Source organism: Rhodopirellula europaea 6C, assembly GCF_000338295.1.
Classification (GTDB): Bacteria; Planctomycetota; Planctomycetia; order Pirellulales; family Pirellulaceae; genus Rhodopirellula; species Rhodopirellula europaea.
In genome coordinates this window covers 1-57,671 of record NZ_ANMO01000116.1, presented here as the reverse complement: position 1 = coordinate 57,671, position 57,671 = coordinate 1, and the positions used below count along the sequence as shown (strand labels likewise).

Annotated in this window: 48 protein-coding genes (1 of these 48 running past the window's edge); 30 read left to right on the top strand and 18 right to left on the bottom strand. The window is 56.9% G+C overall.

Annotated elements, in window-relative coordinates:
• Positions 1–6,748, bottom strand: partial view of a type I polyketide synthase gene (locus RE6C_RS11560; RefSeq protein WP_008656752.1) — the 5' portion only. The gene continues 668 nt to the left of window position 1, outside the view; only the first 6,748 of its 7,416 coding nucleotides appear in the window; it begins with the start codon at positions 6,746–6,748; the stop codon falls past the left edge of the window.
• Positions 6,749–7,005: 257 nt separating this feature from the next.
• Here RE6C_RS11560 and RE6C_RS11555 point away from each other — a divergent pair, with 257 nt between their 5' ends.
• Positions 7,006–7,827 carry a hypothetical protein gene (locus tag RE6C_RS11555; protein WP_008656751.1) on the top strand — a complete coding sequence of 274 codons (822 nt, stop codon included), beginning with the start codon at positions 7,006–7,008 and terminating at the stop codon, positions 7,825–7,827.
• A 4-nt stretch (positions 7,828–7,831) separates the two neighbouring features.
• On the opposite strand, the gene RE6C_RS11550 is transcribed toward RE6C_RS11555, so the two are convergent.
• From RE6C_RS11550 to RE6C_RS11535, 4 genes are all read right to left on the bottom strand, one after another.
• Positions 7,832–8,959: an ATP-grasp domain-containing protein gene (locus tag RE6C_RS11550; protein ID WP_008656750.1), complete on the bottom strand. Its 1,128-nt coding sequence runs from the start codon at positions 8,957–8,959 to the stop codon at positions 7,832–7,834.
• 13 nt (positions 8,960–8,972) lie between these two features.
• On the bottom strand, positions 8,973–9,365 hold the full coding sequence (locus RE6C_RS11545; RefSeq protein ID WP_008669825.1) for an acyl-CoA thioesterase: 393 nt from the start codon (positions 9,363–9,365) through the stop codon (positions 8,973–8,975).
• A 5-nt stretch (positions 9,366–9,370) separates the two neighbouring features.
• A complete protein-coding gene (locus RE6C_RS11540) occupies positions 9,371–9,691 on the bottom strand; it encodes a metal-sulfur cluster assembly factor (RefSeq protein WP_007326213.1) in 321 nt (106 codons plus the stop codon).
• 61 nt (positions 9,692–9,752) lie between these two features.
• On the bottom strand, positions 9,753–10,343 hold the full coding sequence (locus tag RE6C_RS11535) for a ComEA family DNA-binding protein (RefSeq protein ID WP_236618127.1): 591 nt from the start codon (positions 10,341–10,343) through the stop codon (positions 9,753–9,755).
• 250 nt (positions 10,344–10,593) lie between these two features.
• Between RE6C_RS11535 and dapB the strand changes: the two genes are divergently transcribed.
• From dapB to RE6C_RS11505, 5 genes are all read left to right on the top strand, one after another.
• On the top strand, positions 10,594–11,436 hold the full coding sequence (gene dapB, locus RE6C_RS11525) for a 4-hydroxy-tetrahydrodipicolinate reductase (protein WP_081605629.1): 843 nt from the start codon (positions 10,594–10,596) through the stop codon (positions 11,434–11,436).
• 92 nt (positions 11,437–11,528) lie between these two features.
• Positions 11,529–12,437, top strand: a complete 909-nt coding sequence (locus RE6C_RS11520; RefSeq protein WP_008656742.1) for a 1,4-dihydroxy-6-naphtoate synthase — start codon at positions 11,529–11,531, stop codon at positions 12,435–12,437.
• A 93-nt stretch (positions 12,438–12,530) separates the two neighbouring features.
• Positions 12,531–16,046, top strand: a complete 3,516-nt coding sequence (locus RE6C_RS11515) for a serine/threonine protein kinase (RefSeq protein ID WP_008656741.1) — start codon at positions 12,531–12,533, stop codon at positions 16,044–16,046.
• A gap of 74 nt (positions 16,047–16,120) precedes the next feature.
• The gene (locus RE6C_RS11510) at positions 16,121–16,516 is read left to right on the top strand and encodes a hypothetical protein (RefSeq protein WP_008656739.1); all 396 of its coding nucleotides are present in this window, start codon (positions 16,121–16,123) and stop codon (positions 16,514–16,516) included.
• 145 nt (positions 16,517–16,661) lie between these two features.
• The gene (locus RE6C_RS11505; RefSeq protein WP_052034948.1) at positions 16,662–18,806 is read left to right on the top strand and encodes an FAD-dependent oxidoreductase; all 2,145 of its coding nucleotides are present in this window, start codon (positions 16,662–16,664) and stop codon (positions 18,804–18,806) included.
• 55 nt (positions 18,807–18,861) lie between these two features.
• Here RE6C_RS11505 and RE6C_RS11500 read toward each other — a convergent pair whose 3' ends face one another.
• Both RE6C_RS11500 and RE6C_RS11495 read right to left on the bottom strand, forming a co-directional pair.
• On the bottom strand, positions 18,862–20,013 hold the full coding sequence (locus tag RE6C_RS11500; RefSeq protein ID WP_008656737.1) for a sigma-54 interaction domain-containing protein: 1,152 nt from the start codon (positions 20,011–20,013) through the stop codon (positions 18,862–18,864).
• A 4-nt stretch (positions 20,014–20,017) separates the two neighbouring features.
• Positions 20,018–20,623, bottom strand: a complete 606-nt coding sequence (locus RE6C_RS11495) for a nitroreductase family protein (RefSeq protein ID WP_008656736.1) — start codon at positions 20,621–20,623, stop codon at positions 20,018–20,020.
• Positions 20,624–20,650: 27 nt separating this feature from the next.
• Between RE6C_RS11495 and RE6C_RS30300 the strand changes: the two genes are divergently transcribed.
• The 13 genes from RE6C_RS30300 (at position 20,651) to RE6C_RS11430 (ending at position 33,706) form a co-directional block, all read left to right on the top strand.
• Positions 20,651–22,789 carry an aldehyde dehydrogenase family protein gene (locus tag RE6C_RS30300; RefSeq protein ID WP_008656735.1) on the top strand — a complete coding sequence of 713 codons (2,139 nt, stop codon included), beginning with the start codon at positions 20,651–20,653 and terminating at the stop codon, positions 22,787–22,789.
• A complete protein-coding gene (locus tag RE6C_RS11485) occupies positions 22,753–23,817 on the top strand; it encodes a phytoene desaturase family protein (protein ID WP_236618125.1) in 1,065 nt (354 codons plus the stop codon). The genes RE6C_RS30300 and RE6C_RS11485 overlap by 37 nt, the downstream gene beginning before the upstream one ends.
• Positions 23,814–24,665, top strand: coding sequence for a lysophospholipid acyltransferase family protein (locus RE6C_RS11480; protein WP_008656733.1), 852 nt, complete (start codon positions 23,814–23,816; stop codon positions 24,663–24,665). The genes RE6C_RS11485 and RE6C_RS11480 overlap by 4 nt, the downstream gene beginning before the upstream one ends.
• Positions 24,662–25,879 (top strand): glycosyltransferase family 2 protein, encoded by a 1,218-nt coding sequence (locus RE6C_RS11475; RefSeq protein ID WP_008656732.1) that lies wholly within the window; start codon positions 24,662–24,664, stop codon positions 25,877–25,879. Before RE6C_RS11480 ends, RE6C_RS11475 begins: the two co-directional genes overlap by 4 nt.
• Before the next feature lie 111 nt (positions 25,880–25,990).
• Positions 25,991–26,221: a type II toxin-antitoxin system Phd/YefM family antitoxin gene (locus RE6C_RS11470; RefSeq protein WP_008656731.1), complete on the top strand. Its 231-nt coding sequence runs from the start codon at positions 25,991–25,993 to the stop codon at positions 26,219–26,221.
• Positions 26,218–26,604, top strand: coding sequence for a type II toxin-antitoxin system VapC family toxin (locus RE6C_RS11465; RefSeq protein ID WP_008656730.1), 387 nt, complete (start codon positions 26,218–26,220; stop codon positions 26,602–26,604). Before RE6C_RS11470 ends, RE6C_RS11465 begins: the two co-directional genes overlap by 4 nt.
• A 228-nt stretch (positions 26,605–26,832) precedes the next feature.
• Positions 26,833–28,149, top strand: coding sequence for a c-type cytochrome (locus RE6C_RS11460; RefSeq protein ID WP_039961839.1), 1,317 nt, complete (start codon positions 26,833–26,835; stop codon positions 28,147–28,149).
• The gene (locus RE6C_RS32455) at positions 28,146–28,322 is read left to right on the top strand and encodes a hypothetical protein (protein ID WP_008656728.1); all 177 of its coding nucleotides are present in this window, start codon (positions 28,146–28,148) and stop codon (positions 28,320–28,322) included. The genes RE6C_RS11460 and RE6C_RS32455 overlap by 4 nt, the downstream gene beginning before the upstream one ends.
• Positions 28,319–29,389 (top strand): COX15/CtaA family protein, encoded by a 1,071-nt coding sequence (locus RE6C_RS11450; RefSeq protein WP_008656727.1) that lies wholly within the window; start codon positions 28,319–28,321, stop codon positions 29,387–29,389. The genes RE6C_RS32455 and RE6C_RS11450 overlap by 4 nt, the downstream gene beginning before the upstream one ends.
• 13 nt (positions 29,390–29,402) lie before the next feature.
• Positions 29,403–30,578 (top strand): heme o synthase, encoded by a 1,176-nt coding sequence (gene cyoE / locus RE6C_RS11445; protein ID WP_008656726.1) that lies wholly within the window; start codon positions 29,403–29,405, stop codon positions 30,576–30,578.
• Positions 30,579–30,588: 10 nt separating this feature from the next.
• Entirely contained in the window at positions 30,589–31,563 is a 975-nt protein-coding gene (locus RE6C_RS11440) for an ABC transporter ATP-binding protein (protein ID WP_008656725.1), read from the top strand.
• A gap of 11 nt (positions 31,564–31,574) precedes the next feature.
• Positions 31,575–32,441, top strand: coding sequence for an ABC transporter permease (locus RE6C_RS11435; protein ID WP_008656724.1), 867 nt, complete (start codon positions 31,575–31,577; stop codon positions 32,439–32,441).
• A gap of 71 nt (positions 32,442–32,512) precedes the next feature.
• Complete coding sequence (locus RE6C_RS11430) at positions 32,513–33,706, top strand: DUF2786 domain-containing protein (RefSeq protein WP_008656722.1); 1,194 nt, start codon at positions 32,513–32,515, stop codon at positions 33,704–33,706.
• 11 nt (positions 33,707–33,717) lie between these two features.
• Here RE6C_RS11430 and RE6C_RS11425 read toward each other — a convergent pair whose 3' ends face one another.
• On the bottom strand, positions 33,718–34,578 hold the full coding sequence (locus RE6C_RS11425) for an alpha/beta hydrolase (RefSeq protein WP_008656721.1): 861 nt from the start codon (positions 34,576–34,578) through the stop codon (positions 33,718–33,720).
• A gap of 580 nt (positions 34,579–35,158) precedes the next feature.
• On the opposite strand from RE6C_RS11425, the gene RE6C_RS11420 reads away from it, so the two are divergent.
• From RE6C_RS11420 to RE6C_RS11400, 5 genes are all read left to right on the top strand, one after another.
• A complete protein-coding gene (locus RE6C_RS11420) occupies positions 35,159–35,854 on the top strand; it encodes an SCO family protein (RefSeq protein WP_008656720.1) in 696 nt (231 codons plus the stop codon).
• A 3-nt stretch (positions 35,855–35,857) separates the two neighbouring features.
• The gene (locus tag RE6C_RS11415; RefSeq protein ID WP_008656719.1) at positions 35,858–36,310 is read left to right on the top strand and encodes a DUF420 domain-containing protein; all 453 of its coding nucleotides are present in this window, start codon (positions 35,858–35,860) and stop codon (positions 36,308–36,310) included.
• A gap of 213 nt (positions 36,311–36,523) precedes the next feature.
• A complete protein-coding gene (locus tag RE6C_RS11410) occupies positions 36,524–37,198 on the top strand; it encodes a zinc metallopeptidase (protein ID WP_008656718.1) in 675 nt (224 codons plus the stop codon).
• Positions 37,179–39,194: a YjhG/YagF family D-xylonate dehydratase gene (locus RE6C_RS11405; RefSeq protein WP_039961827.1), complete on the top strand. Its 2,016-nt coding sequence runs from the start codon at positions 37,179–37,181 to the stop codon at positions 39,192–39,194. The genes RE6C_RS11410 and RE6C_RS11405 overlap by 20 nt, the downstream gene beginning before the upstream one ends.
• Positions 39,191–39,595: a DUF971 domain-containing protein gene (locus RE6C_RS11400; protein WP_052034947.1), complete on the top strand. Its 405-nt coding sequence runs from the start codon at positions 39,191–39,193 to the stop codon at positions 39,593–39,595. The genes RE6C_RS11405 and RE6C_RS11400 overlap by 4 nt, the downstream gene beginning before the upstream one ends.
• Here the strand turns inward: RE6C_RS11400 and RE6C_RS11395 are convergent.
• The 8 genes from RE6C_RS11395 to RE6C_RS11365 all read right to left on the bottom strand — a co-directional run bounded on the left by RE6C_RS11395 (position 39,561) and on the right by RE6C_RS11365 (position 46,545).
• Positions 39,561–41,498: a transglutaminase-like domain-containing protein gene (locus RE6C_RS11395; RefSeq protein WP_008656714.1), complete on the bottom strand. Its 1,938-nt coding sequence runs from the start codon at positions 41,496–41,498 to the stop codon at positions 39,561–39,563. The two genes, RE6C_RS11400 and RE6C_RS11395, sit on opposite strands and share 35 nt — an antisense overlap.
• Positions 41,479–41,820, bottom strand: coding sequence for a protease (locus tag RE6C_RS32835; RefSeq protein WP_008656713.1), 342 nt, complete (start codon positions 41,818–41,820; stop codon positions 41,479–41,481). Before RE6C_RS32835 ends, RE6C_RS11395 begins: the two co-directional genes overlap by 20 nt.
• Positions 41,817–43,148 (bottom strand): DUF58 domain-containing protein, encoded by a 1,332-nt coding sequence (locus RE6C_RS11390; protein WP_008656712.1) that lies wholly within the window; start codon positions 43,146–43,148, stop codon positions 41,817–41,819. Before RE6C_RS11390 ends, RE6C_RS32835 begins: the two co-directional genes overlap by 4 nt.
• A 10-nt stretch (positions 43,149–43,158) precedes the next feature.
• Entirely contained in the window at positions 43,159–44,154 is a 996-nt protein-coding gene (locus RE6C_RS11385; protein WP_008656710.1) for an AAA family ATPase, read from the bottom strand.
• A gap of 76 nt (positions 44,155–44,230) precedes the next feature.
• The gene (locus RE6C_RS11380) at positions 44,231–44,641 is read right to left on the bottom strand and encodes a hypothetical protein (RefSeq protein WP_039961835.1); all 411 of its coding nucleotides are present in this window, start codon (positions 44,639–44,641) and stop codon (positions 44,231–44,233) included.
• Positions 44,642–44,693: 52 nt separating this feature from the next.
• Complete coding sequence (locus tag RE6C_RS11375; RefSeq protein WP_039961826.1) at positions 44,694–45,170, bottom strand: PNPOx family protein; 477 nt, start codon at positions 45,168–45,170, stop codon at positions 44,694–44,696.
• Positions 45,157–45,597, bottom strand: a complete 441-nt coding sequence (locus RE6C_RS11370) for a GNAT family N-acetyltransferase (RefSeq protein ID WP_039961824.1) — start codon at positions 45,595–45,597, stop codon at positions 45,157–45,159. Before RE6C_RS11370 ends, RE6C_RS11375 begins: the two co-directional genes overlap by 14 nt.
• Before the next feature lie 120 nt (positions 45,598–45,717).
• Entirely contained in the window at positions 45,718–46,545 is an 828-nt protein-coding gene (locus RE6C_RS11365; protein WP_236618123.1) for a hypothetical protein, read from the bottom strand.
• A 436-nt stretch (positions 46,546–46,981) separates the two neighbouring features.
• Between RE6C_RS11365 and RE6C_RS11360 the strand changes: the two genes are divergently transcribed.
• Positions 46,982–47,290, top strand: coding sequence for a hypothetical protein (locus tag RE6C_RS11360; protein ID WP_008656702.1), 309 nt, complete (start codon positions 46,982–46,984; stop codon positions 47,288–47,290).
• Here the strand turns inward: RE6C_RS11360 and RE6C_RS11355 are convergent.
• The gene (locus RE6C_RS11355) at positions 47,275–47,634 is read right to left on the bottom strand and encodes a LapA family protein (RefSeq protein WP_039961823.1); all 360 of its coding nucleotides are present in this window, start codon (positions 47,632–47,634) and stop codon (positions 47,275–47,277) included. The two genes, RE6C_RS11360 and RE6C_RS11355, sit on opposite strands and share 16 nt — an antisense overlap.
• Before the next feature lie 98 nt (positions 47,635–47,732).
• Here RE6C_RS11355 and RE6C_RS11345 point away from each other — a divergent pair, with 98 nt between their 5' ends.
• From RE6C_RS11345 to RE6C_RS11330, 4 genes are all read left to right on the top strand, one after another.
• Positions 47,733–49,157, top strand: coding sequence for an ImuA family protein (locus tag RE6C_RS11345; RefSeq protein ID WP_236618122.1), 1,425 nt, complete (start codon positions 47,733–47,735; stop codon positions 49,155–49,157).
• A 274-nt stretch (positions 49,158–49,431) separates the two neighbouring features.
• Entirely contained in the window at positions 49,432–51,060 is a 1,629-nt protein-coding gene (locus RE6C_RS11340; protein ID WP_008656698.1) for a Y-family DNA polymerase, read from the top strand.
• A gap of 151 nt (positions 51,061–51,211) precedes the next feature.
• Positions 51,212–53,938 (top strand): DUF1592 domain-containing protein, encoded by a 2,727-nt coding sequence (locus RE6C_RS11335; RefSeq protein ID WP_008656697.1) that lies wholly within the window; start codon positions 51,212–51,214, stop codon positions 53,936–53,938.
• A gap of 66 nt (positions 53,939–54,004) precedes the next feature.
• On the top strand, positions 54,005–55,408 hold the full coding sequence (locus tag RE6C_RS11330; RefSeq protein WP_008656696.1) for a DUF1552 domain-containing protein: 1,404 nt from the start codon (positions 54,005–54,007) through the stop codon (positions 55,406–55,408).
• A gap of 247 nt (positions 55,409–55,655) precedes the next feature.
• Here RE6C_RS11330 and RE6C_RS11325 read toward each other — a convergent pair whose 3' ends face one another.
• Complete coding sequence (locus tag RE6C_RS11325) at positions 55,656–56,099, bottom strand: cytidine deaminase (RefSeq protein ID WP_008656695.1); 444 nt, start codon at positions 56,097–56,099, stop codon at positions 55,656–55,658.
• 295 nt (positions 56,100–56,394) lie between these two features.
• Here RE6C_RS11325 and RE6C_RS11320 point away from each other — a divergent pair, with 295 nt between their 5' ends.
• Complete coding sequence (locus RE6C_RS11320) at positions 56,395–57,621, top strand: S1C family serine protease (RefSeq protein ID WP_236618120.1); 1,227 nt, start codon at positions 56,395–56,397, stop codon at positions 57,619–57,621.
• The last annotated feature ends 50 nt before the right edge of the window (positions 57,622–57,671 follow it).

Genomic DNA, 57,671 nt, shown 5'->3' with positions numbered 1-57,671 from the left:
GTTCGCTGACCCCATCGGAGCCTCCACCGACCAAAGCGTACACCGGTTGGTCGTCGTCGACCTGCTGCGAAAACTCGGAGTAGCAAGCGGTCGACCCTCCCAGCGGATGAATACACAACCAAGGCGAACGAGCACCATCGGCTTTCAAGGGCACGATCAACGCGGTTCGGTCGCCGCCAGGTTGTTGTGACTTCTCCGACGTCTTCTTCATCTCGCCGTCTTCGTCGCCAAACTGCGAAACCACATGATCGACCAAACTGTTAATCGACGGCGACTCGACAAGTGCTGACATTGGAATCGTGATTGCCAAGCGTTGCTCGAGGTTATTCTTCAGTTCCATTGCGATCAGCGAATCCATGCCCAATTCACTGAGTTTTTGCTTCACGTCGATCTGATCCGCTTCCCAGCCCATCAACCGGGCCAGTTCAGAAGCAAAGTACTGACGCAAACGGTCGGTTCGTTCGCTTTCAGAAACTCCCGACAATTGGGAACGGAACTCGTGGTCGACTTGATCCACGCTCGCTTTGCCATCGACATCGGAGCGATCCGCAAACTCGGCGAAGAACGGCCGACTGCGCCGCATGCTTTTCGTCATCGCGGGCCAATCCACATCCATCACGGCCACGTATCGATCGCCGGCATCGATGAGTTGCTGCATTGTTTGCAGACAAGCATTGGCGGGAAGCAATCGCATTCCTCGCGATTCAAGTTGCGACGACCGATCCTCGGTGGCCGCCATTCCGGACTCTGCCCACGGGCCCCAAGCGATGCTGGTCGCCGGCAAACCTTTGTCACGGCGATATTCGGCCAGGGAATCCAAAAAGCTATTGGCCGCCGCGTAGTTGGCTTGTCCGGGTGATCCTAAACAAGCGGCGATGGAAGAGAACAGCACAAACGATTCGATCGGAAGATCCTTCGTTGCCACGTGCAGGTTCCAACCACCTTGGACTTTGGGTCCCATGGGAACATGCAACTGTTCTTCGGTCATGTCCATCAACAATCCATCCTGCAGAACTCCTGCTGCGTGATAGACATGCCCGATAGGCGGCAGATCGCCGGGCAGTTGTTTGAGTGCCGACTTCAACGAATCAAGGTCACCCACGTCACCTTGCAACACAGTCACCCGCACCGAATCAACGTCCTGCGTCAACGCATCGATCTTCGCCGCGACTTCACCGGTCGGTTGCCGGCGAGATAGCAACGCGATGCTGGTCGTACCTTCGTCGATCAATTGCTTCGCGAGCTTCAAACCAATCGCACCAGTGCCTCCGGTGATCAACACGGTCGATTCGGATGCTTCTTGTTGCGGCACCGCATCAGTCGTCGTATGCGTCGACATTCGCGTGATGACTTTGCCGATGTTCTTTCGCTGCGCCATGTAACGGAACGTTTCGACCATCTCGGTCTGATCAAACTCGGTGCAAGCGATCGGTTGCAAGTCGCCGGCCTCGAATCGCTCAGCAAGTTCCGCCCACAACTTCTCGATCTTCGCCGGGCGCTGTCGCAACACTCGATCCAAATCGATCGCGTGGTAGGACAGGTTGTCCTGGAATGGCAACAATCCAACCTTGCGGTCTTGGTAGATATCGGTCTTTCCGATCTCTAGAAAGCGACCGTATGCATTGAGCACACCGAGACTTTTTGGAATGGCCTCGCCGGGAAGCGAATTCAAGACCACGTCCACTCCTTCACCTGAGAATGCACGACGGATGTCGTCGGCAAACTCCGTGGTTCGAGAGTTGAAGACATGCTTCACGCCGCATTCACGAAGGAAATCACGTTTCTCGTCGCTGCCGGCGGTCGCGATTATTTCGGCACCGAGGTATTGAGCGATTTGGGTTGCCGCCAATCCGACACCGCCAGCCCCCGCATGAATCAACACCCGTTCGCCAGGCTGAACGTCAGCCAAATGCACCAACCCATACCATACGGTCAAGAAAGCGATGGGGATGGTTGCGGCTTCGACATCGTCCATTCCAGCCGGGCGTTTGACCAACGTGTACTCAGGCGTCTTCGCGTGCGAACCAAAGCTAAACGGAGCGACCCCCATCACTTGATCGCCAACTTGAAAACGCTTCGCTTCTTTGCCAACCGCGGTAACCACACCGGAACATTCAATCCCCAATGGCACCACTTTGTCAGTGATCCCGGGATACAGCCCCATGACTTTCAGGACATCGCTGAAGTTCAGTCCCGCCGCATTGACCCGCAGTTCCACCTCGCTTCCCTGAGGTGCCTCGCGTTCCATCGGCTCGAAATACAACGAATCGAAACTACCGGTTTGTCGAAAACGCAGCCGGTGCGGCTGTGACGGAATCGTGACTATCGTGTCGCTTTCTGATGCCGCTGGGGCACGTCGCTTCACCAACCGTCCCAGGTGACGCGTGCCATCCCGGTAAGCAACGTGATCCTCGTCATCCGCAGCAATCATCTCAGCCGCGATGGCTTGCCCATTGGATTGATCGGAAGCGGACGGATCCACCTCCAACAACGAAGGTTTCAGATCGGCGAGTTCCATCATCGCGACGCGAATCATTCCCCACAAAGGTGAATGGACCAAGTCGATGGACGACTCCGATTCCGAAACTGATTGTGCCCCCTGTGTGACATGCCACCAACCGCGAAAATGTTTGCTCACCGGTACGTGCGTGATCGCCGAGCGAATCTGCTTGAGGGCCGACTGACAAACCGCCTCCGCATCATCCGCTGGATTGCTTGATCCATCGCTCGGGTCCCAAACCGTGATGAGCCCTGCAAGTGGTTTGGTCGATTCGGATTTCTCCGCGAGCGTTTTCAGATCATCGCCCAAGTCTCCCTCGACGACTTCAGCACCGAAGTCAACCAATTGCTTGGCCAAAGATTCTCGACGCGATCCTGATTCGCCCAACAGCCAAACTTGCTTACCGTCCAAGTCAATGTCATCGGACAACGAATCAGTGGCCTCCCAATCGATTTGGTAAAGCGAATCGTCGAGCGACTCTGACTTTCCACCACCGACGCGTCCAACCCGGGTGACGCGAACGCCAGTCCATTCGGCAACGACTTCGTCACGCTCATTGACCAACCAAACATCGCCTTCGACGAACTCGGGGTCCAAAACGTCGCCCGGCGATGACCTACGTCCATAGGTACGAAGTGTCCCTTCGGGTCGCTGGTACACAACTGCCCGCGAAACTTTCGTCGGCATGTACGTCGCTTCGCTGAACGTGTCATGATCAGGTCGCGGAACCAAGGCCGAGAATGTTTGCATCAACGCGTCGCCCAGAACGGGATGCAGAATGTAATCATCCAGTTCGGCACGCGTGGCGTCATCGCATTGAACTTGCCCCAACGCTTCGTCAATCGAGTAATCGACACGATTCAGCATCCGGAAACGGGGACCGTACTCCAGTCGGCGATGCGACATCAGGTCATAGAATTCGTCGTGATCCTTGCCACCCACAAATCGCTGAGCGACGGTCGACAAACCTGATGGAGGAGGAACAACTTCCGAATCGGCCGACTCATCAGTTTGCTCAGCAGGAACCAGCGACGCCGACATGTGCCGCTGCCATGAATCGCTCGTATCGACCCGATCGCGAGAATAGACTTCCAGCGATAGGCTCTCATCGACGATCGTTTGGAACGTTTTCCAGCGTTCCTCGCTGACGAACATGGCTTGTTCGATACTGGCATCCGTCACCGCATGTGCCCCCGGACCGAAGCGGTCTCTCGCCGCGGCAAAGGCAACCTCAACAAAGGCAGCTCCGGGCAAGTTGACGGAACCTTGCACCGCGTGATCCGCCAAGAACTCCGGCGACCGGGCCGACAATGCGTTCTCATACAAACGACTTCGCAGTGCTGATGGCTGCAAGCGACCAAGCATCGGATGCAGTGGTTCACCCGATCCCGAGCGATTGCGAGATGGATCCTCGACGATTTCATCGGATGGATCCAACCAATATCGTTGACGATCAAACGGATAGGTGGGCAATACCAAACGCTGCCGCTTCCACGGCTGATCAAACGCTTTCCAATCGATTTTTCCACCACGAGTGTGCACGTCGCCCACCGCTTCGAACAAAGTCGTCTCGTCGTCTTTGCCCGACCGCAGCGAGGTGGCCCAGGTGGCGGAGGATTCCGGCAAACAACGCTTGCCCATGCCGGTCAAAATTGGCGATGGTCCCACTTCCAACATGACGTCGATGTCCATCTCCGCCAGCGTTCGCATGCTCGGTTCAAAGCGAACCGCGTTGCGGATGTGGTCGCACAGATAGTCAGCGTCCCAAGCCTTGGTCCATTGCTCACCGGTCAGGTTGCTGATCAAAGGGATGCGCGGCGTTTTGAATTCGCACTGTTCAGCGATCTGCCGGAACTCATCCAACATCGGTTCCATCAATTGCGAATGGAACGCATGCGATACCTGCAAAGCCTTCGAAGCGATGTCAGCTTCTTCGCAGTGTTTTGCGAACGCATCCAAATCCGATTGTGGACCGGAAACAACCGTGTTCTGCGGCCCGTTTTCGGCGGCGATTGACAACGATCCTCCGCCGGATGATTCAAATTCGCGAAGTTGATTGGCGATGACTTCCGCCGATTCAAACATCGCTGTCATGCCGCCACCGGCAGGCAACTCGCCCATCAATCGCCCACGGTGTGCGATCAAGCTCAGCGCGTCCTCCAGCGACACAACACCGGCGATGCAGGCCGCCGCGAATTCTCCGACGCTGTGTCCAAGCACGACGTTCGGCTTCAATCCCCATGACAACCACAACTGTGCCAGCGAATACTCGATCGCGAAAAGAGCGGGTTGGGTGTATCGCGTTTGGTGAACCAGTTCGGTGTAGGGACCTTCGCCGTACAAAACATCCAGCAATCGCTTTGGCAGAACCTTTGCCAAGAGTTCATCGCAACGCCTCATCGACTTGCGAAACACCGGCTGCGTTTCAAACAAGCCACGCCCCATACCGGCAGCCTGCGAGCCTTGTCCGGTGAACAAGAACGCGGTTCGAGTCGCGCGACTGGTCACCGTTTGCCCGCTTCGGATGCCGGGACCTTTCTTGCCATCGCTCAACTGAGTCAGCTGACGATGAAGTTGCTTCGCGTCTTCAAAAACCACCGCGGTTCGATGCGTGTGATGAACGCGGCCGACATTCATCGTGTGTGCCACATCCACCACGTTGTCGTCGGTGCGATCAAGATGCTGTTTCAACCGTGAAGCGACCTCCGCGATGGCAGCGTCACTCTTGCCGCTCAGACTCAACACGTGCTGAGTTCGATCCGTCGTGTCTGAATCCGTCGAACCGGCGGGCTCGACCGTTTCCTTCGCCGCGTACTGCTGCATCACAAGGTGAGTGTTGGCTCCACCAAATCCGAATGAGCTGACTCCAGCCACCAACGGCTCATCATCAACCGGCCATGGTGGTGACTGAGCGGGTATCACGATGCGTGACCGCTTCAGCGACATTCGCGGGTTGAGCTTGTTCAGATGGAGCTGACCAGGAATCGTTTGGTGGCGCATCATCAGCAACAACTTGATGATGCCGGCCACACCCGAGACGGTTTCCATGTGGCCCACGTTGGCTTTGACGCTGGTCACATAGCAAGGTGGGTCGACACCTGGTTTGCCAGAGAACACTTGCGTCAGCGCATCGACTTCGATCGGATCACCCAACGGAGTCCCAGTGCCGTGTGCTTCGATGTAGTTGACTCGCGAGGCGGGCAGTCCAGCTTCACGAAGGGCGGTTCGAATGACCGCTTGTTGAGACACACCATTGGGTGCGGTGATGCCGCTGGTTCGGCCGTCTTGATTGGTCGCGCTGGCCAGGATCGTTCCCCAGATACGATCGCCGTCTCGTTCCGCATCGCTCAAACGTTTCAGCAACAGCATGCCGCAACCTTCACCGCGGACATAGCCATTGGCGTCGGCATCGAACGGTCGGCACTGCCCATCCGGCGACAACATGCGTGCCTTCGAAAATGCGATCGTTGTTTCGGGGGTCAAGATTGCGTTGACGCCACCTGCCAACGCAGCGTCGCACTCGCCGGCACGCAGACTTTGCACGGCCAAGTGAATCGCCATCGTCGAAGACGAACACGCCGTGTCGATCGCCATGCTGGGACCGCGAAGATCCATGATGTAGGACAATCGGTTGGCTGCGATCGAAAGCGCGTTGCCGGTCCCAACATGCGCGTCGATGTATTGGTAGTAACCATCGTAGGTGGAAGGGACTTTGGAATAATCCGTGCCACCAATTCCGACGTAGGCACCGACCGGCGTTCCCGCCAAACTGCTCACCGGGATGCCGGCAATTTCGAACGCTTCCCAACTGACTTCCAACAGCAGTCGTTGCTGGGGATCCATCCGCGCCGCTTCGCGAGGTGAGATGCCAAAGAACTTTGGATCGAACTGATCAATGTTGTCGACCATGCCCGCGCGACGGACCGACATCCGGCCCGCTTTCTGACCGGTCGGGTCGTAGAGAGAATCGACATCCCAGCGTTCCGGTGGGATCTCCGAGGTCGCATCGATGCCTTCGGAGACGACCTTCCAATACGCATCCAAATCAGGTGCACCGGGAAAACGGCACGAGACGCCGACAACCGCGATTGGTTCGACAGACGATTTGGATTGGCCTGAATCGGCGGGCTGGGTGGCGGGAGCAGACGTCGAAGATGACGAACGGGCCAAGCGTTTTCGCAGTGCTGCTCTCTGTTCGGGAGAGAGCTTCGCGAGTCGGTCGGAAAGATCACGTTCGGGTGAATTCACGATGCAGTGTTCAGGTTAGACGTTCAGGCGGAGGGCGAACCGATTCGCGGAGCCGAGGATCCATCACAAGTTTGCTTAAGCGACCAAGAATTACTAGCACGGAGGTGAGTTATCAAAGACTCAATTGTGAGTCGTCGTTTCGGCCATTTGCATCTATACTAACGCCGAAACCGCCTCACCAATTGGCCCGCATCTCGCTGGAGCGGCCCGCCAGGTTTCGCGAGACGTCCTCCATTCCTTTTGCCAACGATTTCTAGATGCCGATTCGCTTGCAATGCTCCTGTGGCAAACAACTCAGCGTCCGAGATGAATTTGCCGGAAAAGCGGTCAAATGCCCGGGCTGCAGCAAAGCAATTCGCGTGCCCGCGTCAGGCGGGGGGGGTAAAACCGCCGCCGCGAAAACGGCAAAACCCAAAGCCGCCTCGGCTCGTCCCGCAGCGGCTCGACCAGCCCCAGCAGCAGCACAATCTGACTCTCTCGACGATTTGTTCGCCGAAGAAGGTTTCGATCGCCAAGTTTTCGCGGTCTGCCCGTCCTGCAGATCCGAGATGGCAGCCGGAGCGGTTTTGTGCACCAAATGTGGCTACAACAAAGAAACTGGCACGAGCCTGGAGAGCCACAAGGTTGCCGGCGTCGACATCGACATGGGCACTCTAGCGCTCATGAAGGCGGAACAGGACATGGTCCGCGATGTGGCTTTGCAAGAAAAAATGCACAAAGGTGCAGGCATGCCTCCGTGGATGCTGGCTTTGATCCTCTTCATCCTCGGCAGTGCCGTCACAATCGCGGTGTTGGCCGTGAACGCTTCCCGCCGGGTCGAGCAGTTGCAGTTCAAACCACTGCAAATGTTCTGCAACCTGGGCGGAGCCGCGTTTGCGATGGTAGCCATCGGTGCGGTGCTGACCCTGATCGCCCGCGCTTTCAAAGTCAGTCGCAACGAGGGCCTTTTGTCGCTGACGATACTCTACGTCCCGGTCTTCGTGATTCGACATTTCCGTGATAACTGGAAAACGGCAATCACGGCCATCATCTGTGGCGGTTGTGCCGGCGGCTTCTTCGCCGCGGCTTCTCGCATGTGATGAACTAGGATTCGCCGTCCCTCGACGATTCGATCTGAACGTCGCCTTCGGACGTCCAACAAACTTGCCGCGGTCCAACACGAAGTTGCCCGCCGGCAATCCACCGCTCACAGCTCGATTCTGGATTCCAGATCGAAGTCAGATTCTTATCCAACATTTGTCGGATACCGATGTAGGACGTCGTCAGTCGAGGATTGATTTCGATCACGCAGTCGTCTTCGATTCGGTCCCCCAAGACAACGTCGATCCCCAGGAACCCGCGCAGCGGTTCAGGCAAAGCACGCGTGACTTGCTCGGCAAGCGAAACGACTCGCGATTGCAGTTCGGATTCAATCGGTCCACTCCCACCGGTGTAGCACGCCTTCCAAACGTCGGATCGATTCGCGGAATCGGAATCATCCTCGTCTAACCGACAGTGCTGCCAAACCGCGGGACAAATGACTTGATCGGCGACTTCCTTTGTCGTTCCGCCTACCACCAACATAGAAGCAGGCCGCCCCTCGACCCATGCTTGAACGAGGTCGCCGTTCGCCATGGTCGAACAAGCCGCTTGCAAATCGTGGAAGACAAGAACGGAATCGGAACCACATCCGTCACGCGGCTTTCGCACCCAACGTTTCGCGTTCAAACCAATAATGCCGAGTTCGCTTGGTCGTATCCCATTCGCGGCGAGTCTTGATTCGCTCGACCAAGCCAGCGGCGTTGGGATGTCATTTTCCACCAACCATTTCGCGCTCAACCATTTGTCGCTGGCCATACGAAGTGTCGCCTGATCGGCCGAGAGCAAGTCCGGTCCCGCCTCGCGAAAAGCTTGGACCATCTGCCCGAGTTCATCATCGATTTCGGGCGCAACGACGAGGGCAATGTCACAGGTTTTCGCGATGGCCAACCACTGCCCGCGGACGTTTTCCCCGGATCGAAGCGGAACGCAACGAACCGAATCTCGCATGCGATCGAAGCTCAAATTCAACCTGGGATCGATCGGCGTGACCACTTCGGCCCATTCGGCAAAATCGGTGATCATCGCTCGCCACATCGCGAGACCTTCGCTCAGGAGCGAACAAGGGATTTGATCCTTGGGAGTGGACGCCATGCCACCGCCACAAAGAAATTCGCCGACAAAGACTCGCATGCGGGGATCGCCGTCAGCGAGTTTCCAGGTTCGGCAAACGAGCCAATTTGCCGGTTCGATCGACGCACGCGATTACCGAATCCGCTTCGACGATCAATTGGTCGCCACGGTGAATTTGGTAGAGATGCCGCATTCGAACTTTGCGAATTTCGACAACGGTGGTCGTCAGCTCCAACCAATCATCGAACTCGGCGGGAGCGAAATACTTCACGTTCATTTCGGCGACGACCAGCATTCGACCGTCGTCTTCGATCGTTTTGTAGTTGTGTCCGAGATCGCGCAGCATCTCGACACGACCACGCTCGAAGTAATTCAGGTAGTTGGCATGGTGAACTCGACGTTGCCCATCCGTTTCCTGATAGGCCACGCGAAATCCGTACTTATGCGTGGGCAGCGAATCCGTCACTGCGACTAAAAGATGCCGAGGTGATCGCGAGCTTCGTCGGTCATGCAGTCCGGAGTCCAGGCTGGCTCCATGACAACCTTCACGTCACAGGTGTCGACTTCTTCGAGTGACTCAGCGGCGTTCTTGGTTCCTGCGACCAACTGAGGACCAGCTGGACACATGGGGCTGGTCATCGTCATTTCGACATTCACGTCGTGACGGCCGTCCTCTTTTTCCTCACCGACTTGGACGACATACACCAATCCCAGGTCAACAATGTTGACGTACAACTCGGGATCGATGACCTCTTTGAGGGCTTCGCGGACTTTGTCTTCGGCCAGAGCCATTGGAATGCTCGTTGAATCACGTGGTTGGGAATCGTTTGCCGACGTCGACGTGTGGACGCGGTCAGTCCGAAAGTCGGCCGGAGGCGACTCTCGCGAGATGTTCATCATGGCCGCCACCCCCGAAATCGTCAAACCGATCGGTCGCCGCCGTCGGATTCGATGTCGAGGGCTGATCAGCGTTTCGGCCGTGCTTCGTTGAGGTTTCCTCGAATCCCGGGCGATCGGAGCCCGCCAATTGCTCGGGCGATGCCGGCGCAGGTTGCGTGACGTGAACCCAGGGTCGCAGCGAATGCAACAACTTTGGGCCGACGCCGTGAACTGCCAACAAATCCTCGACCGATGCAAATGGGCCATGAGATTCTCGATGCCGGACAACCCGATCGGCCAATTTGGGACCAATTCCCGGCAACAATGACAATTCACGAGCGTCGGACGAGTTCAACCCAATGCTCAACTTGGCGGACGCTTCCGGTGATTGACCGGCGGTTTCCAGGCTCGAACGCGAAGAAGTCGTTTGCATCCAAGCGACCGCCGCGATCAGGACCGCGACGCTCATTCCCAACTGCAATCCGGGATGAGTCAGAACGCACGTTGTTCGATCAGCGGGCCCCGCGTCCGCAGTAGTCTCGTTTTGGCCGTCAGTGGCGGGCATCGACATTCCTAATCGAGCGTTCCTCGTGGAAATTTGCTGCGAACGTTACTTCGACTCGGTTTATTCTTGATTGAGGGCGGTTCAAGGCAATGCGTGAGAGTCGCACCGATCGGATCAAAGGCGATTCATTACGAACCGTGTAACTCCGCGGGCCCGATCGTCCGACCTGTTGGTTCGTTTGTGGGGTCGTTAGATTGAAGCCTTCGCGGTGTGATCGCAGTTCATTTCCTCTCACAGACGGTTCCATTCGGTGGCAGATTCAACAGGCCCGATTTCTCTTACAGTTCATGGTGCAGCCGGTCGCATGGGACGCCGCGTCGTGGCTCTCGGTTTGGCGGATCCCAACTTTCAATTGGTAGGTGCCATCGATCACGCCAAGTCGGATCACCTCGGGCAAGATTCAGGTGCCGTGGCCGGCGAAGCTCCCTCGGGCATTCAAATTTCTTCGCATTGGCCAGTGCTGGACGATTCAGCCACCAACCAAGCCGTGATTGATTTCTCGCTTCCCGAAGCCATCGACGGATGCGTCGAACATTGCGTCAAAGTTGGCTCGCCGTTGGTGGTGGCGACGACGGGTTTGTCTGATGAACAAAAGCAAAACCTGTCCGAGGCTGCTTCGTCAATTCCGGTCGTCTGGGCGCCGAGCATGTCGTTGGCGGTCAATTTGTCGATGAAGATTTCCGAACAGATCACCGCCGCATTGAAAGATGTCGCCGGTGGTCTGGACGTTGAGATTTTGGAGCGGCACCACCGCTTCAAAGCAGACGCTCCCAGCGGCACTGCTTTGAAGTTTGGCGAATTGATTGCTGGACAGTTGGGTGAATCCACCACGCATGTTCACGGTCGAGAAGGTCACACGGGCGCTCGAACTCGCGAAGAAATCGGCTATCACGCCATTCGCGTGGGCGACAATCCGGGCGAACACACGATCGTGTTTGGGATGCTGGGCGAGAAAATTGAGCTCAACGTCGCCGCCAGCAACCGCGATTGTTATGCGTCGGGCGCGTTGGCTGCCGCGAAATGGCTGATCCACCAAAACAAGGGCCCAGGCCTGTACAGCATGTTTGATGTGCTGGGCATGTCCAACAATTAAGCCCATCACAGGTCCCGAGGCTTGGCCCTCAGATTTGCACGGGCTCACAGACGCTCGGCTGCACACTCATGGCCCCTAGATAAACGGAACCGGTGAACTCGATCCAATCTGTCCCGCACGAACTTCGAATCGGCGAAGGCCCTGAGCTTCACCTGGGAATTTCCACGTGCCCCAACGACACCTTTGCCTTTTCGCGGTTGTTGGATGCGGCGATGGCCCCCGGCGAGTCGTCGTTTGACACAGGTGGCTTCACATGGCGAATCGAGTTGTTGGACATTGACGAGCTGAATCAACGACTGTTGGCAGGCGAATTCGACTTGGCGAAGACCAGTTTCCATGCGGCGTTACTGATGGCCGGTGAGACTCAGGTTTTACCGGTGGGATCGGCACTTGGGTTCGGCGTCGGCCCATTGCTGCTTTCAGCCCACAACGGAGCCAAGCCACAAACTCCGGATCAAATCACGCTGTGCCCCGGCGAACACACGACCGCACATCTGTTGTTTCGGCTGTTCTATCCAGACTCCACTTCGGTGCGTCAGGTCGTGTTTTCCGAGATCATGCCGGCTCTTCAGCGTTCCGAGGCGGATTTCGGCGTCTGCATCCACGAAGGGCGTTTCACCTACGCGGAATCGGGCCTGCATTTGGCTGCTGACCTGGGAAATCTCTGGGAAAACGCAACCAAACGTCCCCTGCCGCTGGGCGGATTGGTGATGCGAGACCGACATGCCCCCGCCACGATGGGGGCGGCCTGCGACGTGATTCGCCGATCGCTCCAATCAGCTCGGCAGAATCCCGATTCTGCGCTGCCCGCGATGCGTCGATACGCCCAGGAAATGGACGATTCGGTGCTGATGCAGCACGTGGACCTGTACGTCAACGACTGGACCGTGGACCTCGGATCGGTGGGGCAAGACGCGCTCACGACACTCTCGGAAATGGCCCGACAGGTTGGCTTGGGATCGGCAAAGCTACGTTTTTTCTGCGGCGAAACCGGTATCTAGCCGTTGAGTTTGTTTGCCCGCGCCGGTTGAAAGAACTATCCTGAGTGGGAATGGACTGCCTCTTCTCTTCTGTCTTTTCCGCCGCTGCGTCGTATGGATTCCCGGTCGCTCTCATCAGCTGATTCCTCGCATCCGGACCGTTCCGCGGTTTTGCCGGAGGGATCCACGGTGCACCGACCCAAACCAGCACCGGCAAACCAAGACGACTCCCCGCAAGAATCAGCCGACCCTTCGCTGGTCGAACCGATCGCCGACGCAGATGACGAATCGCTGCAGGACGATCAGCGAGCATCCGGTGGATTGAAGTCAGCGCGTTCGATTCAGTCCTATCCTATTGATGAGGTGATCGAGGGTGCTGACACGGTGATCCGAGCCGGATCGAGCCGATCGAATATCTCGGCCACTCGATCGCACCGAATGTCGGGTGAGCCGTTTCGACTTCGAGACTCTTCACACGCGTCGCATCGACACAACACGCCCGCATCAATCACGCGAGACTTAGGTGGCCAACGTCTCAATCACTTCTTGCTGCTAGATCAAATTGGCGGCGGCGGGATGGGTGCCGTCTTCCGCGCCCGCGATGAACAACTGGGACGGACCGTGGCGGTGAAGGTCATCCCGTTCGCGGCCGATGACCCCGACTTGCAACGACGCTTCCGAAACGAAGCCCAAAGTGCCGCGAAGCTGGATCACCCGTTGATCGCTCGCGTGTTCGATGTCGGCAACGATGGCCCGTGGCACTACATCGTCTTTGAATACATCGACGGTGCCAATGTTCGCGACATGGTCGCCAATGGAGGACCGTTGTCGCTTGATGACGCGTTGTTCTTCACGACCCAAGTCGCCGAGGCAATCGGACACGCGTCACGGCGAGGCATCGTTCACCGAGACATCAAACCATCCAATGTGATCGTCACGACCGATGGTGAGGTCAAGCTCGTCGACATGGGGTTGGCTCGGTCGGACAACTTCGACACCAGCGAAGACATGACAGCCAGTGGCGTCACGCTGGGAACGTTCGATTACATCTCACCCGAACAAGCCCGCGACCCAAGATTGGCCGACATCCGCAGCGACTTGTATTCGCTGGGATGCACGCTGTTCTACATGCTGACCGGATCGCCACCGTTCCCTGGCGGAACGATGCTGCAGAAGTTGCTCAGCCACGGCAACGCCGCGATTCCAGATATCCGCGAACACCGTGAGGATGTTCCGCCGGAGATGACGGCGATCCTGAACAAGATGCTCGCGAAACTTCCCGAGGAACGTTATCAGCGCAGCGAAACGCTGATCGCGGACCTGCGAGAACTGGCCTCGCGAGAGAACTTGCCACGCAGTCGTGGCGTCACCGTTCCGACCGTGGAAGATCATGATCACCGCGAATCGATGCGACGGTTGCGTCGCCATTTGCCTTGGATGATCGCCGCAGGAATTCTGCTCTTCAGTGCACTCGCGGTGGAACTGCTTTCCATGCCGTCGCGGCGGGATTTCAGTCTCGCGATCGACAATTCGGTCTCGCCTGATGCAACGGAATCCGTCGCACCACGTTCGACCGAAAACCTGCAAGACGCCATCGGTTCAACCGATTTAGAGACGTCGCGGCCGTTTTCGCAAGGTGCACCAACTTCGACATCAACGAGCTCTCCTGCGACCGAAACCGCCGGCGCAACGGCCCCGCGAAACGGGACGTCGGCAGGGCAGGGTGCCTTGCTGCCACCAGGCCAACTGCCAGCAACATCCGTCGGCGATCGGCTGCCCAGCGGAACATCCGCGACTGGAACGGCTGCCGAACAAGCTCGCGCCACCGGCATCGGCGGAACCGAACCTTTGACGGCGATCGATCAAATCGCTGAAAGCGGCATGACGGGACGCAGCACAACGCAACAAGATCCATCAATCCCACCGTCGATCGATCCCGATTCTGTCATCTCAGCGTCAACGCCTCTCGCCGGTGGTATGACGGTCAACGATTCCGCGGCATCCGCTGACGGGAGCGGCACCGACAGTTCACCCTCAATCGGAATTGATCCGCCTCGCATCAGCGGCCTGCCTCTTCCACCTGGAATGACGGGTGAGCCCTACCAAACGCTGCCGCTAGCCCCAACAGTCCCCAGCGTTGTCAATCGCGAAGGAGCGTCTGGCAACAACCCGATCTACACCGCGACTCCAATGGCTGGCGGGCCGATGATTGGGCCGGTCAATGCGAATCCGCTGACGGGCGAATCGGTTGGTTCGGCGACCACGTCCGACTCCGTCGCAGCCAACATGCTGACCCCAAACGCCACGAGCTCCTCGCGACCGCTCGCCGGCGGCGACTCGTCCGGCGATTCCGTTGCCACCAAGGATTCGGATACCAATCTTCCAGTGGCGACAACGCCGCCCGAACCCATTCGAGTTCAGATCGTTTCAACCGAAGCACTACGAGTTCCCCAGCTTCGCGAAGAAGCCGCTCGCGCCGGCGTGCAGCTTGCCACGACTTTGTCTGATGCATTGCAGCTGGCCGACGAGTTGGAAATCGATCGCATCGACATTGCGACACCACAGCTCGTATCCGCACCGGTGACAATCCCACGCAGTGATTTGATTCTTTCGTCCAGTCTGCCTGGTGGGACTGAGATTTTGTTCCGTTCAACCGAGAACGTGGACATGCAACGCAGCGAGATGATGACGATCGGTTCTCACCGAATCGAGATGTCAGGGCTGCATTTTTTCTGGACCGTGCCGGCAACGGAAACCGACGGCGGAGCCCTGTTCGCCATCAACGACAACCGCCGCGTCCGGCTGCGCGATTGCACGGTAACGATCGACAACGCTTCGCGTCGGGACGATGTGCAAGCTTTCAGCATCGTCACCGATCCAGAACGGCTGCCTTATGACCGAATCGAAAGCGGCGGTGTCTCAGATGCCAGCGGAGCGTTGCCGTTGGTTTCCATTGAACTGTCCAACGTGATCGTTCGCGGTCAAATCACGATGTTGCGGATGGACGTCGCCGCCGAACTTCAATTGCTTTGGGAAAACGGATTGCTGGCGGTTTCACGCCGAATGATCGAAATGGGCGGTGCACTTCAACCACCTCACCCCTCATCCGGATCTGTGCGATTGTCGCTGGAGCAGTTGACCGCGATCACGCCCAAAGGGCTGCTGCAAATGCGGATGGGCGTCAGCGCGCCCTACCCGGTCGAGATCGAGCGACGAGCCGAGGAATGCGTCTTTGTCGTCGACACGGGAATTCCTCACATTGAATTAACGGGAATCCCACGTGTCGACCGAGATGAAATTTGGGTCCGTTTACGTGGCTTAGGCAACGCCTACGACACCGACACCGCTTTGGACGACCCAATGCTGTTGATTCGCGACGAATTGGGGCAAACCCGAATCACAACGATGAGCGATATCCTGGAAATCCTTGAAAATCCACCGCCTTGGATGAACGAACGCCCACCACGGTGGACCGTCCGTTGGACCGAACAACTGCCCGAATCCACCCCCTCTAGCCGGTGGTCACCGCGAGACTTTAGGCAAGATGGATCAGTTGTGGGTGGATTCCAGGAACGGTCTCTACCTAGAATGCCGATGGAACGTACATTTGACTTTCCCCCCACACCGTGACTTTAATAGTGCGTCGACGGCCTCGTCGGCTCCCGCCTGAAACCCACCTGATCTTTACTTGAGGAACCTGCTTGATGAAACGCTTGGCTCTTGTTCTGGGCATCGCTGCCTGCTTTTCCACCCCATCGTTCGCGATCAGCGAATTTGGCAAACAGTGGAAAGCTGACTACATCACTGAAGACACCGACGCTGATTTCGTGAAAGCGACTCGCAAAGCCGGTTGCAATCTCTGCCACGTCAAAGGTGCACCAGAAAAGAAAGAAGCTCGCAACGAGTACGGACGTGCATTGCACAAACTGCTCGACAAGAAGGACTTCCCCAAGGAATACTTCAAAGAGCATCCAGAAGAAGCCGCCGCAAAGATCTCGGCCGCTTTCAAGAAAGTTGCTGAAGTGAAGAGCAAAGACGGCAAGACCTTCGGCGAAAAAATCAAATCGAACGAATTGCCAGCGACCGACGCTGGTCTTTGATCGCCCCGGACCATGGTCTGGGTTTCAATGAAGCCCATGACGCATGCTGAGTTCGACTAAACTGCGAAGCCCGATGAGTGTCCCACTCATCGGGCTTTCTTTTTGACCCGCCCCACCATCCCTTCCCCACCCGGATCCCAACCCCATGCGTTCCGCTTCTCGGAGCCATCGTCTGTCGATGTGCTCGATGATTCTTGCCACGTTGTTGCTCTTCCCCACCTCACGCACAAATGCTGAAACGTCCCACGACGTTGTCGTTTACGGCGGAACCGCAGCCGCCGTTACCGCAGCGATTCAATCTGCTCGCATGGGGCAGTCGGTCATCATGGTTTCGCCCGACAAACATTTGGGCGGCTTGACCAGTGGCGGACTCGGTTGGACCGACACCGGCAATAAAGGGGTGATTGGTGGCCTCGCGAAGGACTTCTACCACCGCGTCTACAAGCACTACCAAGACGACTCGTCCTGGAAATTCCAAACGCGAGAGAAGTACGGCAACCGCGCCCAAGGGCACCGGGCCAGTGACGATGACCAAGCAACGATGTGGGTGTTTGAACCACACGTCGCCGAAAATATCCTCGATGAGATGTTGGCCGAACACGACATCACTGTCGTTCGCGACGCTTGGCTGGATCGGGAAAAGGGAGTCAAGAAGCAGGATGGTCGCATCAAATCCATTCAAACACTGGACGGAAAAACCTATCCGGGAAAGATGTTCATCGATGCCACCTACGAAGGCGACCTGATCGCCGCTGCGGGAGTCCAAACAGCTCACGGCCGCGAAGGAATCAAAGATTACAACGAACCTCACGCGGGAGTTCAAACCGGCGTCCTGCATCACTCACACCACTTTGATGTGCTGCCCAAACGAGTTGATCCGTATGTCGTACCGGGCGACCCAAGCAGCGGCGTGATTCCCTTGGTCAGCCCCGATCCACCGGGCGAGTTTGGATCCGCTGACGATCATGTGCAAGCTTATTGCTTCCGCACGTGCATGACCAATCACCCAGAAAACCGCGTCGCGTGGAAGCGTCCGGAAGGCTATGACCCCGCCACGTACGAGATCATGGCTCGTACTTTCGAAGCCGGTTGGCGAAATGTGTTCAAGAAATTCGACCCGCTGCCGAACCACAAAACGGACACCAACAATCACGGCCCTGTCAGCTTCGACAACATTGGTGCCAACTACGACTACCCCGAAGCCACCTACGAGCGTCGCCAAGAAATCATTCAGCAACACGAAGATTACCAACGCGGGTTGCTGTACTTCATCGCCACCGACCCAAGGGTGCCAAAGGAAGTCCAAGACGAAATCAATCAGTGGGGATTGTCGGCGGATGAGTTCACCGACAACGATCACTGGCCGCACCAGATCTACGTTCGCGAAGCCCGACGGATGGTCGGCCAATTCGTGATGACCGAGAACCATTTGCGAAAAGACTTGCCTACCCCTGACTCCGTCGGCATGGGTTCCTACGGAATCGACTCGCACAACACCCAGCGATACATCACACCGGAAGGCTACGTGCAAAACGAAGGCGACCTCGGCGTTTCAACCCGCGGCCCATACAAAATCGCAATGGGTGCGTTGCTTCCAAAACGCGACGAGTGCGAGAATTTGCTTTCACCGGTTTGTGTTTCGGCCACTCACGTCGCGTTCGGTTCGATCCGTATGGAACCGGTCTTCATGATCCTTGGTCAATCCGCCGCGACGATCGCGGCGCTCGCCAATCGATCCGACACCGCCGTTCAAGACGTGCCCTACACGGATGTTCGCAAGCGTCTGCTCGATGACGAACAAATCCTGGAAACGCCACCGAGCGTTGCGAAATCCAGCCATCCTGAGTCGTTGGATCTGAAAACCGTCGAAGGCGTCAGCGTCGATGACACGCAAGCCGAACGCATCGGCGGTTGGATCCAAAGTCATGCTTCGGGCAACTTCTACGGCTCGGGCTATCACCACGACGGAAAAGTCACCGATCGCATCAAGCAAGCGATCTACCAGACAGATCTGCCGAAATCGGGTCAATACGAGGTGCGACTGAGCTTTCCCACCAACTCCAACCGATCCAAACAAACTCGCGTCGATGTCCATCACAAAGGGGGCACGACGACACATCGAATTGATCAAACGCAGATCGAAACCGATTCCAAATCCAGCAAGCTGCTGTCGTTGGGCATCTATGCGTTCGACAAATCACAACCCGCGAAAGTGGTTATCTCGAATGAAGATGCCAACGGCTACGTCGTGATTGATTTGGTCAATTGGTTGCCGTTTGACGCTGAATGAACTAGCCCTGCGAGTGAACCAACCCGGCGATTGAAACAGCCCTGAAAGCTCGCGATCAATCGTCGAGGTTCAGGCCGTAGTCCTTCATCTTTTTGGACAACGTGTTTCGGTTCATCCCGAGACGCGACGCGGTTTTGGTCTGCACGCCGCCGCACCGCAGTAACAACTGAGAAATCAGTTCGCGTTCGACTTGATCGACGACGACCGAGTGCAAATCCTCGGCGTCGTCGGCTTCGTCCAAACCGCGTTGGACGACGATCCGAGCGAGCGTTTTCAGATCCATTCGATTGATATCAAGTGCCGCATTTGCACCGGCGGGTGCTCCCGGAGCGACGTCGGCCGGACGCACTTCATTCATTCCGTTGGAAACCGGCGGTGCCTGCAATCCACCCGCGGCACTGGTCAATTCGCGAACCGGCGCGCTGTGATGAGGATCGCGAACACACAGTGGCAATGCGTCGAGCACCAACTCATCGGTGTCACTCATCACCACCGCTCGCTCAACATAGTTTTGAAGTTCGCGAACGTTCCCCGGCCAGTGGTAGTCTTGCAACGCACGCATCACGCCGGGTCCCAGGTGTGACACATATCGGTCGTTAACTTCGTTGTAGTGATCCAAGAAGAATGCCACGAGAGCCGGGATGTCTTCACGACGGTGACGCAGCGCAGGTAGCTCGATTGGCACCACGTTCAATCGCCAATAAAGGTCTTCCCGGAACTCTTCGAGCTGCACCTGACGCATCAAGTCGCGGTTGCTGGCCGCGATGATTCTCGCGTCGGTGCGATGACTTGACGTATCACCGACTCGTTCGAATTCTTTCTCCTGCAACACTCGCAGAAGCTTGACCTGCAATGTCAACGTGGTGGAGTTGATTTCATCGAGAAAGATACTGCCTCCGTCGGCAGCTTCGAAACGACCAGCTCGGTTCGCAACGGCTCCGGTGAAGGCACCACGCACGTGCCCGAACAATTCGCTTTCCAGCAGACTCTCGCTCAGAGCACCGCAGTTGACTTTAACGAACGGGCCGCCACTGCGGTGGCTCAACCGGTGCACCGCTGACGCAATCAGTTCTTTGCCCGTTCCGGTTTCTCCAAGGATCAGCACCGACGCATTGCTCACCGCGACCTTTCGCGTCACGCGATCAACTTCACGCATCGCGGGCGAATGGCCGATGACGCCAGGCAGGAGCTGTCCTCGAGAACTCACGAAATCACAACCAAGGTGCTGTTTGCCCGAATGCATCCATGAAGACTTGGTTCTTCAATGGAGTTCTTTCCCGCACGCCGCTTTGACGGTCTTCCAAGACTTGCTCGGCGTCGGTGTTGGGTTCACGGTCATCGGCGTATCCGATAGCGATCGCCGTGGCCGGTTCGTAGCCTTCGGGAAGCTGATATTGGCCTCGAACTTGGCTCAAATTGACACCGGCCATTTGATGCACCTGCAAACCCAAGGAGGTCGCTTGAAGTGACATGTGAGCCGCCGCCGCACCGAGGTCATGCAGAGCGACTCGGTTCGGTTTTTGGTTGTACGAAAAATTGGTGCGAATGACGGTGCAAATCAACACACCGGCTCGCGACGCCCAATCCCGGTTGGCTTCTAATAGGCAATGCAACATCGCCTCAAACGCTTCACCGTCTTGGCGACGTGCGACAATCCACGACCAAGGTTGATCATTGAAACTGCTGGCGGCCCAACGAGCGGCTTCCAAGCACCGACGCAACTTGTCATCTTCGACTTCACGCCCATCAAATCGATACGGGCTCCATCGATCAGCGATGACGGGCAATACTTCCAGATCCGTTTCGTTGACTGCCATCTTCCATCCAACGCTTACAAGATTGTTTTGAACAACGCACCCCAGGTCGCCACGTCAGAAAACGCGAATTCAAACCGTCCTGGTGCGGAGCGAATAGGTTATCACGACGGTTCAAACTGGGCTACGTGGTCGATTCGCGAGCGATGTCAAATTGTAGGTCGAGCACGCGACGAAATCGCATCACGAGTTGATCAGTTGACACGCTTGAGTCGAAGCGAACAACGCACCGATGACGCAGAAACGGTGGCGTCGGAATTGATCCCCTTGTGCGACGCATTGCGGTGGATCGGCAAGCACGGCAGGAAAACACTCGCACCCCGAAAGGTCGGTTTGAAGGGCCGTCCGGTGTGGATGTGGGGTGTCCGCAGTGTTGTCGCGCGAGTCCCGCTGGGGCGCGTTCTGATCCTCGGAACTTGGAATTACCCGCTGCTTTTGCCAGGAGTGCAAATGGCTCAGGCTCTGGCGGCCGGCAACGACGTTTGGCTCAAACCGGCTCCCGGATCGGAAGCCGTCACGGCGGAACTGGTTGCCGCATTTGTGGCCGCGGGGGTTCCCCAATCGGCCATCATTTTATTGGGTTCATCCACCGAGGCGGCGATCGAAGCACAGTCAAAGGGCGTTGATTTGGTCGTCCTGACTGGATCAGCGCAAACCGGAAAACAGGTCCTCAAACAATCCGCCGCAACACTGACTCCATCGATCATGGAATTGTCAGGCGTTGACGCGGCGATCGCTCTGCCCGGTGCCGATGTGGACCGAGTGATCGATGCCCTGGCGTTTGGGTTGCTGTTCAACAGCGGAGCGACCTGCATCGGCCCACGTCGATTGATCATCCCCAATCATCCATCGACGTCGCAGATCACACCACGACTCATCGATCGACTACGAGACGCGAACGAAGTGTCTGTCCATCCAGTCGCACGTTCCGGCGTCGCCGACTTAATCGACGATGCCCTAGGGAACGGAACCGAGGACAGTCTCGGTCAATACAACTCGGAAAGACTTCGCCAGACGGGCAAGTTGCATCCGGTGGTGCTTCAAAATGTGCCGGATGACCACGCGATCCTGCGGAGCGATGTGTTCGCACCGGTCATCTCGATCATCCCGGTTCAAAAAGCCGAACAAGCCGTCCGAATCGTCAACGAATGCCCGTACCGCTTGGCGGCTTCCGTTTTCGGTCCAGTGTCCGAGGCTCGCGAGTTTGCGGAACGCTTGGATGTCGGCGTGGTCACGATCAACGACACGGTCGCACCAACCGCCGACCCACGTCTGCCCTTTGGCGGTCGAGGTCAAAGCGGCTTTGGAGTGACTCGAGGTCCGGAAGGGTTGCTCGCGATGACAGGGTGCCGAGTCATCGCGACTCGGCGTGGCCGCGGGGCAATGCACTTGTCACCTCGAAACGATGCAGACGCCGAGTTGTTGTCGGGCGTGCTGCAATTGTCCCACAGCGAGGGCTGGGGGCGGCGAATTGCAGCTCTCCGCCGCGTCACCACTGCCGCCTCCCGGTGGCGTGCATTAAAAAAGTGGGCGGATCGAATCGGACCCGCCCACATTTGCCCGGAAAGTTACCCCACGGATCGAAAGCCCCCGATGATCGCCACCCAATCCGCCGCAAATGAAGCCTACGCTCCAGCCGAGAAGACCTCCAATCCACAACGCGTGGTTGTCGTTGGCGGTGGCTTGGCCGGATTGTCATCCGCCTGCGTGTTGGCCGCGCGCGGTCACAAAGTCACTCTGTGCGACAAAAATGATTGGGTCGGTGGCAAAGCGGCCGTGCACCGGACCGAGGGCTACCGGTTTGATATGGGGCCGACCATCTTGACGCTGCCCAGCGTTCTCAGGCGAGTCTTCACGGAAGCTGGTCGGAAGATGGAAGACTATCTGGAACTTGTCGCATTGGATCCGCAGTGGCGGTGCTTTTTCGAAGCCACCCCGCAATCCGGCACCACCGACAACACGGTGTTGGATTTGGTCGCTGACGTCGAGCAGATGAAACGCCACCTGCGTGAGTTCACCGGTGGCGAAACAACCGGCCAAGGCTACGAATCGTTCATCGAACGAAGCAAGCAACTTCATGGCGTCTCGGATCGTTTTTCTTTTGGCGATCGATCGGTGGACTGGCAGACACCATGGAAGTCGGCGGTGCATTCTCCGCCGCGGTGCTGAAAGATGTCCTCTCGCTCAAAATGGGACGCAGTGTTGCTTCCATCGTTCGCTCACACGTTCCGGAACATCGTGTGTCACAAATGATGGATCACTTCACTCAGTACGTTGGCTCATCGCCATACGCATCACCGGCAGTGTTGTGCAGCATCGCTCACATGCAAACCGAAGAAGGCATTTGGTATCCGATCGGCGGCACGCGAGCGGTCCCCGAAGCCTTGTCAAAACTTGCCGGTGAACTCGGCGTCGACATCCGAACCGGAACGGACATCCTTCGGATCGAAACCGGTGGTGGGTCCGTCAGCGGAGTGACCACCGCAGGCGGTGAAACAATTGCCTGCGATGCCGTGGTCAGCAACTGCGACGCGGTTCGAACCTACCGCGAATTACTCAGCGGTACACCGGAGTCGACCAAGTTTGAAAAGTCCAATCGCTACGAAGCCGCCTGCAGCGGCGTGGTTCTGTATCTGGGACTGAACCGGCGGTACGAACAATTGCTGCATCACAACTTTGTGTTCTCCAAAGATCCCGAAGAAGAATTCGACTACATCTACAAAAAGGGTCAGCCGGCTCCCGACCCAACCGCGTACGTTTGTGCTCCCGCGATTAGCGAACCCGAAGTGGCACCGGACGGTTGCGAATCGCTGTACATTCTGGTTCACACACCGTATCTCCGGCCCGGTCATGATTGGAAAGCGATGCTGCCGGGTTACCGCGACGTGATCTTGGACAAATTGGAACGGACCGCCGGAATGGAAGGCATTCGTGATGCGATCGTCACGGAAAATTCGCTGACCCCCGAAGGCATCCACAACCGTTACCGAGTCCTCAACGGTGCCATCTATGGCTTGGCCAGCCACGGGAAATTCACCGGCGCATTCAAGCCAGGCAACCGCCGCAAGGATCTGCATGGTCTCTACCTGGCCGGCGGCGCTGCCCACCCCGGACCTGGCATGCCAATGGTTCTGATGAGTGGCTGGATCGCGGCGGATTCTTTGGACCAAGACGTCACCAACGGAAAATTCGCGTGACGGCAGACTCCGACGCCATTGCGAAGCCAGCGGATTGGTTTCAGAACGGATTCCATCGATTCCTACACTCTTACCTCCGTCGCAACTTCCATGCGATCGCGTTCGCTCGCGAAACGGAACTGCAGACGCAGTTTCAATCGTTGGCCGAAGCGAATCCGGACGACGCGCAAACCTCACCGCTGGCGGACGGCAGCGTTCCGCTGATTGTTTACAGCAATCATGCCTCGTGGTGGGATCCGCTGCTGGCGCACTTCATCAACGAACGATTGCTGTCGCCACGACAGTTCTACGCACCGATCGATGCGGAAGCTTTGCAGCAATACAAGGTGTTCGAAAAGCTCGGATTCTTCGGCGTGCAATCGGATTCGAATCGGGGCGCAGCCCAATTCCTAAAGACCACGGCGGCATTGTTCGGGCGCGAGCACAGTGCGTTGTGGGTCACACCGGAAGGTCGTTTCGCGGACGTTCGTGATCACGAGGCGGAATTGATGCCCGGCCTCGCTCATGTCTGCTCGAAACTCGAGCGGGGCTGGGTCGTGCCTTTGGCGATGGAGTACGTATTCTGGGACGAGCGATTGCCGCTTGTCCTGTTTCGCTTCGGCGATGTGATTTCAATCCCCACCGCGAGCGACTGGGACAAACAACAATGGTCAGAAGAACTCACCGAGCGTCTTCGGTTCAGTCAGTCGCGACTGGCAAAACTTTGCATTGATCGATCCAGTGAACCATTTGAAAATTTGCTTCGCGGTAAACGCGGCGCCTCCGGAATGTATGACACCGCGAGACGTTTGAAATCTTGGATGTCCGGTCAATCATTCCAAGCCGGCCATGGAGATCAATTCCAATGATCGCTTGGCTTCAATGGTTCATCATCGCCGTCCTTCCGTTTGTCTCGCTGACTTTGGCAGCTTTGGCAGCGGCAATGTTCGTTTCCAACCTGTCGCTGTTCATGGATGGCGAGTCTGCTGAAGCGACCAAGACCACCGAACCTGACGACGACAGTCCACCTCGGGTGTCGGTGCTGATCCCAGCGAGAAACGAAGAAGGCTCGATCCGTGCTTGCGTCGAATCCATTCTGCAGTCCGTGCAAGTCACCCTCGAAGTCATCGTGTTAGACGACGGCTCAACCGATCAAACAGGCTCGATCGTCCGCGAACTGATGCAACAAGATCAACGGGTCAAGCTGATCGAGGGCATCGACTTGCCGGAAGGGTGGAACGGAAAGCAACACGCTTGCTACCGATTGGCTCAGCATGCCGAATTCGAGCACTTGTTGTTTTTGGATGCCGACGTGCGTCTGGAACCGACCGCTATCATCGGTCTTTGCCGACGACGAAGGGTTCAACACGAAGGCGGCGACATCGGCTTGCTCAGTGCATTCCCTCGGCAAGTGACCGGCACACTGGCGGAGAAACTGTTGATTCCGATGATGCATTTCATCTTGCTTTCTTACTTGCCGTTCGCTCGCATGCGAGGCAGCAACCATCCTGCGTATGCATCCGGATGCGGACAGTTATTCTTTACAACGCAGGATGCGTATCAAGCGGCGGGAACCCACGCCGCGATTCGATCCAGCCGTCACGATGGGCTGAAGTTGCCCAAAGCATTTCGCGAAAATGGAATGTTGACGGACTGCGTGGATGGATCGCAATGGGCGAGTTGCCGGATGTACACAACAACAGGCGAGGTCGTGCGGGGACTGCTCAAGAATGCTCACGAAGGCATCGCGAATTCTCGGTTGCTGATTCCATTCACGATTCTGTTGGGCGGAACAAATCTGTTGCCTTGGGTCACACTTGCGTTTGCTTTTTCAAAGCGGTCAAGTTTGGTCGCAGAAGGCTTGCCGGTCTCGACGTCCGTGGTGATTGGGATCCTGGTCAGCACCATCGCGATCTTAGTCAGCTACGTGCCTCGATTGACCGCCGCGATCCGTTTGCGTCAAAGCATCGTGGGAGCACTCCTGCACCCGATCGCCATCCTCGGCTTCCTACTGATCCAGTGGTGGGCGTACGCAAACCACCTTCGAGGCCGCCAAGTCACCTGGCGCGGCCGCACGAATTGACGCAGTTCACTTCATTTGAGATCAAGTTCTCGGAACAAAAGGTGCACTTTCGTCTATAATCGTGGAAGCGTTCGCCACCCGTGCGCGTTGGTCTAATCGACAGGTTTTCGTATGAATGAATTGCAAATCGACTCGAGCAACGCTTCACTTGTCGGATTGCTTGCTGGTTTAAAACCCGGTGAAGAGGTCGTCCTGCTTGAAGATGGGAAGCGGGTGGCAGTGCTTCGCAAAGAGCCAACTCAGGATTTCTCTTGCAAAGCCGGATCAGCGAAAGGCAAAATCCTCGACATGGCTGACGACTTCGATTCGCCACTCGATGATTTTGCCGAGTACATGCAGTGAACTTGCTTTTGGACACGCATGCGTTTCTTTGGTTTGTCGCCGACGATGCTCGCCTGAGTTTCGATGCTCGCACTGCGATCGAATCACCAAAGAATCAGAAGTGGGTGAGTGTCGCGAGCTGCTGGGAGATCTCGATCAAAACCGGACTGGGGAAATTGACCTTGAGTGATCCGGTGGAGGAGTTCCTGCCCCGCGAGATCTCCGCCAATCACTTCTCTCTGCTACCCATTCAGCTCGCGCACGCGACGTTCGTTTCCGGAATGCCGAATCATCATCGCGATCCGTTCGATCGACTTTTGATTTCACAAGTGACGCTTGAGTCGTTCGAGATGGTCAGTTGCGACGCCGCTTTTGATGCATATGGCATCAAGCGGATTTGGTGAGCCGTTGGATCGAGTCTTTTCAGATCCTTGGCGAGCGGGCGGATTGACGCACCCCGTTTCCCTGCGTCTTTTTTTCCGGTTGGCTCTACGGGGCAAATGTGCTCCGATTGGGTGTCTAATTCGTTTTCAAGTGCAAGGGTTTCTTCGTTGTTTGGGCCTCATTCACGTCTTTGGTTGCTGGCCGCTGCGTGCAGCCTTCCCGTTGGGGTCGGCTGCAGCGACGGCACGATGGAGTTTGAATCCAATCGCGTTCATGCGATGGCACTCGAACACTCTCGCGATGTCCCCACCGAAGCGGCTCTCGCCGATGTGGAATTGGTCATCGCCGAGCTGTTCGGAACGCCGGAAGAGCCCGCTTGGCCGGCAGATCATCTCACCGGCGAACTTCGCGAACTGGTGTCGCTGGAACGATTGCAACAAGCCTCGGGATCGGTCGAAAGCGACGCGGAGAACGTGCACCGTGGGCTGTACACCGAACACTGCGTCATTTGTCATGGGGTTTCGGGCAGCGGAACCGGTCCTGCATCGATGTACCAGTGGCCTTACCCACGCGATTTTCGAGCTGGTGTGTTCAAGTGGAAATCGAGCGAGCGGGATGCCAAACCGACTCGCGATGACCTGAGACGACTGCTGCTAAACGGGATCCCCGGATCGCCCATGCCTTCGTTTGCCACCGTCGCCCCCGACGACCGCGAAGCGTTGATCGACTATTTGATCTACCTCTCTATTCGTGGTGAAGTCGAACGTCAGCTTTTGGCTGTCGCGATCGATGACCTAGGATACGAAGAAACGCCGCCGAGCAATGACTTGCGGTTGCGAGTAGCAACCACCGAAGAAAGCGATCCCGGGAAAGATGAGGATGGGAATATCATTTTCACGGACCTGAACCAGTCCAGCCGTGACGAACCGAAGTCGGATGAATCGGATACCGTCGATGCTCAAGTCGTTTCGACCGAAGGGGAACTCGTCGCGATTTCTGTTTTGCAAGACGTTGTGAGCGAGTGGAACGAGACGACAGTGGCTCCCGTGCCCGCGGAGCCGATTCCCAACGCCGCCGACGAACTGCACGCCTCGATCGCCCGGGGTTCGATGCTGTTCGGCGGCCAGATCGCGAATTGTGCTGGGTGCCACGGACCGGGAGGGCAGGGTGGCATGCCGCTGAACGACCTGGATGATTGGACCAAAGAATTCACGACGCGGATTGGTATCACGCCGACCGATGCCGATGCGGTCAAACCCTTCCAAAAAGCGGGTGCGCTGCCACCGCGAATCATCCAGCCCCGGCGATTGTCCGGCGGGGTGCTGCGTGGCGGCGATGATCCCGAGACGATTTTCCGCCGAATTCAGCATGGAATCGCGGGAACACCGATGCCGGGCATCGATTTGAGCGAATCAGCGGCGGGCACAACCGGTTTGACCCCTGGAGACGTTTGGGACTTGGTTCATTACGTTCAGTCTTTGGTCCAGCCCACGCCCAAACCGTCCGTGCGTGTGGCGGAGGACAAAAATCCCCCTGCCGCCGCAGAAACAGGTGTTTCCTCATGAGTCGCGACAATTATCGAACCATCGGTGCGATTGTGGGTTTGGCATTGGGCATTGGCGTTATGTTCTTGTTCGGGATGTCGGGAATTGTCGCCGGAGCCGCATTTGGTGCTGGCGGATGCGTGATCGGTGGGATCGCGGGAGAACAGATTTTTGACCGACGAGGACAGCGATGAGCGAAGTTGCTGAATCCGAAAACAGAACATCGCCGCAGATGGCCGAGACGCCGGCCAATTCGCATGGCGAAGAGATATCAAACGAGCCAACCGCTCAACTGGTTCCGAAATGGCCATTCCGGCTGACCCGCGTGATGGTTTGTTTGACCTGGCCACTGATTTGGGTCGGCGGCTTGGTAACGACCTACGACGCCGGGATGTCGGTGCCGGATTGGCCGGGGACATATGGGTACAACCTGCTTCTGTATCCAATTTCGACCTGGTTATTTGGACCGTTTGATTTGTTCATCGAGCACGGTCATCGCTTGCTGGCCGCGTTGGTGGGATTCATTGCGATCGGATTGGTGATCGCCTCTCTGAAAACCGAAAAACGCCGCTGGGCAATTGGACTGTCCGTGATGGTTCTGGCGGCCGTGATCGGGCAGGGCGTTCTGGGAGGTTTGCGGGTGACGCTGAGTGCCCGGACGCTGGCGATGATCCACGGATGCGTCGGCCCCGGGTTTTTTGTCTTGTGCGTGATTGCCGCCTGCGTCACCGGACGAAAATGGTTGGCCGCTTCAGTGCGACAATCCGCCGAGGGAACTTCCGAGCGAACGCCGACCGCATTCTGGCCGATCTCGCTGCTGGTTTTGGCCTACATGCAGCTGGTTTTGGGGGCAATGATGCGTCACGCCTTGCCCGGATTCAGCCCGGTCGGATTCGCTCATATCGTCAAGACTCACATCACGATCGCCTTCGTGTTGTGGCTGACGACCGGCTTGGCGTACTGGCGAATGCGACGCTGCGGCGATTTGACGCTGTCGCGACCGGCGGGTGCCTTGATATGCTTTGTGGCCATTCAAATCGGCTTGGGGTTCGCGACCTGGATCGTCAACTACGGCTACCCACGGATGCTGGCTTCGTTTTCAGCTTCTGACTCGTATCTCCTGCACAGCAAGAACGTGTTGGATGCGTGGATTGTGACGGGGCACGTCGCGACGGGGTCGTTGATTTTGGCGGTCTCATCGCTCCTGCTGGTCCGGTTGCTACGCCGCCGCCGCGTTTTATCCTTTTCTGTCTCATCCTGAATCCGGAACGATCATGGCATCTGATTGCCGCGAAACGCTCGAGATTGTCGCCGGGAGCGGTCTGTCCCTCGATGACCGATCTCTCCAGAACTTGGGCTCGCTTCCTCGCAGTGTTGCTGCGAATGGACCGGTTTCTGCGAGTGGATCGACCGCCGTGCTGGAACCCAAGCCGCGGATGAAAACTGTTTCCCGCCCGCGTCCCTCGACCGATCGAGCCAGCACGTTGAATGATGAAATTCCCGTGCAAGAAACCAACGCGAACGCCGAAACCTTGAACGCTGACTCGCAAGCGAAAACGGGTGTCGCCGCGAGTGTCTTCGCCGACGTCATTGAGCTGACCAAACCTCGCATCGTCACGATGATTCTGGTCACGACCGTGGCATCGGCTCTGATCGCCGGCAGCGCGACGCTGACGTTGATCGATTGGTTTTGGTTGATGATCGGAACCGCTTTGATCGCGGGCAGTGCGGGCGCAGCCAACCAAGTTTGGGAATGCCGAATCGACCGCAACATGCCGCGGACCGCAAACCGCCCCGTCCCCGGTGGCCGGATGAGCTACGCCGTCGCGGTTGCTTTGACCGCCGCCAGCGGAATCGCTGGAGCAGCCATTCTGTGGCTGGGCAATGGAATGATTCCCGCGTGCGTTGGCATCGCGACTTGGTTGATTTACGTGCTGGTTTACACCCCGATGAAAACACGCACCGCTTGGAACACAACCGTCGGCGCGATCGCCGGAGCTCTTCCTGTGTTCATCGGTTACACCGCCGCCGGTGGCACCCTGACAGAATTACCCGGTTGGATGTTGTTTGGCGTGCTGGCGTGTTGGCAGTACCCCCACTTCATGGCCATCGCCTGGTTGTACCGAACACAATACGCCAAGGCCGGTTTCTGCATGACAACGACCGTTGAACCCACCGGGCGACACGCGGCTTGGCAAAGCATCCTGGGCAGCCTCGCTCTTGCGACTTGTGGCGTGGTCCTGGCTTGGTTCCCCGATGGCCAATGGGTCGCATCTGCCGCCAGCGTTGTGGCGACGGTTCTGATCCTAGCCGCTTCATGGCCTCTCCTGCGAGCCTCCCTGAATTTCCGTGCGAACCCCAACGACAAAACCGCTCGCAAGATGCTGCGTTGGTCATTGGTTGTTCTGCCCGCCGTTCTCTTGGTGATGACTCTCCGAGCTTCACTGTAAAAAATCATTCATGACAACGACCTCGACTGCTACCAGTCCCATCGACGCGCCGCACGAGTCCGCGTCATCGTTGGGCGATGTCCTTTGTGATATTCGCGACTTGCATCACCGCTACGGCGAGAACGTCGCCGTCGACGGGATCGATCTGTCGGTCCGGGCGGGTGAGATCGTCGCCGTGCTCGGCAAGAACGGCAGCGGCAAAACGACGCTGTTCCGAGTCCTCAGCACACTGCTGCCAATTCAACGCGGCAGCGTCACTTTGGATGGACTGAACATCGCCGAACACGTGGACGCCGTTCGCAGCCGCATCGGAATCATTTTTCAGTCGCCCAGTTTGGACATCAAACTGACGGTCGATGAAAACCTTCGCTGCCAGGGCGCATTGTACGGTTTGTCAGGACGCGAGCTGTCCGATCGCTGCGATGCACTCCTGGAACAGTTCTCGTTGACTGATCGACGTCGGGATCTTTGCCAAACACTTTCCGGCGGACTGAAACGACGCGTCGAACTCGCCAAAGGTTTGCTGCATCGACCACGAGTCATGCTGCTGGACGAACCCAGTACAGGGCTCGACCCGGGAGCTCGCCTGTCGCTGTGGGACGCACTGCAACAATTGGCCAACGATGGCGTGGCCGTGCTGCTGACGACTCACTTGATGGAAGAGGCCGCCAAGGCCAACCGCGTGATCTTGTTAGACCAGGGCAAGAAAATTGCCGACGACGCTCCTTCGCGTTTGCGAGCGGACTTGGGTGGCGGCGTGCTGACCATCGTCCCGGATGATCTGGCAGACGCAAAAGCAATCTTGAAGCGGGAGCTGAATTTGGAAACTCAAATTGTCGGCGAAACGCTCCGCATGCCATGCGATGCACCGGAGGTCGTCGCCAAAGTCTCGGATGCACTGGGCGATGACGTTCAGTCGATCAGCATCGGGCGTCCAAATCTTGAAGATGTGTTCGTCGCTCGAACGGGAAAACAATTCCAATGAGTTCTCCTGCAATGACCGACTCCGGCATGACGACCTCCGCTCGCATGGGCGCCGCGTGGATGTTGGCGCGACGCGAATGGACGCGGTTCTTTCGCCAACGAAACCGCGTAACCGCCGCGATCGTGCAACCGCTCTTGTTTTGGTTGCTGTTTGGAACCGGGCTGCGAGGCTCGTTCGAATCAGCCGGAGGCGAAAGCTTCTCGCAATTCTTTTTGCCGGGCACAATCGGACTGATCGTCCTTTTCACCGCCATTTTCGCGACAATCTCAGTGATCGAAGATCGCCGGGAAGGCTTCATGCAATCGGTGCTGGTTTCGCCCGCGGGACGCTTTCCCGTTCTGGTCGGCAAAGTGCTCGGTGGAGCCGCGATCGCCTGGGCACAAGCGTTGATCTTTTTGCTGCTGGTGTACTTGGTCGGTGCGGCTTCGATCGCATGGACGTTTCCTTGGCTGCTGTTGCTATTGGCAATCATCGCGATTGCGATGTGCGCCCTGGGAATGATCGTGGCCTGGCCGATGGAAAGCACACAAGGCTTTCACGCGATCATGATGCTGGGCTTGATGCCGATGTGGTTGCTCGCCGGAACGTTCTTTCCGATTCCCGAATGGAGCCCCTCTGGACCGGTCATTGAATCCGGGGCGGCGACGATAGGCGATTGGGGCGGCTGGGTGCTCGCGGGCATCATGCAACTGAACCCACTGAGTTATTCAATGCTGGAACTGCGTCGACTGCTGAATCCCACATTGGATTTGTCATCGGCAGGATTTGCTCCTTCTTCGATGACATGCTGGACCGTGACCGTGATTGCCACGATCGTCGTTGTGGTGATCGCATGGCGTCTGATGCGAGGAAGCCGAAAGGCCGATACGATGGTTTGATCCATCGACGCTGATGTCGATCACGATCCAAATTGAACCGCGTCCTTTCTCCACATTTTCGCAATACAGCAATGGACTTCATCTGGAACGACGGCGGACGATCCTCGGCGGGATTTGTTGGCTTGGCAGGAGACTGTGTGACCCGAGCAATCGCGATCGCCACGGGAACAAGCTATCGCGACGTCTACCAATCCCTGGGGAAATCCGCGAACAAGACCGTTCGCAACGGAGTCAGCAGCTCGGTCGGGGATGAATACCTTCGCGCCAACCTGTGGCACCGACACCAGGGCAACGGACGTCCATTCCAAGCCGAACATTTGCCTCGCGGTGTCGTGGTTGTGCATCTTGAGAAACTCAACACGCGGCGCGGAGGCCACTTCTGCTGCCTCATCGATCATGAGATTCATGACACTTGGAATCCAATGGACGATGGCGACTATGCCATCGTGAACTACTGGACGTTCACGGGTGCAACGTCTGATTCAAAGTTGCCCGCCATCGGTCCTCAACGACCACAGGACAGCGAACAACTGCTGACTCAAAACGAATTCGAAAAGATCCTTCGCCGCTTGCGTGCCCTGGACACAACGGCCAGCAATCACGCCAGCACGGAAGGTGAAAAACGAAACGCGTTGCGAATGATGCAAAGCCTGATGCTGCGTCACAACTTGTCTCGCGAAGACATCACCGAAGACGACAACATCGAAAGCGTTTCCTACACACGAATGGCTTGCCCGGTGAACGGACGCCGAGCGTGCGCATGGGAAAAGGCGTTGGCAGCGTACGTCAGTGGAGAGATCTTCCCGATGGTGCAGTGGTACTACGGCCGCAAACAAAACCGAACGTTGTTTTGGTTCTACGGTCCCGTCGACGATGTCAAAAACTGCATCCTGCTATTTCGCGAATTGTTGCTGACCATCGCGACCGCTGCTCAATTGCAATACGGCGGGCATTCTCGCGGCAGCGGCGCGTCATATGCAGAAGGCTACGTGGGCGGAATGCCCAAACAAGTTTCGCAAACACCGAACGCGATGACCGAAGACCAAGTCTTCAGTCAATCGACGTTGACCCACGCTCGCACACTCGCGGTCAAACAAGCCGCTTTGGATTGGCTCAAACTCGAGTGCGGCATTTCGCTGGTGATGTCGAGAGGCAACGGCCGAGACCAACACGATCCCGATGCAGCCAACCGCGGGCAGCGGCATGGCTCCAAACACGACCTGTCCACCGTCACCGGGCGGAAACGGATTGGCCACTCACAGTAGCCGATGTGATCTCAATGAATCAGCGATCGGATGAATTCGATGGCCATGTCATTGTAAACTGTTTCATCAAATTTCTCGTCGCCATGACGAGCACCATCGACCTGGACTAATCGGCTCTCAACACCGTTGACTTCCAACATGGAATTCAAGTAGATGCTTTGCATCATCGGCACGCGAGAATCGAGGTCACCGTGAAAGATCAAGAATGGCGGTGAGTCCTTGCTGACATAGTTGACCGGAGAAGCGGCTCGGGCGAGGTCAGGACGCTTCAGCGGCGAATGCCCCAAAAATCGAGCCTCGGGCGAAGCATCGTTCTCAAAATCGATTTCACCGCGTTTGGACTGCAACATGATCAAGTCGGTCGGTCCGTAGAAGTCGACGACGCCCAAAATTGTGCCCATCGGCCGAGATGCATCCGTCACGAAATCCTTGCCTCCAACGGTGAGGCTGGTGCCAATCAATGAAGCCAGGTGGCCTCCCGCGGAGGTCCCCAATATGACCGTGCGGTCGGTATCCAATCCAAACTTCTCTCGATTGCGATTCAAAAAAGCGATGGCATCGGTGCAGTCCAAAACGGGCTCGGGAAACGATGCTTGGCTGGACAATCGATACTCGATCGAAACGAACGCCATCCCTTCTTGCAAAATTCGCGATGTCAGTTGGTCAAATCGGTGCAAGTCGCGAGCTTTGTTTCCACGCATCCAAGCACCGCCGTGGATCCAAATGGCGGTTGGCAGTTGCCGCTTCGTTTCATTCTTCGGCAGCAACAGATCTAGTTTTAACTCCAGACCATCCACCTCTTTGAAGACAACATCGCTGATGTACTCGGTGCCGGCGGGCAATTTCGTTTCGATGAACTCTTGATCCAGCACGGGTGGTGTTTCGGTGCGCGTGCGACCACCACCGGATCGTTCACCACCTCCACCTCGCGACCGTTGCCCCTGCTCTCCATTGCCGCGTCTCCCCCCGGCCTCTCCCTGCCCGCGTTCGGACCGGTCATTCTGGGAGTTCCCACGGGCCGGCGAACCGGTTCCTGGACGCTGAGCCGAACCAATACTCGATCCGAGGCAAAGAATGAGAACGGAAACAGCAAACTGAGCGAACAAACGCTTCGAAAATAGAGAATTCAAGAGCACGAGTCTTTTGGGGCGTATGCTGGGTAACTGAGCAATCAGGCGACCCTGGGGCAATGTCTCAATCGCCAGCGCAACGAATTGCGCGGTCGATTTCGAAATAGTAGCTCGAAAGACTCGTTGAGAGCACCAACTCGACGGTTTTGCCCCACAGATTTCTGTGAACACGGGTCTGTCGGTGACAATCAGCTATCCATGCATTCGCAAAACAACGGTTAAGAGAATTGCACGGCTTCACTACAATGAAATAGGCCGGTCACCGACCGTTCGGCTTGAAAACGAGCCTGAGCACACCAACTCCTAATCAGGGCAATTCGCCATGAAAATAGTCACTCACATCGCACTGATCCTCGTTGCCGGGGTTGCCCTTGGGCTGATCGGTCGGCAATTGCGTAGCTCGACCGCTCCCGCCGATGGCCCAGGGCCAGACGAAGTCATCTACGGCAATGACAACGCGGTGGCGGACAACGCGACGCTGCGTCCCGAGGACGTTGCCAACGACACTCCGTCCAAACCGCCCGAAGACGCCGAATGGCTCAGTGAGTTCGAGCTGCTCGAACGCAGCGGCGAAATGGTTTCGACCAACGACCTGAAAGGGTCACCGTATGTGGTCAGTTTCTTCTTCAGCACTTGCCCCAGCATTTGCGTGTCTCAGAACCAAAAGCTGAAAGAATTGCAGGACGAGTTTGAGGGGCAGGGCGTGCGTTTCGTCGCGATCTCGGTTGATCCTGAAACCGACACACCTGAGGTTCTTCGCGAATACGCCGCGAGATTTGGAGCTGATCCAGAGCAATGGTTGTTCTTGACCGGTGAACTGAATTACATCCGCCGCATCGGTGCAGAGATTTTCCAGCAGCCCGTCAACAAGCAATTTCACACCGAGCGTTTTGTCTTGGTCGATCCGAATGGGAAAATCGAGGGCTTCTACAACTGGCCTGAAAAACGTCAACTGGCAGCACTGAAAGAGAGCATCAAATCCATGCTCCAGGAAGAAGCCTCCTCGAAGAAGTCTTGATTCATGTGGGATACACTGGCGGCCAATTTGCCGCACCTCAACGCGGCCTTGAATTTGATCGCGACAATCTTGCTCGCCCTCGGCCTTTACTACATCAAGAATGGCCGGGCGAAGATTCACAAACAGATGATGCTGCGTGCGTTCGGCGTCAGCATGGTGTTCTTGTTGTGCTATCTGTTCCACAAATTCGCGTTGTACCAATCGACGGGTGAATTCAACCGTCGTTTTCCCACGGACGCCCCCGTTGCCGCTCGGTACACGTATCTGTCGATTTTGATCCCGCACATTTTGTTGGCGATCTCGGTACCGTTCCTGGCGTTGCGAGCGATTTACCTGGCCAAGAACGGCCGCATCGTGGCTCACAAAAAACTCGTTCGAATTGCCTATCCGATTTGGATGTACGTTTCCGTCACCGGTGTCTTGGTCTACCTGATGCTCTACCAACTGTACGCGTAACAAACTGAAACAATGGATTGCCGCGAACGTTGGTGCGGCAATTGCGTATTGAATGCTGTGGCGCAGCGAGTGCCTGCCCAATTGGCTATCTGCCGCTGAAAATGAACGTTTTCGGCTGTCAGAACGGCTGATCCTCGGCGATTGGCGGCCTTTTAAATAGGCCCCGAACGACCGATCGCGTTTGCTATCGATGTTTTAGGGAACATTCCTTCAATGGGTATCTACTTCCTCTTTGTTTTGCCTCCGTTTTTGCTGGGCCTGTATGCGCAGTGGAAGGTGAAATCGTCGTTCGCAGCGATGGCACAAGTTCCGGCACGAATGTCGGGTGCCGAAGCCGCTCGTCGCATGCTGGATCGTGCCGGCTTGCAATCCGTTGGAATCGAACGGATTGCTGGTCAATTGTCGGACCACTACGACCCTCGATCCAAAGTCCTGCGACTCAGTGAAGATGTCTACTCGGGACGCTCGATGGCGGCACTTGGTGTGGCTTGTCACGAAGCCGGACACGCATTCCAGGACGCGCAGCACTACGCTCCATTGGTCGTCCGCAACTTTGCCGTTCCGGCCGCGAATTTCGGCAGCGGAATTGGTGCGACGTTGCTATTCCTGGGTGCGATCATGTCGTTCGCACCACTGATGTGGATTGGGGTTATCTTGTTCTCGGCCGTGGTGTTCTTTCAGGTCGTCAATTTGCCGGTGGAATTCAATGCATCCAGTCGTGCTCGAGAGCACTTGGTCGAGTATGGTTTGATCACGGCGCAGGAAGAACGCTATGTCGCAAAGGTTCTGAACGCTGCCGCACTGACTTACGTTGCCGCGACATTGCAATCGATCATGACGCTGGCTTATTACCTCCTGATTCTCACCAGTGGCCGACGTAGTGATTGACCCTTCTGATTACTTTGCTGCTTTGGATGCCCCCGAGACTTTGGCAACCAAAGCGGATGGGCCCGATGGCAAACTTCCGCTTTCCGACGAGATCCTTCGATCCTGGACCAGCGGTGACCTGTTTGGGCTCACGCAAAGTGTCGGAATGGGATTCGATCCACGTCGAGTCCTCGGCGATCAATATTTGATCCTCAGCACTCAGGGCGGAGTGCGCAACCCGGACGGCACCCCGCAGGCTCTCGGCTATCACACCGGACACTGGGAAGTCGGACTGCTTGGCCGAGCCGCCGCAGAACAAATTGAACGCGACGGCGGAGTTCCATTCGCCGCGTTTGTGAGCGACCCTTGCGATGGTCGAACGCAGGGCACTCACGGCATGTTTGATTCGTTGCCTTATCGCAACGACGCCGCGATCGTCATGCGACGACTGATCCGATCGCTTCCGCGTCGCAAAGGCGTGATCGGCATCGCAACGTGTGACAAAGGTCTGCCGGCCATGATGATGGCTCTCGCCGGCACCGGTCACCTCGCGAATGTTTTGGTTCCCGGCGGCGTGACATTGCCGCCAACGGTCGGAGAAGACGCGGGCAAAGTTCAAACGATCGGCGCTCGCTATAGCCGTGGCGAAATGACTTTGGAAGAGGCATCGGTTGCCGGTTGCAAAGCCTGCGGCACTCCCGGCGGCGGATGCCAATTTCTCGGCACGGCAGCGACCAGCCAGGTGATCGCGGAAGCCCTTGGGATGACCGTCCCGCATGCGGCACTCGCTCCCAGCGGGCAACCGATTTGGACTCGGTTGGCTCGTGATGCAGCAGCAACGGCCGCGGCAATGCATGCCTCCGGATTGTCGCTGCACGACGTGCTGACTGACAAAGCGTTTGAGAATGCAATGTTGATGCATGCTGCGGTGGGCGGAAGCACCAACCTATTGCTACACATTCCCGCGGTCGCCGCGGCCGCCGGACGACGACGACCAACCGCGGACGACTTCCGACGCATCAATCAATCGGTCCCACGGTTTGTCGACTGTTTGCCCAACGGACCGGTCGGACATCCAACCGTTCGATTGTTTTTGGCGGGCGGGGTTCCAGAAGTCGCTTGGCATCTTCGCGAAGCGGGCCTGTGGAACTCGGACGAAAAAACCGTTACCGGGATGACCTGGAATGAACTGCTCGACAAGTGGCAGAACTCGGAACGCCGCGAAGTCTGCCGCGAAAGATTGCGTGCCGCGGACGGAGTCGATCCCGATGAAGTCATCTTGCCACCTGCGATCGCCAAGGAACGCGGTCTGACCAGCACGGTTTGCTTCCCATCAGGCAACCTGTGCCCGGAGGGTTCGGTCATCAAAGCCACTTCGATCGATCCAACCGTGATCGATGACGATGGCGTGTATCGCAAACGCGGACGAGCTCGAGTCTTCTCCAAAGAAAGCGATGCGATTGCGGCGGTGAAGGGCCAATCGGACAAACCAATCGAAGCCGGTGACGTGATCGTCTTGATCGGTCGCGGCCCCATTGGATGCGGCATGGAAGAGACCTACCAAATCACTTCTGCACTGAAGTATTTGTCCTTTGGGAAGCATGTCGCTCTGGTAACAGACGCAAGGTTCTCTGGCGTCAGCACGGGTGCATGCGTTGGTCACGTTGGTCCCGAAGCTCTCGCGGGCGGCCCAATCGGTCGCGTGCGTGACGGTGATACGGTCGAGATCATCATTGACCGCAACACGCTGGACGGACGAGTGGACTTGGTCGCCACGATCGACGGCGCGGATCCCATCGAAGCCTTACGAACCCGACCGATGGCCGAAGGTTTGGATCGAGACGAAAACATTCCCGACGACACACGATTGTGGGCGGCACTGCAGCAAGTTGGCGGCGGCTCGTGGGGCGGATGCACCTATGACGTGAACAAAATCATCGAGACATTGAATGCTGGTCAAGCTGCACTTGCGGCCCAAAACTCAGAGAAGTCTCAACAGCAGGCCAGCGCCCAATGAATGCTCCCAAACGCAACATTCAAGATCCGGTCGAATACTCTCCCACCGCCATCGAGCGTGAAGGCGAACGAGGGATCCGCATTCTTTGGAACGATGGACAATCGTCATCCTGGACCGCTCGCGAATTACGCGATGCGTGCCCATGTGCGACCTGTCGCGAAAAACGGGGCGAAACCGGCGGTCACGAAGCGGTGACGTTGACCGATAAAAACGCTGGCGCGGCAGATGCCAAGAAACCTCCACAACCGCTCGGACTGCCAGTCTTGAGTGCGGCGGAGGCTCGCCCGCTGACCATTGAATCGATGCGTCCGGTGGGAACCTATGCGTACAACATCGGCTTCAGCGACGGACACTCATCCGGCTTGTTCACGTTTGAACGACTGAGACGTCCTTCCGAGTGAGTGACGTCGTCATCGGCGCACCGCGATAACACTCCACCGCATGCTCGCGATACCAGTTCGCAGCATTCAACAACTCCTCTCCCGACGGACTGGCGACCGCTTCGACTTCTAAACGGCTTGCAAACGTGTGCAGCGTTTCACTCGGCCGTCGCACCCAACCGAGCCTGCGAATACGTCGGTCCATCCGTCGGCGCTCGGCAGCCAACTGAACGCTGCGTTGGTCATCGGCCTTGGTTTGGTTTCGTCGCCACAACACCGCGACGAGGAACACCAACAGAGGCACCTGCAACCAACGGAATAAAGTGACCAGAGTATTGGTCGCTCGCAGCGATGCCCACCAACTCAAGATGGGAGCAAACCAACTCCTTGTGATGTCCTCGGTTTGCTCGTCGCTTCCAACGCCTCCGGCGCCCGGCAACGACACTTCCTGGTGCTGCATGGAAAGGTAAGAACGCCCCGGCGTCGACTCGACGGGCAACCATCGGGAAGCGTCTTCGTCGTAGTACTCGACCCACGCGTGCGCGTCTCGGTTGCGAGCCAAATACGCTTCCCCCGCATCGTCGAGTTCGTCCATGACGTAGCCGGTCACGTAACGAGTGGGGACACCTACCGTACGCAACATCAATGCAGTCGCACTGGCAAACAGCTCACAGTGAGCTGGATGGCGACTTTGAATGAAGTGGGTCAAAGGATCGACCTTTGGCGGAACGCTAACCGGGTCGAGCGAGTACTCGTAGTTCTGCTTGAAGAACCGAGCGACTCGATCAGCGCGTTCCGCGTTGGTCTTCACACCATCCATCAAACCTTCGGTCAGCGGTTTCAGCTGCGATTGAAACTCTGAATCCACACGCACCAAGGCTTCGCGATCTTCCTGGCCTAATTGCTCGGCGGGAGGAAACTCTTGAACGCCAGCCACCCAAGGCCAACGAACATCCACCCCATACCCCAACAATCCATGCGGCGTGATCCCGACGCCTTCGCCCGCCAACTCAATCCAACGCGTCGCCGCGGGCAAGAACACTTTTTGTCCCTTGCTGGGTTCACCATGAATCTCGACAGTCCCAACAAATCGTCCGCCACCAATGTCAGTCGCTTCAACACCATTCCAGTTCATCAGCTCGATCGAAGGATCAACCTCCTCTTCCACCGAACCAATTCGCATGGAGTAACGCTGGCGAAGATGATCGTCCGCAATTTGTAGCGACATCGTCGCAACACCATCGGGACGCAGAAAACGAGCTTCCGCAACACGCCGGACACCACTGCCGGGAGGCGACTGGAAGATCCACTTGCGAGACGTTCGCCAACGCCCGTTGCTGTAGGAGTCGTAAACATTTCCGCGAAGGTATCCAGGTTTGGTCTCGGCAAAACCTCTCAACGCGACTGCTGCGGGATCGCTAAGAATGGACTCGCGAACGTTTCCCAAACGCGAACCGGTGACGTATCGATCCGTTCCGCCCCAACCTCGACTGGAAGTCGCTTCCAAACGGTCGTTTAGCTGAGCCATCACGCCCGCCTGGACATCCGGCAAAAACCAAATCGTGGCGTGAGTGGTTGCGGACGCCGCGATCAGCATCGCGAACAGTGCCATGAACCGATACAGCGCCCCGCCAATTCGCTTGGGTGTTTCCTCGTACGACTGCGGTCCCGCGGCCGCTTGTTCCTTTGACAAACCACTGTTCATCGCCCGCGTCGCCAGTACGAAGCCGATGCACACGGTCAAACCCAACGCCGTCTGCGCCGTCACGGTTGTACTGAGTCCACCACCAGCGACGGACATCAACACCACGGTCATCCCCAGCACCAACATCATGACATGACCACGACGAGGCCAGTGCATCCACAGCACGCACATCAGCATGAACGCCGCATGGCCAATCGAATCAACCGCAACCAACAACACCGTTGGGCGTGCCTTGCAACGCGGGATAGAAACGCCATGCAAAGACAATCAGCATCGAACCGATCAATGTCAAAAACAGCACCACGCCTCGAGCTGCTCGCATTTTCCAATTGGCGTTTGGCAGTATTGGTTCTGGCCAACGAAGACGCATCAACACCACAACAACCAAAATGATCGTGGCGACCAAGACGCACGCGGGCGAGGTCATGAACGTGCCGCCCAAGAACCAAGCCAACCCAACGGTCAATGCGCCCAGCACCACTCGGTCATCCGACAACCAATCACGCCATTCCATCGGCTCTTCATGCGTCAAGGTTGTCATGCCAGCACCTTCGTCGCGTCGTTATCGATACTCGAAACGGCCGTATTGCCAAAGCTGTCCCGCGAATCTTCGTTGATGTTCAACCACATCAAATCTGGCAAATGCGACAGATCGGCCGCCTCACGTTCGCGACGAGAGAACACGACTCCGTGGAATGTGCCGCCTGCCTGTGGCATCGCATGCAAGACTTCTTGAGCGGTGTCGGCATCAACCGGCTCAGCCTCGGCCAGTGCCATCAACAAAGGCGTCGGGTCGGAAGCTCCTTCGCATAGCACCGAACGCAACTTTCCATTTCGCTCTTGGCTTTGAATCACCGAAGGTGCCTGCCATGGCACGACCAAACGCACTTGAACGTTCGCTCCCACCAGAGTCTCCAGTCCTGCCGAAGCGATCGACAACAATCGCTCCAGTGATGCGTCCTCGTCGTCTGCGTATCGACGCCATCGCGACATAGGCGTGACTGCGGCATCCGATTCGACGGGTGTGGTATCAATGAACACCGTGACGGTCTGCTTTGCCGCAGAATTGAACTCTCGCAAGATCGGTCTGCCCAATCGCGCCCACGACGCGAAATCCCACCGACGAACGGGCATCCCAGCGCGATATTCCAGGCTGCCGACGTAGTGCTGATGATCTCCTTGCGACAACCCAACGGCCAGCCCACGCAGACTCGCGTGAATCATCTGCCACGCCATTTCGCTGTCCCAATCTAGCCGCCGTGGCGTGATGACCATCGACTCTCCGCTGTCGAGCCACTGCGTCGATCGAAACAAGTGAAACGGAAACAACGATTCGATTCGGACCGGAGGCATTTCATGCACACCTCGTCTGAGAAACGTCAACGATTGTTCAATCGTCGTTGTTGCTCCCGGCGCGATGTCAGGAACCCACTGCATCGCAGAGGCATCCAACGGCATCTCGATGTCCCGACGACCATGCTTTCGGCGACTGTGATCAAGCCCCGCACACAGACTCATCGCCGGCAACCGACCTTCGTGGATCAAGGAGATACGAGCGACAAAGCTCTCACCCGCTCGCACTGCCAGAGGCACATCCAAGGCCACCTTCAAACGAGGTGACATAAGTCGGTTGATGATCCATCCCACCACGAACATTGCAACGCAACTGGCGAACATGCCCATCCAGGGATATCCCCAAACGATGTTCAGCGAAACGATTCCGATCAACAACAAGGTCACCGAACCGCCAGTCATGCTTCGCCGCAGCGCCAGCCACCACGCGATGGGGTTGCACCATTGAAGGGTTTTCAAAGCCAAGCGACGTCGTGACCAACGCGTTTTTCGCGATGCGGAGGCGTCCCGTTTCATGGGTCGTCTTTCAAACAGGCACGGGGACTTGGTCCACAATGGACGCAACGATCTGGCGACTCTCGTTCGATGTCGCGGTTCCGTGGCGAGTGCTCACCCGGTGAGCCAACACCGCCGTTCCCAATTGTTGGACGTCGTCGGGCAAGACAAAGTCTCGGCCCATCAGGACGGCGCGAGCCTGAGAAGCACGCATCAACATTTTGCTGCCTCGCGGACTGCATCCAACCCGCAAACGAGAATCCTGCCGCGTGGCGGTTGCCAATGCGACCACGTAAGCAGCAACCTTTCGATCGGTTCGAATTTGACGCACCCAAGTCTGTAGCAGGGTCAATTCTTCGGCCTTCATCACAGGTTGCAAGGCAGCAACCGGTTCCGCTTCGGATTGATCCAGCAACAGATCGATTTCGCTTTCGGTGTCGGGATAATCCATCGACAAACGAAACAAGAACCGGTCCAGTTGCGACTCGGGCAATGGGAAGGTGCCTTCGAAGCCCGCTGGGTTTTGAGTCGCGATCACCATGAAAGGGTGCTTCAGATCGTAACGTTCACCGTCGATCGTAACTTGTGATTCCGCCATCGCCTCCAGCAGTGCACTTTGCGTTCGTGGAGAAGCTCGGTTGACTTCATCGGCAACCAACAGATTGCAAAACACCGGTCCGGGGCGGAACTCAAACTCACCTTTGGATTGCAAGTAAATCGGCCCGCCCAAAATGTCCGCGGGCAACAAGTCGGGCGTGCACTGGATGCGTTGATATTCCAGGTCAATCAAACGCGAAACGGATTTCGCCAGCGTTGTTTTACCAACACCGGGAACGTCTTCCAGCAACACGGACCCTTCGGCGAGTAAAGCAATCAAAACCGCTTCGATGACATCGTCCTTCCCGCGGATCACTTGCCGCAGCCGAGCGGACACCTCTTGCAGATGACGCCACGGCAGCTGCAGCTCGTCCGGCAAAGCGGACTTGGGATTTTGGGCCACCGTCAACGCTTCCGCGGCGGGCGTCACATGTTGAGTCGGAGAATACAAAACGAATCACGCAAGATGAGAGGACGAGTGAAATGCAAAAGAATTTGGGGGTGGATCAATTCGTTTCAGACGGTGCGTCTTCGTCGGTGCTTGGCTGTTCTTTTGCCGCCTTCGTCTTCACCAAGCAATGGAAACCATAGCAACGTTCTTCGTCTTCGCGTTCTTCCACCGACGTTTGAAGGATTTCTTGGACCTGACTCATGCGATCAGCATCGAGTGCCATCGACAACACTCGCTGCTGACCGTCGGGTCCCAAAACGGCCGTGGTCAGCACCGCGACGGTTCCAGGATGCTTCAACGCCTCAATGATGTTCTCGCCGACCTGCTGTTCCGCGTTTTTGATTGTCGTCACGAATTGAGTTAATTGCGCGGAATCAGGTGGGTTTGCCACGCGAAAGTTGGACATATCCTCCGGTCCAGGCTGCTTCTCAGCGGCATCTTCAGGGGGAAGAGACGATGAATTCATGAACGGTTGACCAAAAACAGAGATGAGCAAGAGCAGAAGAGATGCGGGGCCGTCAAACCCGTAGACAAGAAGATGAGAGGGTTTCAATTCGCCCAAACCCTGCGATCACATGGCACTCTTCGATGTGCAACACATGAAAGAAGAAATCCCTGAACCCCGCCACCATTCGCGAATTCGGTTGCTTTTGCAAGAAGGCGTCGCGAACATTCATATCATCTTCATGCGGCAAGCGAGCGATTTGGCCCATCAATGTGACACGCTGGGCGGCCATCGGGTCGGAAGCAGGAGAAGTCTCTTCGCAGATTAGGAGCGACACCGCGGGGCACTTCGCTAGGTTCTGAGTGTGTTTTGCTAAACCGCTCAACAGCATCGCGATTGAAGTTTCACCGACTCGAGCCACCGTGACAAGCGACACGTACGGTCGTGGCGATGCATTGGAATCCGCCATCTGCGTTGCCAGCGAACCGACCGTGCAATGATTCATCAAGCCCGAAACGATGTCGGCGGTGGAGGGTTCAGGCTTCGTCATGTGGCTTCACCATCTTGCGATGCGGAAGAGAAATTTCAGTGAAGGTTTCTCCCACAGCGGTGTAGCCCGCCTTTTTATAGAAACCGATCGCGGTTTCTCGAGCGTTCAATTGGAATTGGGTGTATCCCTTCTTCTCCAACGCCGACTCGACTTCTCCCAGCAATTTCGCGCCGAGTCCCTCGTTTTGATTCTCTGGATCGACCGCCATTTGACGTAATTTGACAGCACTGGAAGTCAGAGGCTTTGCCGACAAAACGGCCACCAAATCTTCGGATCCATTCCGCAACCCAAAGTGCAGATCCCCGTATTCCCCGTCCAATTCCTCGGCCGTCAGACGGAGCCCCAATGGTTCGCGCAGCACTCGATGCCTCAGATCCAATGCCTCCTGGTACAGCGGCGTGCACCATTCGATTTCGAGGAATTCCAATCGTCTGCCTCCCGGTCTCGTCAAACGTCGAGTTGATCGCCTCTTGGCAATGACGGGGATGATTGTAGCCGAATCAGCAGGTTTTCACCCGTGTGCGTCTTTCACCCGGCCTGGGATGACTCAATCGTACTCGTCGAATTCGTCGGGCCCGCCGCAAATGGGATCCAGAACCAGACCGCTCCAGCTCACCATTCGCTCCGCTGTCGGCCATAAACTGAAAACACAGGCGATGGCGATCACGGTCCCCATTTCGTCCAACGCCCACGGCAGTTCGACTCGTGCAACCAAGCAACCGGCGGCGGTGAAGCATGCGGCGGAGATCAAGATGCCGGCGCGATAGGCCCACGCGACTCGGCGACTGACTCGGCAAGCCGTATAGATTTCACGTGTCGGGTTGTCCCACTGGGCGATGAAACTGCGGAGCGCCACTCCGCGAGGATAGTGCCGAAGCCCATTGAGCAACGAATCAAAACGACACTTCAAATAGATCTTGGGCAATCGAAAATGAACCACCGCCCCAACGATCATCATCACAACGGCCAATATCAAGAACAACCAAGCCGGCACGAATGGCGTGTTCGATTCCCCGCGAGTTGCTCGCAACATGACCGAATGAGCCAAACTCGTTTGCAATGGAAATGCAGCCAAGACAATCAAACACCCGCGAAGCGCACGTCGCTCAGTCGCCAAATCCGACAACCGCAATTTGCGCCGAGTCATCAGCGGAAACCAATGCTTGACCCGCACGCCCAAGGCTCGTGACAAAATCGGGAAAACATAGACGGTCGTTGCCGCAAACAACAACAACGCCAAACCCCAATTCATCCAAACGATTGCGTCACGGCTGATCGACGACAAAACCAACATGAGCTGAGCGGTTTCTGTGGCGACACATGTCAATGACGTGGCCAATGCGATCGACCCCACGGCAGCCAACGAAATTGCCACCGAACGTGTCGATTGTTTGACAGCAGAAAGAGGTGCAGGTTTCCAGAGCAAAGGAACGCCAATTGTGCAGCGCTCACGCACCAGATCGCTCTTCCACGGCAGCGGAAACCGTCGACGAGCTGACTAACTGGGGTGGCAGGGTTTGGGGATGAGTGAGATGCCAGCGGCCATGTCCACCGTGCAAACACGATGCACCGGTAGCCAGAGCGGCCAATAAAGCATGGGTCACATTAGTTCCCCAAGTCGTTTGAGGCAAACGTTTCACGAACTACCGGGGAGATCGATTACCCCCTGGAAGTGCGATCCTCACAACCGTCAAATTCGAACGCTCTTCCTGCGTGACCAAACGTGTCACGGACCTTGCGAACAATCTTTTCAGTGAGACGTGACCCACACGTCACTCCGGCCGCCCGCCCCACTGACGAAGGTTTTTCGAATGACTCAGCTTTCTCTCTTCGACGCCATCGCACCGGTTTCCCCCGTGATCGCATCGGTCTCCGCAACCGCGGCACCGAAGTCCAATGGATCGGACAACTCACTGTTGGCTCTCGCCGAATTGATCCGTGAAGGCCGGGAACAGCTCGAATCGCAGCGGGCATCGACCGAACGTCCCATCCAGCGAATCGGCGATCTCGCTCAAGCCGTTTTGCGTCGCCACGATTTGGTGGCTCGCCGCCGAGCCGCGTCGCAACAAAAGGCCAGCGACTTTGACGCTGCCGACGACAACGTTCAGGTCGCTTCCTGATCCAAGCCGATGGAAGCTTCGGCTGACTCGTTGCCCACGACACTTTTCTTCTTCGTGGAAGACGTCTCTTTCGCAGTGGCTTCCGCTCTTTTGGCCTCGGATTCCTTTTTCGCTTCGGATTCTCGGGCAATTTGAGCCTTGTGGCGACTGCGGATTCTCCACGCGGTCATCAAACACCCAAGCACAAAGCTGACGCCGGAACAGCCCAGCAGCAGCAACGTCAGCGGGTATTCACCACTGAAAAACAAAATCGTTAGCGGCACCGCGTCTTGGTTTTGAAACGCCACGATGATGACGACCAAGACGGCCACCAACGACAAAAACCAGCGGATTTTCTGGAGCATGTGAAATCGGCGAGGGTGATTTCTCGCGAAAAAAGGGATTTGCTAGCAAATGTTTGCTAGGATCAATGGACTGACCAAACGAGGCAGGCAGCAAGACGATGCCAAACAGCATTTCCACCGAAAACATCTCCGTTCCACGCCGTTTGACCGCGTCCACCAGCGTGTTGGAACAGGCTCCCGAACAGCAAACCTTTGCTTTTTGGGAGGAATCGGTGGCTTCTTCCACTGTAACCTCAATCACCAAGCGTCGTCACGCAGCCCCCCAGCTCCCCTCCCGACCAGCCAAGCAAAGCAACAACCAAACTCTCCTTCCACCTCATTCCGAGAAGGTCGAGCGGCGTAACGACCCAACTCACCTTCCGCCTGCCTCTGGGAGAGCCGAGCGAAGCGTTTCCCTCTCCCCACTTCACCCTCCTTCCGAGAAGGTCGAGCGAAGCGGTGACCAAACTCACCTTCACCCTCCCTCTGGGAGGGTCGAGCGAAGCGAGGGGAGGGCCGAGCAAAGCGAGAGCAAAGCCGAACACGCCCCCGCCACTCGCGAAGCGTTGCTGCAAAAACTGCGTCGCCAAACCGAAGCGATCTCCGATCCGCTCGTCGCGACCGATTCCACCCCGCGTTTTTCGACCGGATCTTCGGCTCTGGATTCTTGGTTGCCCGGCGGCGGAATGAGACGCGGCACGATCAGTGAATGGATCGCGGAAACCGAAGGCGGCGGCGCGGGCACACTTTCCTTGCTCGCCGCGGCCCAGATTTTGGGAACGGCCAACCAACCTCATTCATCGGCACACGCTCATCACGACGGTCCCATCATCGTCGTCGACCCCGGCGGTCATTTCTATGCTCCCGCCGCGATCGCTTGCGGCATCCCCGCCGAACGAATCGTTTGGTGTCGAGTCACCAACCGCCGCGACGCGGTGTGGACGCTCGACCAAGCCCTCCGTTGCGGATCCGTCGCCGCGGTGTGGTCAATGTTGCCTTGGAATCTGAACGATCGCGACGCGCGCCGATTGCAACTCGCCGCTGAAACCGGTCGAACACCAGGCTTGCTCGTGCGAACCGCGTCGGCGGGGCGGCAGCCTTCGTTTGCTTCGGTTCGCTGGCACGTCCGGTCGGTGCCGGCTCAGCCCGAACAAATTGTTCCGCTTCCTCGGTCCCGTTCCGCTTTGCCACCCACCAATCTTCGTCGCTATCGTGATCTCCGGGTGGCTCATGTGACGATGCCCCGAGCCAAAACCAACGCGGCCCGCCAAGCTTTCCTGGCGATCACCCCCGACGCGATGCTACATGATTTGGATTCGCGTCCCTTCCTCGCTGCTCACTCGAACCCTGTTTCCCACTCGAACCCGGTTGGTGACACCGCAACCGCTGACACATCCACGGCAAACACTCATGAAAAGGCTGCTGTGCATTTGGCTGCCCAATTGGCCCGTCCAACGTCGACGCGCCGAGAGCCTCCTCAGCGCCAACGCGAATCTCAACGCCCCAGCGACCAACGACAAAACAACCGCCGAGCCGCGGGATAGCACTACCAAGACTTCGCCACTTCACCCTCCCTCCCAAAAGGTTGGGCGAAGCTCTCCTTCCGCACTTCACGCTTCCTCCCGAAGCGCCGAGCGAAGCATTTCTCCCTCCGCACTTCAACCTTCCTCTGGGAGGGTCGAGCGAAGCGAGGGGAGGGCCGAGCCTGAACGCCCCACTCACCCGTCCAGTCCTCAAGCCACCGCGCCGCTGATCCTTTGGCATGCCGATCCTCGTCGCGGAAGAATCGTGGCGGCGAGCTGCCACCGTGCCGCGGCCATGGGCGTCCGATTGGGCATGCCGATCGCGCAAGCCGTCGACATCACAACCACACTGGCCGACCAGCACAACTCCAGCCGAAACGTCGCCAATCAAAGCGTCCCGCCAATCCCCACCGCGATCATCGACGAACACGATCGTGTCGCTGATCGGCGAGCGTTGCATTCGTTGGCGACCGAACTGCAAAGCCATCTGTGCCCGCAGATCGCACTGGAAACACTCGACCGTTTCAAATGGGCCGGTCGCTTTCGACATGATCCCGAAGCACTTGTCGCGGAGATCGACGGCGTCACCCATTTGTTCGATGACGAACCTGGCTTGCTCGCCGCAGCGGCCACCATTCTCAAACGCCGTCACCTGAAAGCTCGCTTGGCAATCGCCAGCACCGTCGGTGCGGCTTGGGCGTTGGCCACCCACGCACCCTCTCAAAACCGAACCAAAGATCCCGCCAAGAACCACTTCGACTTTTTCTTGGCCCCCGCCGATCGCACCCGCGACGCACTGCAAACGTTGCCGCCATCCGCTTTGCGTTTAAACCCAACGGATGTGGAAACCTTGCAACGGTTGGGAATCGAAACCATCGGTTCGCTCTTGCAATTGCCTCGCAACGGATTGGCCACTCGCATCGGTCACGGTTTGTGCAACCGCATCGCTCAAGCACTGGGAGAAGTCGACGAACCCATTCTCGCGATCGACATTCCCACCGAACACACAGCATCTTTGGAACTGGAATATCCAACCGACGCGGTGGATTTGATTCGCGACCGGATCATTCGTTTGATCGAATCCGCCACCGCATCTTTGCGTCCACTGGGAAGAGGCGTATTGCGTTTGCGATGCCAACTCGACTTCACCGAGTCCCCATCGGTGACGCTCGAATCCGGACTGTTCTCACCGACATTGGACCTGAACCACCTCAGCAATCTGATGATTGGTGCATTTGAATCGCATGCCTGTCAGTCCAAGGTTTCGCATCTTCGATTGGACGTGCTGCAAGACGCGGTCCTCGCCAGCACTCAACCGTCGATCTTCGGCCCCGGCTTTGAAAGCGACACGCAAACCGATTGGACGCGTCAAACTGACATCGCTCGATTGATCGATTCGTTGAGCGGTCGATTGGGAGAAGAATCTGTGCGAGGCGTCCGCATCAATCGTGACCCGTTGCCCGAAGACACCGTCACGGATTTCCCGCTGACTCAATCGCGAGGTCGCAAACTCGCCACCAACCGGCCGCGGCGTCGCCCCAAATCCAAAACTTCCTCGGCCGCGGAATCGCATGACGAATCTCATGGGCGACATGGCGGCGGAACTCGCAACGGAGTGCCAACGCCCCATGATGCCGGACGTCGGCCGCTTCAACTGCATTCATCCCCTCAGCGACTCACGCCGCTGGGACATGGCGGAGACCCCTTCGGTGAAAATCAGTTCCCCCCAAGATTTCGCTTTCGCGGAAAAGTGTGGAACGTGCATCAGCACTGGGGCCCCGAACGGATTGAAACCCGATGGTGGCAAGGCCCGATGGTTCGCCGCGATTACTTCCGAGTGGAACTGGACGATGGGGCACGTTGGTGGATTTTTCGCGACCTCAATCACCCGACCGATTGGCAACTTCATGGTTGGTTCGATTGATTAAGTTCGCGTGACTGTGCATAATGAAGCTCCACTGGATCGAGCGTAGAAAGTCCCCACCTTTTGCTTTTACTCCACGTTGGCAACCGTCATCGCGTTGACGCGACGCCTTCCTGGACGCTCCTCCCTCCCGCCTTCCGAACTCCCGCCCATGTTCGCCCAACCGTTCCGTGCGAATGCGCGTGCACTGTTCGCAATGTTTTGCTGGGCATGCCTTTCAAGTACCTGCTTGATCGCGGAAGAGCCTTCGAATGCTCCCGCCCCTTCGCTGTCTTTGGAAGAAACCAAACGGCACGGCGCGAGTCGTTCGAAGTATCTCGAGCCCACCACTCGGCCGAACGAAACCAAAACGCCACAAGCCGACCTACAAACCTTTCGCGATGTCATCGCGCCCATCCTGGAAGAGTCCTGCGTTGACTGTCATGGCCCTGGCAACGAAGAGGGCAACATTCGAGTCGACACGCTCGACCCCAATTTGATGCAAGGCGATGACGTTCAGTGGTGGGTCGAAGTCTTGGCCGTTCTCAACAACGGCGAGATGCCACCACCGGACGAAGTCGACATGGACGACGACGATCGAAGCACCGTGGTGGAATGGTTGTCGGGCGAAATTCAAACTGCATCGTCGGTCCGCCGAGCGACCGGTGGTCACTCGTCGTTTCGCCGTCTAACGCGTTATGAAACCAACCACGCGTTGCAGGATTTGCTCGGCCTGCCATACGAATTCGCGAAAGATCTTCCGCCCGAAGCCCATTCGGAAGATGGATTTCAAAACAGCTCCGAAATGCTGCACATGACGGTCAAGCAGTTGGACACCTATCGCCAGCTCGCTCGACAAGCACTTGATCGAGCCATCGTGCTGGGTGAACAACCCGCTCCGATGTACTGGAGCATCAGCATGAAGCAAAACAGCAAGATCGATCGTCAACAACAACAATCCAAACTCGACCAAGTTGCCGAGAAACACAAAGACGATCCCGCCAAACAAAAACAGGAAGTCGACGCTCTTCGAGAAACATTTCAAAACATACCGCGAGACACCCACTACCGAGACCTCACCAACGGACAAAAGGTTTCGGCAACTTGGGCCTATCACGGGGCTCGCTACGCGATGGCTCCTGAAGATGCACCGCGAGTCATGCCGCCGACCTTCGATCATGTGGCGGTGCTACCGGGCGGTCGCAACCAAAAATTGATCATTGAACTGGGCGATCAAGTTCCAAACCGAGGCATCATGCGAGTTCGTGTACGTGCGTCTTGGTTGAAAGACGACCCGTCCGATGACAAATCGCAGGCACCCAGTTTGCAGTTGGAATTTGGTTGGCGGGCCAGCAACGAAGGGCGTGCAGACATGCGAGTCAGCGTCGCTGACACCCTGATCGAAGCATCACCGGATGAACCACAATTCTATGAATGGAACGTTCCGCTGGGCGACATCTACCCACGCAACTCCGTCCGTGGAGCATCGAAGATGGGAGCCATGCCCAGCCCATCGGAGTACATCCGGTTCGTCAACAGTTCCGTGTCGAAATCGGCCATTCAAATCGACCATGTTGAAGTGGTGACTCCCGTCAACGACCAATGGCCACCCGAATCACATCAGCAGGTTTTCGTTGCCAGCGAACATCGCGACGATGAACCTCGATACGCCAAAGAAGTTCTGGCCGCATTCATGCACCGTGCTTGGCGACGACCGCCGACTGAAGCCGAACTGACACGCAAACTCGATTTATTCGTCGCAATTCGCGGACAGTGCGAATCGATGGAAGAAGCCCTCTCGGAAGTCCTGGCGTCCGTCCTTTCGTCACCCAATTTCCTGTATGTCGTTCGCTCCGCTGACACGAACGATGCAGAAACGACGATGGATCGATTGTCGCCGAATGAACTGGCAACACGACTGGCATTGTTCTTGTGGTGCAGCGTCCCAGACTCCGAACTGCTCGAACTCGCACGCGACGAGCAGCTGTCGTCCGCTGAGCAACTCAGAACACAGGTTCGTCGCATGTTGGCTGACCCAAAGGCGGAACGCTTCAGCGATCATTTCGTTCATCAATGGCTTGACCTTCAACTGCTCGACTTCCTCAATGTCAACGAAACCAAACCGAAACTCAGCCCGCTGCTAAAAGAAGCGATGCAGCGTGAACCGATCGCGTTCTTTCACGAACTGCTGCATGAAGACGAAAGCGTGCTCCAATTCATCCACGCCGATTTCGCGATGGTCAACGAACGATTGGCTCGGCACTATCAAATCCCAAATGTGTACGGCAACCATTTCCGCCGCGTCTCACTGAACTCCGATCCGCGACGGGGCGGCTTGCTGACCCAAGCTGGATTGTTGGCGATGAACTCGGACGGAACCGACTCGCATCCGCTCAAACGTGGTGTTTGGTTGCTGGAAAGCATCCTCAACGACCCGCCACCACCACCGCCGCCCGCGGTTCCCGAAATTGATTTGGCCGATCCCGAAATCGCGAAAATGACGCTGATCGAACGGATGGCTGATCACCGCAATCATCCCGCGTGCATGTCGTGTCATTCCAAGATCGACCCCTGGGGAATCGCCTTTGAAAATTACGACGCGGTCGGTCGCTGGCGTGACTCCATCAATGGCAAACCCGTCGTCGCGTCGGCCACGTTGTTCAATCAACAAGAACTCGCCGGCGTCGAAGGCCTCAAACGCTATCTGCTCGAGCATCGCCAGGATCAATTTGTCCGTGGCATGGTCCATAAGTTGGCAACCTACGCGTTGGGGCGTCCGCTCACATTTTCAGACCACTCCAGCATTGACGAAATCACCGCCGAAGTCCGCCAACGTGGCGACGGCCTCGCAACGATGATCGAGCAATTGGTCGCCAGCGACCTGTTTCAATCCAAGTAACACTCTTCTGTTTTTGTTTCCGAACAACTAGCTCCCGCCAAGATCGCAGTCCTGAAGGAACCTTTGATGACACTGAATCTGAATGGCTTGGACCGACGTCGCTTTCTTCGCGGAACCGGAGTTGCGTTGGCATTGCCACTGCTTGAATCCGTCGCGATGGCTGGCCCCCGAGCTTCTGAACCGCCTCAGGATCCAAAGCGTTTGGCATGTTTCTACTTCCCCGATGGCGTGCCCATGCCGCTGGTGGAAGACCCGGCTTACAAGGATTGGTCTTGGTTCCCGCATGGCACGGGAGATGATTTCAAGTTCACCAAAGCATTATCACCACTGGAACCATTGCGGGATGAGATCAGTGTTCTTTCAGGATTTTCGCACCCAAAATCCCGAAGCGTCCACGGGCACTCCAATGCCGATCAATTCTTGACCGCCGCAGATACCGGATCCAACGGTCCCTACAAGAATTCCATTTCGCTGGACCAGATCTACGCCGAGCACATCGGCAACCAAACCCGGTATTCTTCATTGGTGATGTCGACCGATGGTGGCACCGGGACGCCGCGGGGAACTCACACGCTTTCATTCAATCGAAATGGCCGAGCCATCCCAGCGGAGAATCGTCCCAAACGCATTTTCGACATGCTGTTTGTCAAGAGCGATGAAGACGCCGCACGTCGACTGGCGATCAGCCAAAGTGCGCTGGACGATTTGCTGGCCGATGCGAGGTCACTTCGCAAAACGCTTTCGTCGAACGATCAATCCAGTTTGGATGAATACCTTGATTCCGTCCGTGAAGCGGAGATCAAAGTCGAAAAAGCGAAGCATTGGCTCAAAACACCTCTGCCAACTGTCAACGCGGATCATCTGAACCTCAACCTGACGCCCGACGAACCGCGTCAGTACTTGCAGACCATGTTCGAGATGATCTTCCTTGCTTTCAAAACTGATTCGACTCGTGTAGCGACCTATCAAATCGGTCGAGAAAACGGCGTCGGAATCAGCGATCATTTGGCCCGTGCCGTTGGCTTCAGCTTGGCCCATCAACTGTCGCACGAAACCAAGAACCCCGGCGGCTGGAAAAACTTTGCGATCTACTGCCAATTTCTCAATGAAGAATTCGGTCGTTTCGTCGCCAAGCTCAAAGCAACCGACGAACCCGCCGGTCGCGGATCAATGCTGGACAACACGCTGCTGCTGTTCGGGTCGGCATCCAGTGCCTTCCACCTGTCACGCAACTACCCGCTGATCCTGGCCGGTGGCAAGAACATGGGATTCAAGCACGGCAAGTACCTCAACAATGCGGGCTCCAATCCGCAGGGTGGAGCTTGGAACGGTGGCCGAGAACCTTGGCAACAAGAGATCTCGCACGAAGATCGCCCGCTCTCGAATCTGTTCGTCACCATGCTTCAGCAGCTCGATGTTCCTGCCGAATCGGTTGCAGACAGCGACGGCAAAGTCACCGAACTGATCTGAGTCCCTGTGGGACACTTGGTTGCCAAACCGCAGATCAAAGTGACGCGGGCGTGTTCCGACATCGCACCTTCCGTAGCGGGTTTCGCTAGCCACCCCGCCAAGCACAGCCTAGCCTACGTCCGTCACAACCCGCGGCGTTAGCAAGGGCACCCCTCCGTAGCCGCTTTCGCCAGAATTCGGACTCCAACCAACTCAAACATCTGAATTCCGGCGAATCCAGCCACCAAGACGCTGGAGTGTCGGCAAATCAGCGTTTGGGAATATCTGACGTCGAAAAGGCGTCAGGCAGCAGCTCAGAAAGACGTCGCATTTGCTGGTCACCATCGATCACATCGATGGTGTAGACGTAGAGATCGGACCCGAATTCTGCCAGCACTTGTCGGCAAGCCCCGCACGGCATCGCTCCGCCAATACTGGCGATCGCAACCGCGTGGAACATTCGGTATCCGCCCGCGACAGCCGAGCAAACGGCGGTGCGTTCGGCGCACTGTGTCAACGAATAGCTTGCGTTTTCGACGTTGCAACCTTCCACGATGCGTCCATCGTGAGTCAGCAGAGCCGCACCGACATAGAAGTGACTGTGCGGTGCGTAGGCATGATCGCGAGCCGAAATAGCCGCCTGAATCAAACGTTGGACATCTTCGTCGCTAGGCGGATCGATTTCAGATGCGTGACTGTGTACGTCGGTCATGGCAGGATAGAGAGACAAGGAAATAGACTCGCCGAAGTGAGGTGCAGATTCCGCCATCAGATGCCCATAGAGTACCCGCCTGCATCCGTAAAGCAATGCGACAACACGCTTCGAAATCACCTCCGTCGAGATTGGCCCCTGAAATCACGACGTGATGCATCCATTTTACCACAGGACATCCAGCATCCCGTCCGTCCGAAATCACTTCAGGCGCGTTAACATGTCGGGTCCACCTTCCATATCTCCATCGGTTCCAAGTGTTCCTGAAATGCCTCTGAATTTCGACTCTCTTCGCATGGCACCCCGACTCACCCCCATCCGACCGAACCGTTTGCTAAACGACTTTCCGTTGTTGCTGATGGCCCTCACATTCGCGGTCATCTCAATTTCGCTCGAGGCAAGCGCCGACGAAACCGCCCAAGACAGCGCCCGATCACTTTCGCGAGCCTTCCGCGACGCCGCTCGCGAAGCCAACCCTTCGGTCGTCACGGTGTTTTCCTACGGACAAAACCAAACGCTCTCTGGTGAAACGGAGGACGAGCCCGAAGAAGATACGAACGAGGAATCACCCGACGAATCGGTCGGTCCAATGCCGCCCAAACAATCCGAGGACGGTGAATTTGAACTCAGCGGTTTGGGATCCGGTGTGATCATCAATCCATTCGTCGACGTGACCGATGAGGACAAAGAAAAAGATGAATCGATCTATTGGGTGATGACCAACAACCATGTCATCAACAATGCAAAGAAGGTTGTTGTTCAACTGCCAAACGAAACCGAACTGGTGGCGAAGAAGGTGCACGGCGACTCTGCCAGCGACATCGCCGTGCTGCAAATCACATCGGACGAACCACTCAAGATCGCCCAGTACGGGGACTCCAAAAGCCTAGACATTGGCGACTGGGTGCTCGCGATCGGCAGTCCTTTCAAACTGGAAGCAACCGTCAGTGCAGGCATCATCAGCGCAAAGAATCGAAGGCTCGATCGCATCCGTCGCAGTCGGCTGTTGCAAACCGATGCTGCGATCAACCCTGGCAATTCCGGCGGCCCATTGGTCGACCTGGATGGCAACGTGATCGCGATCAATACAGCAATCGCAACTCGCAGCGGCAGCTATCAGGGAATCGGGTTCGCCGTGCCGATTGATCAAGCCAAATGGATCGCTCGCGAGTTAGCTCAACATGGAACAGTGCGTCGTTCAACTATCGGAATCACCATGGTGGAATTGAACGCGAAAATGGCAAAGACATTCAAGCTGATCGAGGGAATGGGCGTGCTCGTGTATCAGATTATCCGTGATAGCCCGGCGGATCGTGCCGGCATGCAACAACTCGACGTGATCACTGAATTCGCGGGCCAAGAAGTTCGCAAAGCAATTGATCTTCGCGAAGCGATCGAACGAGAACCTGTGGGTTCTACCCAATCACTGAAGGTGATTCGCAAAGGCGAAGAGATTGAGCTCGAAGCCATCTTGGCTCCCGTCGATGACCCAACCGCTACGCCTGAAGACGAAACCGAGTGACCCCTCGCCTTCAGAGGTCGTGTGGTTTTTCGATACATCGCTTGTTGAAG

Excerpts from the sequence above, each read along its gene's own strand:
- RE6C_RS11555 (WP_008656751.1), top strand. The coding sequence starts at position 7,006 with ATGCCGATTCGCTTGCAATGCTCCTGTGGCAAACAACTCAGCGTCCGA.
- RE6C_RS11550 (WP_008656750.1), bottom strand. The coding sequence starts at position 8,959 with ATGCGAGTCTTTGTCGGCGAATTTCTTTGTGGCGGTGGCATGGCGTCC.
- RE6C_RS11540 (WP_007326213.1), bottom strand. The coding sequence starts at position 9,691 with ATGGCTCTGGCCGAAGACAAAGTCCGCGAAGCCCTCAAAGAGGTCATC.
- RE6C_RS11535 (WP_236618127.1), bottom strand. The coding sequence starts at position 10,343 with ATGCCCGCCACTGACGGCCAAAACGAGACTACTGCGGACGCGGGGCCC.
- RE6C_RS11515 (WP_008656741.1), top strand. The coding sequence starts at position 12,531 with ATGGATTCCCGGTCGCTCTCATCAGCTGATTCCTCGCATCCGGACCGT.
- RE6C_RS11510 (WP_008656739.1), top strand. The coding sequence starts at position 16,121 with ATGAAACGCTTGGCTCTTGTTCTGGGCATCGCTGCCTGCTTTTCCACC.
- RE6C_RS11505 (WP_052034948.1), top strand. The coding sequence starts at position 16,662 with ATGCGTTCCGCTTCTCGGAGCCATCGTCTGTCGATGTGCTCGATGATT.
- RE6C_RS11495 (WP_008656736.1), bottom strand. The coding sequence starts at position 20,623 with ATGGCAGTCAACGAAACGGATCTGGAAGTATTGCCCGTCATCGCTGAT.
- RE6C_RS11485 (WP_236618125.1), top strand. The coding sequence starts at position 22,753 with ATGGAAGTCGGCGGTGCATTCTCCGCCGCGGTGCTGAAAGATGTCCTC.
- RE6C_RS11475 (WP_008656732.1), top strand. The coding sequence starts at position 24,662 with ATGATCGCTTGGCTTCAATGGTTCATCATCGCCGTCCTTCCGTTTGTC.
- RE6C_RS11470 (WP_008656731.1), top strand. The coding sequence starts at position 25,991 with ATGAATGAATTGCAAATCGACTCGAGCAACGCTTCACTTGTCGGATTG.
- RE6C_RS11460 (WP_039961839.1), top strand. The coding sequence starts at position 26,833 with ATGGAGTTTGAATCCAATCGCGTTCATGCGATGGCACTCGAACACTCT.
- RE6C_RS32455 (WP_008656728.1), top strand. The coding sequence starts at position 28,146 with ATGAGTCGCGACAATTATCGAACCATCGGTGCGATTGTGGGTTTGGCA.
- RE6C_RS11450 (WP_008656727.1), top strand. The coding sequence starts at position 28,319 with ATGAGCGAAGTTGCTGAATCCGAAAACAGAACATCGCCGCAGATGGCC.
- cyoE (WP_008656726.1), top strand. The coding sequence starts at position 29,403 with ATGGCATCTGATTGCCGCGAAACGCTCGAGATTGTCGCCGGGAGCGGT.
- RE6C_RS11440 (WP_008656725.1), top strand. The coding sequence starts at position 30,589 with ATGACAACGACCTCGACTGCTACCAGTCCCATCGACGCGCCGCACGAG.
- RE6C_RS11435 (WP_008656724.1), top strand. The coding sequence starts at position 31,575 with ATGACCGACTCCGGCATGACGACCTCCGCTCGCATGGGCGCCGCGTGG.
- RE6C_RS11430 (WP_008656722.1), top strand. The coding sequence starts at position 32,513 with ATGGACTTCATCTGGAACGACGGCGGACGATCCTCGGCGGGATTTGTT.
- RE6C_RS11420 (WP_008656720.1), top strand. The coding sequence starts at position 35,159 with ATGAAAATAGTCACTCACATCGCACTGATCCTCGTTGCCGGGGTTGCC.
- RE6C_RS11415 (WP_008656719.1), top strand. The coding sequence starts at position 35,858 with ATGTGGGATACACTGGCGGCCAATTTGCCGCACCTCAACGCGGCCTTG.
- RE6C_RS11410 (WP_008656718.1), top strand. The coding sequence starts at position 36,524 with ATGGGTATCTACTTCCTCTTTGTTTTGCCTCCGTTTTTGCTGGGCCTG.
- RE6C_RS11400 (WP_052034947.1), top strand. The coding sequence starts at position 39,191 with ATGAATGCTCCCAAACGCAACATTCAAGATCCGGTCGAATACTCTCCC.
- RE6C_RS32835 (WP_008656713.1), bottom strand. The coding sequence starts at position 41,820 with ATGACAACCTTGACGCATGAAGAGCCGATGGAATGGCGTGATTGGTTG.
- RE6C_RS11390 (WP_008656712.1), bottom strand. The coding sequence starts at position 43,148 with ATGAAACGGGACGCCTCCGCATCGCGAAAAACGCGTTGGTCACGACGT.
- RE6C_RS11380 (WP_039961835.1), bottom strand. The coding sequence starts at position 44,641 with ATGAATTCATCGTCTCTTCCCCCTGAAGATGCCGCTGAGAAGCAGCCT.
- RE6C_RS11375 (WP_039961826.1), bottom strand. The coding sequence starts at position 45,170 with ATGACGAAGCCTGAACCCTCCACCGCCGACATCGTTTCGGGCTTGATG.
- RE6C_RS11360 (WP_008656702.1), top strand. The coding sequence starts at position 46,982 with ATGACTCAGCTTTCTCTCTTCGACGCCATCGCACCGGTTTCCCCCGTG.
- RE6C_RS11355 (WP_039961823.1), bottom strand. The coding sequence starts at position 47,634 with ATGCTCCAGAAAATCCGCTGGTTTTTGTCGTTGGTGGCCGTCTTGGTC.
- RE6C_RS11345 (WP_236618122.1), top strand. The coding sequence starts at position 47,733 with ATGCCAAACAGCATTTCCACCGAAAACATCTCCGTTCCACGCCGTTTG.
- RE6C_RS11340 (WP_008656698.1), top strand. The coding sequence starts at position 49,432 with ATGGGCGTCCGATTGGGCATGCCGATCGCGCAAGCCGTCGACATCACA.
- RE6C_RS11335 (WP_008656697.1), top strand. The coding sequence starts at position 51,212 with ATGTTCGCCCAACCGTTCCGTGCGAATGCGCGTGCACTGTTCGCAATG.
- RE6C_RS11330 (WP_008656696.1), top strand. The coding sequence starts at position 54,005 with ATGACACTGAATCTGAATGGCTTGGACCGACGTCGCTTTCTTCGCGGA.
- RE6C_RS11325 (WP_008656695.1), bottom strand. The coding sequence starts at position 56,099 with ATGACCGACGTACACAGTCACGCATCTGAAATCGATCCGCCTAGCGAC.
- RE6C_RS11320 (WP_236618120.1), top strand. The coding sequence starts at position 56,395 with ATGGCACCCCGACTCACCCCCATCCGACCGAACCGTTTGCTAAACGAC.